Annotated in this window: 59 protein-coding genes (1 of these 59 only partly in view); 30 read left to right on the top strand and 29 right to left on the bottom strand. The window is 48.8% G+C overall.

Annotated elements, in window-relative coordinates:
• Positions 1 to 196, bottom strand: partial view of a sensor histidine kinase gene (locus ACN5NT_RS20525; protein ID WP_136797952.1) — the 5' portion only. Its footprint begins 2105 nt before the window's first position; 196 of the gene's 2301 nt are visible here — the first part of the coding sequence; it begins with the start codon at positions 194 to 196; its stop codon lies beyond the left edge, outside the window.
• Between the two features lie 83 nt (positions 197 to 279).
• Positions 280 to 858 carry a DUF4390 domain-containing protein gene (locus tag ACN5NT_RS20530; RefSeq protein WP_136797953.1) on the bottom strand — a complete coding sequence of 193 codons (579 nt, stop codon included), beginning with the start codon at positions 856 to 858 and terminating at the stop codon, positions 280 to 282.
• 603 nt (positions 859 to 1461) lie between these two features.
• Between ACN5NT_RS20530 and ACN5NT_RS20535 the strand changes: the two genes are divergently transcribed.
• Positions 1462 to 1851 carry a NifB/NifX family molybdenum-iron cluster-binding protein gene (locus tag ACN5NT_RS20535; protein WP_419176723.1) on the top strand — a complete coding sequence of 130 codons (390 nt, stop codon included), beginning with the start codon at positions 1462 to 1464 and terminating at the stop codon, positions 1849 to 1851.
• Between the two features lie 104 nt (positions 1852 to 1955).
• On the top strand, positions 1956 to 2243 hold the full coding sequence (locus ACN5NT_RS20540) for a DUF134 domain-containing protein (protein ID WP_136797955.1): 288 nt from the start codon (positions 1956 to 1958) through the stop codon (positions 2241 to 2243).
• 182 nt (positions 2244 to 2425) lie between these two features.
• Here ACN5NT_RS20540 and ACN5NT_RS20545 read toward each other — a convergent pair whose 3' ends face one another.
• Positions 2426 to 4012 carry a peptide chain release factor 3 gene (locus ACN5NT_RS20545; RefSeq protein ID WP_136797956.1) on the bottom strand — a complete coding sequence of 529 codons (1587 nt, stop codon included), beginning with the start codon at positions 4010 to 4012 and terminating at the stop codon, positions 2426 to 2428.
• A 125-nt stretch (positions 4013 to 4137) separates the two neighbouring features.
• On the opposite strand from ACN5NT_RS20545, the gene rfbB reads away from it, so the two are divergent.
• On the top strand, positions 4138 to 5214 hold the full coding sequence (rfbB, locus tag ACN5NT_RS20550) for a dTDP-glucose 4,6-dehydratase (RefSeq protein ID WP_419176724.1): 1077 nt from the start codon (positions 4138 to 4140) through the stop codon (positions 5212 to 5214).
• Positions 5215 to 5243: 29 nt separating this feature from the next.
• Positions 5244 to 5789, top strand: coding sequence for a dTDP-4-dehydrorhamnose 3,5-epimerase (gene rfbC / locus ACN5NT_RS20555; protein WP_136797958.1), 546 nt, complete (start codon positions 5244 to 5246; stop codon positions 5787 to 5789).
• A gap of 1 nt (position 5790) precedes the next feature.
• On the opposite strand, the gene ACN5NT_RS20560 is transcribed toward rfbC, so the two are convergent.
• Together ACN5NT_RS20560 and ACN5NT_RS20565 are read right to left on the bottom strand one after the other, a co-directional pair.
• Positions 5791 to 9474: an SbcC/MukB-like Walker B domain-containing protein gene (locus ACN5NT_RS20560; RefSeq protein ID WP_419176725.1), complete on the bottom strand. Its 3684-nt coding sequence runs from the start codon at positions 9472 to 9474 to the stop codon at positions 5791 to 5793.
• A gap of 23 nt (positions 9475 to 9497) precedes the next feature.
• A complete protein-coding gene (locus ACN5NT_RS20565; protein WP_419176726.1) occupies positions 9498 to 10730 on the bottom strand; it encodes an exonuclease SbcCD subunit D C-terminal domain-containing protein in 1233 nt (410 codons plus the stop codon).
• 344 nt (positions 10731 to 11074) lie between these two features.
• Between ACN5NT_RS20565 and ACN5NT_RS20570 the strand changes: the two genes are divergently transcribed.
• Positions 11075 to 11692 (top strand): LysE family translocator, encoded by a 618-nt coding sequence (locus tag ACN5NT_RS20570; RefSeq protein WP_419176727.1) that lies wholly within the window; start codon positions 11075 to 11077, stop codon positions 11690 to 11692.
• A gap of 36 nt (positions 11693 to 11728) precedes the next feature.
• Positions 11729 to 11890 (top strand): LiaI-LiaF-like domain-containing protein, encoded by a 162-nt coding sequence (locus ACN5NT_RS20575; RefSeq protein WP_167495798.1) that lies wholly within the window; start codon positions 11729 to 11731, stop codon positions 11888 to 11890.
• A gap of 194 nt (positions 11891 to 12084) precedes the next feature.
• Here the strand turns inward: ACN5NT_RS20575 and ACN5NT_RS20580 are convergent, their stop codons facing one another.
• The 6 genes from ACN5NT_RS20580 to ACN5NT_RS20605 all read right to left on the bottom strand — a co-directional run bounded on the left by ACN5NT_RS20580 (position 12085) and on the right by ACN5NT_RS20605 (position 19143).
• Positions 12085 to 12510 carry a DUF2231 domain-containing protein gene (locus ACN5NT_RS20580; protein ID WP_136797962.1) on the bottom strand — a complete coding sequence of 142 codons (426 nt, stop codon included), beginning with the start codon at positions 12508 to 12510 and terminating at the stop codon, positions 12085 to 12087.
• A gap of 89 nt (positions 12511 to 12599) precedes the next feature.
• Positions 12600 to 12926 carry a c-type cytochrome gene (locus ACN5NT_RS20585; protein ID WP_419176728.1) on the bottom strand — a complete coding sequence of 109 codons (327 nt, stop codon included), beginning with the start codon at positions 12924 to 12926 and terminating at the stop codon, positions 12600 to 12602.
• Positions 12927 to 13123: 197 nt separating this feature from the next.
• Entirely contained in the window at positions 13124 to 13450 is a 327-nt protein-coding gene (locus tag ACN5NT_RS20590) for a hypothetical protein (protein ID WP_136797964.1), read from the bottom strand.
• A gap of 186 nt (positions 13451 to 13636) precedes the next feature.
• Positions 13637 to 14854 (bottom strand): glycosyltransferase family 4 protein, encoded by a 1218-nt coding sequence (locus tag ACN5NT_RS20595; protein WP_419176729.1) that lies wholly within the window; start codon positions 14852 to 14854, stop codon positions 13637 to 13639.
• 1 nt (position 14855) lies between these two features.
• Positions 14856 to 16133 carry a D-alanyl-D-alanine carboxypeptidase/D-alanyl-D-alanine-endopeptidase gene (locus tag ACN5NT_RS20600; protein ID WP_419176730.1) on the bottom strand — a complete coding sequence of 426 codons (1278 nt, stop codon included), beginning with the start codon at positions 16131 to 16133 and terminating at the stop codon, positions 14856 to 14858.
• A gap of 460 nt (positions 16134 to 16593) precedes the next feature.
• Positions 16594 to 19143, bottom strand: a complete 2550-nt coding sequence (locus ACN5NT_RS20605) for a TIGR03960 family B12-binding radical SAM protein (protein WP_419176731.1) — start codon at positions 19141 to 19143, stop codon at positions 16594 to 16596.
• A gap of 191 nt (positions 19144 to 19334) precedes the next feature.
• Here ACN5NT_RS20605 and ACN5NT_RS20610 point away from each other — a divergent pair, with 191 nt between their 5' ends.
• Positions 19335 to 20333 carry an AMIN domain-containing protein gene (locus tag ACN5NT_RS20610; RefSeq protein ID WP_419176732.1) on the top strand — a complete coding sequence of 333 codons (999 nt, stop codon included), beginning with the start codon at positions 19335 to 19337 and terminating at the stop codon, positions 20331 to 20333.
• A 79-nt stretch (positions 20334 to 20412) separates the two neighbouring features.
• Here the strand turns inward: ACN5NT_RS20610 and ACN5NT_RS20615 are convergent, their stop codons facing one another.
• The 14 genes from ACN5NT_RS20615 to ACN5NT_RS20680 form a co-directional block, all read right to left on the bottom strand.
• Positions 20413 to 21222: a hypothetical protein gene (locus tag ACN5NT_RS20615; RefSeq protein WP_419176733.1), complete on the bottom strand. Its 810-nt coding sequence runs from the start codon at positions 21220 to 21222 to the stop codon at positions 20413 to 20415.
• Between the two features lie 72 nt (positions 21223 to 21294).
• A complete protein-coding gene (locus ACN5NT_RS20620) occupies positions 21295 to 23001 on the bottom strand; it encodes a tetratricopeptide repeat protein (protein WP_136797970.1) in 1707 nt (568 codons plus the stop codon).
• A 51-nt stretch (positions 23002 to 23052) separates the two neighbouring features.
• Positions 23053 to 23658, bottom strand: a complete 606-nt coding sequence (gene tmk, locus ACN5NT_RS20625) for a dTMP kinase (RefSeq protein WP_419176734.1) — start codon at positions 23656 to 23658, stop codon at positions 23053 to 23055.
• Positions 23655 to 24668 (bottom strand): 4-hydroxythreonine-4-phosphate dehydrogenase PdxA, encoded by a 1014-nt coding sequence (pdxA, locus tag ACN5NT_RS20630; protein ID WP_419176735.1) that lies wholly within the window; start codon positions 24666 to 24668, stop codon positions 23655 to 23657. The genes tmk and pdxA overlap by 4 nt, the downstream gene beginning before the upstream one ends.
• 84 nt (positions 24669 to 24752) lie before the next feature.
• Entirely contained in the window at positions 24753 to 25145 is a 393-nt protein-coding gene (locus tag ACN5NT_RS20635; RefSeq protein WP_419176736.1) for a YraN family protein, read from the bottom strand.
• Positions 25142 to 25789: a ribonuclease HII gene (locus ACN5NT_RS20640; RefSeq protein WP_419176737.1), complete on the bottom strand. Its 648-nt coding sequence runs from the start codon at positions 25787 to 25789 to the stop codon at positions 25142 to 25144. Before ACN5NT_RS20640 ends, ACN5NT_RS20635 begins: the two co-directional genes overlap by 4 nt.
• A gap of 105 nt (positions 25790 to 25894) precedes the next feature.
• Positions 25895 to 26248 (bottom strand): 50S ribosomal protein L19, encoded by a 354-nt coding sequence (rplS, locus tag ACN5NT_RS20645; RefSeq protein ID WP_136797974.1) that lies wholly within the window; start codon positions 26246 to 26248, stop codon positions 25895 to 25897.
• A gap of 64 nt (positions 26249 to 26312) precedes the next feature.
• Positions 26313 to 26867, bottom strand: coding sequence for an RNA methyltransferase (locus ACN5NT_RS20650; protein ID WP_136797975.1), 555 nt, complete (start codon positions 26865 to 26867; stop codon positions 26313 to 26315).
• A complete protein-coding gene (trmD, locus tag ACN5NT_RS20655) occupies positions 26864 to 27646 on the bottom strand; it encodes a tRNA (guanosine(37)-N1)-methyltransferase TrmD (protein ID WP_136797976.1) in 783 nt (260 codons plus the stop codon). The genes ACN5NT_RS20650 and trmD overlap by 4 nt, the downstream gene beginning before the upstream one ends.
• On the bottom strand, positions 27643 to 28212 hold the full coding sequence (rimM, locus tag ACN5NT_RS20660; protein ID WP_136797977.1) for a ribosome maturation factor RimM: 570 nt from the start codon (positions 28210 to 28212) through the stop codon (positions 27643 to 27645). Before rimM ends, trmD begins: the two co-directional genes overlap by 4 nt.
• A gap of 15 nt (positions 28213 to 28227) precedes the next feature.
• Positions 28228 to 28458 (bottom strand): KH domain-containing protein, encoded by a 231-nt coding sequence (locus tag ACN5NT_RS20665; RefSeq protein ID WP_136797978.1) that lies wholly within the window; start codon positions 28456 to 28458, stop codon positions 28228 to 28230.
• A 5-nt stretch (positions 28459 to 28463) separates the two neighbouring features.
• A complete protein-coding gene (gene rpsP / locus ACN5NT_RS20670) occupies positions 28464 to 28709 on the bottom strand; it encodes a 30S ribosomal protein S16 (protein WP_136797979.1) in 246 nt (81 codons plus the stop codon).
• A gap of 84 nt (positions 28710 to 28793) precedes the next feature.
• On the bottom strand, positions 28794 to 30149 hold the full coding sequence (gene ffh, locus ACN5NT_RS20675) for a signal recognition particle protein (protein WP_419176738.1): 1356 nt from the start codon (positions 30147 to 30149) through the stop codon (positions 28794 to 28796).
• Between the two features lie 410 nt (positions 30150 to 30559).
• The gene (locus ACN5NT_RS20680) at positions 30560 to 30850 is read right to left on the bottom strand and encodes a hypothetical protein (protein ID WP_419176739.1); all 291 of its coding nucleotides are present in this window, start codon (positions 30848 to 30850) and stop codon (positions 30560 to 30562) included.
• A 347-nt stretch (positions 30851 to 31197) separates the two neighbouring features.
• Here ACN5NT_RS20680 and ACN5NT_RS20685 point away from each other — a divergent pair, with 347 nt between their 5' ends.
• Positions 31198 to 32013, top strand: a complete 816-nt coding sequence (locus ACN5NT_RS20685) for a CbbQ/NirQ/NorQ/GpvN family protein (protein WP_419176740.1) — start codon at positions 31198 to 31200, stop codon at positions 32011 to 32013.
• Positions 32014 to 32037: 24 nt separating this feature from the next.
• A complete protein-coding gene (locus ACN5NT_RS20690; protein WP_419176741.1) occupies positions 32038 to 34314 on the top strand; it encodes a nitric oxide reductase activation protein NorD in 2277 nt (758 codons plus the stop codon).
• Here the strand turns inward: ACN5NT_RS20690 and ACN5NT_RS20695 are convergent.
• The 3 genes from ACN5NT_RS20695 to rnd form a co-directional block, all read right to left on the bottom strand.
• A complete protein-coding gene (locus tag ACN5NT_RS20695; RefSeq protein WP_419176742.1) occupies positions 34301 to 35506 on the bottom strand; it encodes a (Fe-S)-binding protein in 1206 nt (401 codons plus the stop codon). The two genes, ACN5NT_RS20690 and ACN5NT_RS20695, sit on opposite strands and share 14 nt — an antisense overlap.
• Before the next feature lie 27 nt (positions 35507 to 35533).
• The gene (locus ACN5NT_RS20700; RefSeq protein ID WP_136797985.1) at positions 35534 to 36040 is read right to left on the bottom strand and encodes a hypothetical protein; all 507 of its coding nucleotides are present in this window, start codon (positions 36038 to 36040) and stop codon (positions 35534 to 35536) included.
• 180 nt (positions 36041 to 36220) lie between these two features.
• Positions 36221 to 37336: a ribonuclease D gene (rnd, locus tag ACN5NT_RS20705; RefSeq protein ID WP_419176743.1), complete on the bottom strand. Its 1116-nt coding sequence runs from the start codon at positions 37334 to 37336 to the stop codon at positions 36221 to 36223.
• A gap of 206 nt (positions 37337 to 37542) precedes the next feature.
• Here rnd and ACN5NT_RS20710 point away from each other — a divergent pair, with 206 nt between their 5' ends.
• From ACN5NT_RS20710 to ribD, 21 genes are all read left to right on the top strand, one after another.
• Positions 37543 to 38595, top strand: coding sequence for a microcin C ABC transporter permease YejB (locus tag ACN5NT_RS20710; RefSeq protein ID WP_419176744.1), 1053 nt, complete (start codon positions 37543 to 37545; stop codon positions 38593 to 38595).
• A gap of 43 nt (positions 38596 to 38638) precedes the next feature.
• Complete coding sequence (locus tag ACN5NT_RS20715; protein WP_136797988.1) at positions 38639 to 39691, top strand: ABC transporter permease; 1053 nt, start codon at positions 38639 to 38641, stop codon at positions 39689 to 39691.
• Positions 39692 to 39945: 254 nt separating this feature from the next.
• On the top strand, positions 39946 to 40737 hold the full coding sequence (locus ACN5NT_RS20720; RefSeq protein ID WP_136797989.1) for an MlaE family ABC transporter permease: 792 nt from the start codon (positions 39946 to 39948) through the stop codon (positions 40735 to 40737).
• Positions 40737 to 41516, top strand: a complete 780-nt coding sequence (locus ACN5NT_RS20725; protein WP_419176745.1) for an ABC transporter ATP-binding protein — start codon at positions 40737 to 40739, stop codon at positions 41514 to 41516. Before ACN5NT_RS20720 ends, ACN5NT_RS20725 begins: the two co-directional genes overlap by 1 nt.
• Positions 41516 to 41965, top strand: coding sequence for an outer membrane lipid asymmetry maintenance protein MlaD (gene mlaD / locus ACN5NT_RS20730; RefSeq protein ID WP_136797991.1), 450 nt, complete (start codon positions 41516 to 41518; stop codon positions 41963 to 41965). The genes ACN5NT_RS20725 and mlaD overlap by 1 nt, the downstream gene beginning before the upstream one ends.
• Positions 41966 to 41978: 13 nt before the next feature.
• Complete coding sequence (locus ACN5NT_RS20735; protein ID WP_419176746.1) at positions 41979 to 42782, top strand: VacJ family lipoprotein; 804 nt, start codon at positions 41979 to 41981, stop codon at positions 42780 to 42782.
• Positions 42783 to 42831: 49 nt separating this feature from the next.
• Positions 42832 to 43461 carry an MlaC/ttg2D family ABC transporter substrate-binding protein gene (locus ACN5NT_RS20740; RefSeq protein WP_419176747.1) on the top strand — a complete coding sequence of 210 codons (630 nt, stop codon included), beginning with the start codon at positions 42832 to 42834 and terminating at the stop codon, positions 43459 to 43461.
• Between the two features lie 8 nt (positions 43462 to 43469).
• Complete coding sequence (locus tag ACN5NT_RS20745) at positions 43470 to 43934, top strand: cyclic nucleotide-binding domain-containing protein (RefSeq protein ID WP_419176748.1); 465 nt, start codon at positions 43470 to 43472, stop codon at positions 43932 to 43934.
• A 183-nt stretch (positions 43935 to 44117) separates the two neighbouring features.
• Positions 44118 to 44633, top strand: a complete 516-nt coding sequence (locus tag ACN5NT_RS20750) for a YceD family protein (protein ID WP_136797995.1) — start codon at positions 44118 to 44120, stop codon at positions 44631 to 44633.
• A gap of 44 nt (positions 44634 to 44677) precedes the next feature.
• Complete coding sequence (gene rpmF, locus ACN5NT_RS20755; RefSeq protein WP_136797996.1) at positions 44678 to 44866, top strand: 50S ribosomal protein L32; 189 nt, start codon at positions 44678 to 44680, stop codon at positions 44864 to 44866.
• A gap of 10 nt (positions 44867 to 44876) precedes the next feature.
• On the top strand, positions 44877 to 45896 hold the full coding sequence (plsX, locus tag ACN5NT_RS20760) for a phosphate acyltransferase PlsX (protein ID WP_419176749.1): 1020 nt from the start codon (positions 44877 to 44879) through the stop codon (positions 45894 to 45896).
• Positions 45896 to 46870, top strand: coding sequence for a beta-ketoacyl-ACP synthase III (locus tag ACN5NT_RS20765; RefSeq protein ID WP_176360071.1), 975 nt, complete (start codon positions 45896 to 45898; stop codon positions 46868 to 46870). Before plsX ends, ACN5NT_RS20765 begins: the two co-directional genes overlap by 1 nt.
• Before the next feature lie 23 nt (positions 46871 to 46893).
• On the top strand, positions 46894 to 48045 hold the full coding sequence (locus ACN5NT_RS20770; protein ID WP_419176750.1) for an acyl-CoA dehydrogenase family protein: 1152 nt from the start codon (positions 46894 to 46896) through the stop codon (positions 48043 to 48045).
• 117 nt (positions 48046 to 48162) lie between these two features.
• Positions 48163 to 48942, top strand: a complete 780-nt coding sequence (locus tag ACN5NT_RS20775; protein ID WP_136798000.1) for an electron transfer flavoprotein subunit beta/FixA family protein — start codon at positions 48163 to 48165, stop codon at positions 48940 to 48942.
• Between the two features lie 19 nt (positions 48943 to 48961).
• Positions 48962 to 50155 (top strand): FAD-binding protein, encoded by a 1194-nt coding sequence (locus tag ACN5NT_RS20780; protein WP_419176751.1) that lies wholly within the window; start codon positions 48962 to 48964, stop codon positions 50153 to 50155.
• The gene (gene fabG, locus ACN5NT_RS20785; protein WP_136798002.1) at positions 50152 to 50895 is read left to right on the top strand and encodes a 3-oxoacyl-[acyl-carrier-protein] reductase; all 744 of its coding nucleotides are present in this window, start codon (positions 50152 to 50154) and stop codon (positions 50893 to 50895) included. Before ACN5NT_RS20780 ends, fabG begins: the two co-directional genes overlap by 4 nt.
• 124 nt (positions 50896 to 51019) lie before the next feature.
• On the top strand, positions 51020 to 51250 hold the full coding sequence (gene acpP / locus ACN5NT_RS20790; RefSeq protein ID WP_136798003.1) for an acyl carrier protein: 231 nt from the start codon (positions 51020 to 51022) through the stop codon (positions 51248 to 51250).
• A 78-nt stretch (positions 51251 to 51328) separates the two neighbouring features.
• Positions 51329 to 52570, top strand: coding sequence for a beta-ketoacyl-ACP synthase II (gene fabF / locus ACN5NT_RS20795; protein ID WP_419176752.1), 1242 nt, complete (start codon positions 51329 to 51331; stop codon positions 52568 to 52570).
• Between the two features lie 20 nt (positions 52571 to 52590).
• Complete coding sequence (gene rpiB / locus ACN5NT_RS20800) at positions 52591 to 53022, top strand: ribose 5-phosphate isomerase B (protein WP_136798005.1); 432 nt, start codon at positions 52591 to 52593, stop codon at positions 53020 to 53022.
• Between the two features lie 243 nt (positions 53023 to 53265).
• Positions 53266 to 53736: a transcriptional regulator NrdR gene (gene nrdR, locus ACN5NT_RS20805; protein WP_136798006.1), complete on the top strand. Its 471-nt coding sequence runs from the start codon at positions 53266 to 53268 to the stop codon at positions 53734 to 53736.
• Positions 53726 to 54838 carry a bifunctional diaminohydroxyphosphoribosylaminopyrimidine deaminase/5-amino-6-(5-phosphoribosylamino)uracil reductase RibD gene (gene ribD / locus ACN5NT_RS20810; RefSeq protein WP_419176753.1) on the top strand — a complete coding sequence of 371 codons (1113 nt, stop codon included), beginning with the start codon at positions 53726 to 53728 and terminating at the stop codon, positions 54836 to 54838. Before nrdR ends, ribD begins: the two co-directional genes overlap by 11 nt.
• Before the next feature lie 83 nt (positions 54839 to 54921).
• Here ribD and ACN5NT_RS20815 read toward each other — a convergent pair whose 3' ends face one another.
• On the bottom strand, positions 54922 to 55662 hold the full coding sequence (locus ACN5NT_RS20815; RefSeq protein WP_419176754.1) for a hypothetical protein: 741 nt from the start codon (positions 55660 to 55662) through the stop codon (positions 54922 to 54924).
• Between the last annotated feature and the right edge of the window lie 257 nt (positions 55663 to 55919).

Consider the following 55919-nt stretch of genomic DNA (forward strand, 5'->3'; position numbering starts at 1 on the left):
GCAGTGTCTCCTCGTTTCGATACAGTACGCCCTGCAGAAAAATGAATATTGGGATAAGAGCCAGACATATTCCTATGACCCAGCGGACAAGTTTTCTCTTTTGCTGTCGCTGTTCAGGCGAATACTTATCTGAGAAAGTTGTCTCCGTGGCAGGAGTGTTTTCCGGCTGCTCTTTATGAGTGCGTTTGCGTGTCACCAGTTCGGGTACGTTGATGTGGGACTGTGTTGTCTGTATTTAAGCGGTTTTCTGTAGCTATCCATTTTTCAGACCAGATGCCATTAATATGTGAATTCTATGCTGTGCCAGTCGGTGGTCTTATCCCACCAGGAAAAGAACGGCATAATACGATGCAGGCTGAGCGGCAAGGTCTTCTTGAACAGGTCTGCCCGTATCCTGAGCTGGTATGTTTGGTTCGGGGTAAGTTTTTCCAATGACATGACCTGTACTCCGTTGATCTCGTTCATGGTTCGCTCCGCCGCACTCAGAGAGCTATGGAACGATGATTTATTATGTATTTCTCCTAACTCCACGCGGTAGCTGTCCTTGAGAATGTCATAGGTCATGGTGTGCTGAAACTCCATGTTGGTCAAGAGCAGATTCTTGCCCTGGTTTTCTTTCCGGTAGAGATCGACGAAGAATGAAAATTCTACAGGAATACCGCTTCTCAGCCCGGAAATCATCTCGTCAGTAAGGGTATTATTTAAAACACCGAAAAGAATAAGGTGGGTCTGGGATGAGGTCGCGATGAGGTCTGAAAAGGTGACGCTGTCACTATTCTCTTCACCGGAAAAGCATAATGGGCTGAGAGCACCTAAAAAAAATAATAGAAAGATGAGAGATAAAAACTTTTTGCGCATAGTGTGAAGCGGGAACCTGTATACTGGCAGATATCAGATACGATTGCAGCCAGGGTATATTTTATGATTGCTAAGCAGTCTAGATCTGACGAAGTTTCAAAGTATATTCTTTGATATCTATAATCTAGCAGCTAAGAGTCAGCTGGAGTCAGCTCTTTTTCCCCAGCCCGGTGTTATCGGGAGAAAAGGAATGTTCTAAATATTACGTATATGGGCCACCTCGATTATCTTTTTTCATGCCCCGGTGTCCCGCACGCGTGCCTGTTTTGTCAAAAAAAGGCCTAACCGTAGATAATGTTAGATTAATTTACTCGAAACGGGGTGGCATGTCCATCGCCTGCTCAGGTCTTGAACTGAATAATGACCTGATAGCAGAATACAATGAAATCCCTTGACCTGACATCTGAACGGAGGTATTGTGTGCATATGCCCACTCAGTGGCAGTTCGCCACAGTCGATCGGTGTTATCTGCGACGTAGTATAGATCATATACTATATAAAGAATAGAACAACACTCAAGTAGATGTGGTGTATCTGATTGAAAAAGTGAGTTGAGAGAAAGAAGGTAAATTAATTCTGGTTAACAAGGAAAGGAAGAGAAATATGAAAATTGCTGTCCCTACAAATAATCCAGGCGGGCTTGATGCTGAAAGATCAGACCATTTCGGTCATTGTGACCTGTTCACTGTTATCAGCCTGGAACCAGGCAGTACTGTAGCTGAAGTGGCAACTATCGAAAACGGAGGCCATGAAGCCGGTGGCTGCATGACGCCTGTGAAGTTATTGTCTGATGCCGGCGTACAGGCAATTGTGGTCGGTGGTATGGGAGCCAGGCCTATGCAGGGGTTTTCCCAGGCGGGCATCGACGTTTATTTTGCAGATCGCACGGTGGCGGTTACAGTAAAGAGTATCGTGGAGCTTTTTGTTGAAGACAAGCTCCCGAAGATGCATGCGACCCAGGTCTGCAAAGGCTCAGGAAACTGTCAGCACTGAGAATTTGCAATTTAAGGCCATCGGCTGTATAAAGGTGCATTACTACAAATGACCGGTTTTGCTTTTGACTGAGCAAAACCTACACATCAGGTTTGTAATTTATTATGTCGCCGAGACCAAAAAAAACACGTAATTGTGAAGGGAACTTCTGTGGGGATGCCTATAAACCTACCGGTATTCCGCTTGTAGAACTTACTCAAATTGAGCTTCACAGAGATGAGTTGGAAGCCCTCCGACTTTGTGATTCCGTCGGCCTGACCCAGGAAGAGGCGGGTCAGAAGATGGGAGTTTCACGAGGGACTATCCAGCGTATTCTCACTGTGGCTCGAAAGAAAACATCAACCTCGCTCTCGCAGGGCTATGCTATTATTTTCGTTGATGACGAGGAATGACCCTCCTGTCACGTACCTGTCGTGAGCAAAAGGTGGTAGACACCTGGCCGTGCTTCTTATCGTAAAGCGATCAGGAAGACGGCATGTGAAAAAGCCGGCAACTACAACTGAAATATCAGTGTAGTTGCCGGCTTTTTCATATTAGGGCCTGAAGTAATCGGCGGTACCTGTTGAGACAAACCTTATACGTTTTCACGTGTCTTCATAAATTCTATCTCAGGCCATTTTTCCATGTGGAAATTGAGCATCCAGCCGCTTTGAGCAAGAAAAGTGAGAAATCCTTCCGAGTCATGGGCCAGTGCATCCTGGTTTTTTCTCTCGAACTCCTGCAACTTTTTCTTGTCATCACATCGTACCCAGCGGGCGGCCTGGTAGTCGACCGGTTCGTATATGGCATCAACGCCATATTCGTTTTTCAGCCGGGCCATCGTGACTTCAAACTGCAACACACCAACCGCACCCATTACGTAGTCAGAACCAATCATGGGGCGGAATACCTGAATTGCTCCTTCCTCGGCCAACTGCACCAGACCTTTTTGTAGTTGCTTCATCTTGAGCGGATTTTTCAGCAGCACCCTGCGAAAATGTTCCGGGGCAAAGTTGGGAATGCCGGTGAATTTCAGTTCTTCCTTCGGGGTGAAGGTGTCACCGATCTTGATTGTGCCGTGGTTATGCAAGCCAATGATGTCTCCGGGCCAGGCCTCTTCGACGTTGGCACGTTCCTGGGCCATAAAGATGGTGGCGTTGGCGAGGGTAATGTCTTTCCCGAGTCGATGATGCTTAACCTTCATACCGCGGGTAAATTTTCCGGAGCAGATCCTGAAAAAAGCGATGCGGTCACGGTGGGCCGGATTCATGTTCGCCTGGATTTTAAAAACAAACCCGGAGAAAGTTTCTTCTTCCGGCGATACAACCCTGGTTTGAGCCTCGCGCGGACCAGGTGTGGGAGCCATTTCAACAAAGGCATCCAGCATTTCCTGTACACCGAAATTGTTAATCGCGCTGCCGAAGAATACCGGTGTCTGACTCGCTTTCATATAATGATCATATTCAAACGGGTTAGCCGCTCCTTCCAGCAGTTCAATATCTTCACGGAGTTCCTGGGCCTGGATACCGAGCAGTTCGTCAAGCTTTGGATCGTCAAGATTTTCTATGGTGACCGTCTTGATATCCCGGGTCTCCTGACCTGGGGTGAAGAGATGGAGTTTTTTCTGGTAAAGATTGTATACTCCCTTGAAATTTTTACCCATACCGATCGGCCAGGAGAGCGGGGTGCACTCAACCTGGAGTTTTTCCTCAATCTCTGCCATTACATCGAGCGGATTCATACCCTCACGGTCAAGCTTGTTGATGAAGGTAATAATCGGTGTATTCCGCATCCGGCAAACTTCCATGAGTTTCTCGGTCTGGGCCTCTACGCCTTTGGCGCTGTCGATCACCATGATAGCCGAATCGACCGCTGTCAGAACTCGGTAGGTATCCTCCGAAAAGTCCTGATGGCCAGGAGTATCGAGGAGGTTCACCTCGTAATCGCGGTAGGTAAACTTCATCACAGAGGTGGTAACAGAAATACCACGCTCCTGCTCGATGGCCATCCAGTCACTGGTGGCGTGACGCTCTGCCTTTCGCGACTTGACGGCACCGGCCATATTGATGGCGCCACCAAAAAGCAGCAGCTTCTCTGTCAGGGTAGTTTTACCGGCATCGGGGTGACTAATGATACCAAAAGTCTTACGCTTCTTTATTTCGGATAGGAGTTGTTTGCTCATAATTAACTGTTATTTGATACAGATAGTACTTTCTTTTACGTCTCTGTGATATTATAAGGACAAGCTGAAAATCAGCTGAAGGATAGGCGCTTTTTCCCATATTGCAACCAGAAAATAGATACTTTATGAAAAATAGACGCTCAGCATTGGTAACAGGTGGCTGTGGATTTATCGGTGCAAATTTTGTTCGCCTTATTTTACAGGCTTGCCCGGAGTGGCGGGTAATCAACCTCGATAAGCTCACCTATGCCGGTAATTTGCAGAATTTACAGGGTATAGAGGAGGACGAACGATATAGATTCGTCAAGGCGGATATTTGTGATTCGGCCAGGGTTGAAGAGCTTTTCAAAGAAGAGCGGATCGACACAGTTGTCCATTTTGCCGCAGAGTCGCATGTTGACCGCTCTATCCTGGGACCTGCCGAGTTTATTCAGACCAATATAATAGGCACCTTTACCTTGCTTGAAGCTGCCCGAAAGAGTTGGCAGAGTGATTCATGGCAAGGGACTGAACCATGTTTTCTGCATGTCAGTACCGACGAGGTGTACGGTTCTCTCGGTGATACCGGGTATTTTACTGAGGCAACTCCGTTTGACCCGCGCTCACCGTACTCTGCTTCAAAAGCCTCTTCAGATCATCTGGTAAGTGCCTACTTTCACACCTATGGCCTGCCGGTTCGAATAACCAACTGTTCGAACAATTATGGACCATACCAGTTCCCGGAAAAACTCATACCTCTCATATTTAACAACAGTATGCACGGAAAGTCATTACCGGTATATGGTGATGGCAAGAATATACGTGATTGGCTTTATGTGGAAGATCATTGTGAAGCGATTGTCGAGGTGTTGAAGAACGGTGAGAATGGTAAAAGTTACAATATCGGCGGCAATAACGAGAAGCAGAATATCGAAGTTGTAACGCTCATCTGCGATATTCTTGACAGAAAGATCGGGCTGCCGGAAAGTGGAAAACCGCGACGTTCGCTGATAACCTATGTTGCTGACCGGTTAGGTCACGACCGGCGTTATGCCATAGATGCATCCCGCATCCGGGAAGAGCTTGGCTGGGAGCCCAAAATGACCTTTGAGCGGGGAATCGAAAAGACCATCGACTGGTATCTGGCAAATCAGGAGTGGGTGGCCAATATTGTGGATGGCAGTTATCAGAAGTATTACCAAGAGATGTATGAGGCCGAATAAGGCGAATTTTTTACGAGTTTGTAACTGAAATGAATATAATTCCCACAGAATTGCCGGAAGTTTTGCTGCTCGAGCCGAAGGTCTTTGGTGATGACCGCGGTTTTTTCCTGGAGAGCTTCAACCAAAAGCAGTGGCAGCAGCAGACAGGTCTTGAGACCAATTTCGTACAGGACAATCATTCCCGATCAGCCCGGGGCGTATTGCGTGGCATCCACTACCAGATTAAGCAGCCCCAGGGGAAACTGGTCCGTGTTGTGGCCGGAGAGGTGTTTGATGTAGCGGTCGATCTGCGCAGGTCGTCACCAAATTTCGGTCGTTGGGTTGGTATGGTTCTGAGCGAAGAGAACAAACGGCAACTCTGGGTGCCGCCAGGTTTTGGCCATGGTTTTCTCGTGCTCTCCGGGAGTGCCGATTTTTTGTACAAGGCAACCGATTATTACGCGCCGGAGCATGAACGTTGCATCCGTTGGGACGATTCAGAGCTGAACATCAGCTGGCCGGCAGGCATCGAACCGCAATTATCAGCCAAAGATGCTGAAGGGGTGGCTCTGGCCGAGGCAGAAGTTTACCCATGATTCATAACACTCCCGGGCCGCTCAGGGTACTGAGGCCGCCTGCTCCCTTTTTTACCTGGATACGGGTTGAGATTCTTTCCTGGAGGCCACTGATATGAGAGATAACCCCGATCAGCTTGCCATTTTGGTGGAGGCCGCTCAGGGTATCCAGCGCAGTCTGTAACGCTTCATCGTCCAGGGTGCCGAACCCTTCGTCGAGAAAAAGGGAATCTACTTGCACTGTATTGCTGGCCATGTTGGAAAGGCCCAAGGCCAGTGCCATACTCACAATAAAACTCTCGCCACCCGAAAGGTTTTTGGTCGATCTCATTTCCCCGGCCTGATAGTTATCTATCACCTGGAGTTCCAGAGGCAGCTGGGTATTGTGCACAAGCAGGTAGCGATCGGTCATCTGCTGGAGACTGATATTGGCGTGATGGATCATTAATTCAAAGGTGAGTCCCTGGGCGAAATTCCGGAATTTTTTACCGTCGGCTGAACCGATCAGTTCATGGAGTTGAGACCAGTGTTCCAGAACCTCTCTTTGCCTGGTCAGTTGACCAAGTTTTTGCTGATGCAATCTCTGCTGCTGCTCGTTGGTCTTTAACTGCTGGCTAAGCGCGCCGGAATCATGTGTCAGCTCCTTGAGTTCACTGGTGAGCTGATTCTGCTCTTCCTGCAGTTCAGAGGTCGAGCGTTCAGTGAGTTTTTTCTGCTGCTCGATGGTAAGCTTTGCTTGAGTATTGTTGAGAAGATGCCGGAGCTTTTCGATTTCATTTTCTCTCTTTTTCAAGATATCAACCTGCTCGGCAAGTTTGTCCGGCTCAATATGCGAAACGAGATAATCAGCCTCATCGGCAAATCCGGCAGCCTGCAGGTGAATTTCATGCTGCTGTGATTGTTTTCTCAGATCGTCTTCTCTTACCCTGATACGCTCGTTCAAGCTGGTATGCCGTTCAGTGAGCTTAGCCTGCTCTTTCAAGAGCGCTTCATTTTTGACAGAGAGGTTGTTAAATCGCTCCTCGAGGAGCGTTTTCTTTTGCTGTCGTTCTTTCAGAACCGTATCAGGATCTCGCTCACCGAAGAGATCCTTTCTCTTTTGAGTCAGCTGGTCCAGATGTTCCTGGTGCGAGTTGAGGCGTTTGCCGACCAGAGTCAGTTGTTCTTCGAGCGCTGCAGATTGAGTTTCCAGTCTGGTTTTTTCGTTATGATGTTTTTGAAAATTCAGAGCCAGCTTCTGTTCACGGGCTTCTGCATGGAGCCATTTCTCTTTTCGATTATTCAGTTCCACTAACAACTCAGGGAGAATGAGAGAAAAATTAGAACCCTGAAGAGACTTCGGCACGAATGGTATGAGATAGGTCTGCAATTTCTCGAATTGCTCTTTAAGCTCCGTGCTGTATTCTTTTTGATTTTGCAGAAGCTGATCATGGAGCCGTACAAGATGGTCCTGTTCGTGCATCTGCTTTTGGAGTGAGCGATCGGCCTCGGTTACTTTTTTGTTGGTTACATCAAGTTTGGTGCTGAGATTTTCACCAGTTTTTTTCAGCTGAAGACAGTGCTGTTGCACTTCATGCAATTTTCGAAGATGCTCATTGAGCTGGTGCTGTTGATCCTGAAGATGTCCGACGAAGTCAGGGCCTGTAGATATGTTAAGCTCTTTGGCGAGCTGATCACATCTGGTGCGTCTCATCTCTATCGATTGTTGCAATTCAGCCAGAGTTTGTTGCAACTGCTCTATTGTTGCAGAAGTGACCGCGGCCGTATTGGTCAACCCTGAGAGTTGCTGCAGGCTCTTTTCAAGAAGAGCCTGTTCCTGCTTGAGCAGTTTTTCCTCATCATCGACCTGGAGACTGCCGGAGGACAGATATGGGTGTTCAGTTGCCCCGCATAACGGGCAGGGACTGCCAGGCTGCAGTTTGTTTCGCTCTTCTTCAAGGCTTTCAACCTTGGCTGCCAGACGCAGAACACGTTCCTGCTGCTGAACAGCCTTGGCCTGCTGTTGGTATTCCTTTTGCGCCGCTTCAATCTGTACATTGAGCTGGATTCGTTTTTCGTCCTGTTGTTTCAGCAGCGTGTTCGATCTGTCCAATTTTGTAATTTCTTCTGCCAGCTCACGGCGGTGGTCGAGCAGCTGGTTGATACGTTGTGTATTTGCCTGAAGCGTGCCCTCTTGTTGAAAGAGTTCTTCTATGCTGTGAAGAGTGTGCTGTTTCAGGAGATTGGCCAGATTGTCCTGAATACCCTGGGCCTCTTGTTGCAGCTCATTGAATTGGCAGGTGAGTTCTTTTACCTGCTTTTGTTTGGCTTCGACCTGCCGTGCACCTTTTTCGCGCTGTTGTACTCCGGCTGCGATTTGCTGTTTGAGAGAAGCATTTCTTTGGTCAAGTTGGAGATACCTGTTGCTGTACTGCTCTATTCCGCTCAACTCTGATATAAGCTGTTTATCAACTCTGTTGTCGGAGAAATAGCTGACAATGGATGCCTTTTCCTTTTCGATCCCGGTGAGTTCATCAAGAGTAATGCGGGATTTAGTGAGAAGAGAAGTCTGCTGGTTGAGTGCTGCCTCACGCTCTTTTTGGGAATCGCTCAATTGCTTACAGGTCAGGGTGATCTCTTTATCGAGCTCGCGCACCTGACGTATTATCAGCTCCAGTTCTCTGTCCTCTACAGACTGTGTGGCAAGTTCCTGCTGCAAGGTAGTGCGGCCAGCCTGGGTGGTGTTGATAGTTTCAGCAAGCTTCTGAAGGTCGCGGGCGGTCAGCGCATGTTCTTGCCTTTCTTTCTCCTGTAATGCGCGGGTTGTCTTGAGATGCTCGTAGCCTGGCCTGATCTTTTCGGCTTTTTCGGCCCGCATGAGCTGATTACGCCGGGGGGCCAGTTTTTGCCATTCATCCGTGGCAGACGAAAGTTGCTGGTTTTGTTCAGTGATTTCCTTTGCAAGCTGGTCCTGAGCCTGCAGCCAGTCAAGCTTGTGTCGTAGCTCGTTTATTTTCTTTTCTAAAAGCTGACTTTTGATGAGAAGTTCCTGGCGGCGACTTTCAATTTCTGAAACCTGTTCAGGCATTAGAGGTATGAAGCCATCACACTCACTTTGCAACTTATCGAAGGTAGTCTGGGTGCGCGTCTTGATCTCATGAACTTTTCTTGATATCCGACTGTAAACTTCTGTACCTGTAATCTGTTCCAGGATTGGAGCGCGTTCATCAGGCCGAGCGTTGAGAAAAGTGTTGAACTCACCTTGCGCCAGGAGAATAGAGCGGGTGAATTGTTCGTAGCTCATACCGGTCACGGCAATAACCTTTTGCTCCACTTGTTTCTTACGTGATTCAAGTACCTGGTTGGTGTTGCCATCCACTATCTCATGACGGGAAGGCTGAAGCTCCCCATCTGCCGATTTTCGGGATCGATGCTGAGCCCAGTGACAGCGGAATTTCCCCCTGGCTGTGGAGAACTCGACTTCTGCCCAGCATTCACCGGTCTGCCTGGTCATGATCTCGTTACTGGTCTTGTTTACCCTTTCCAGTCGAGGAGTTTTGCCGTAGAGCGCGAGGCAAATGGCGTCTAAAATAGTGGTTTTCCCAGCGCCTGTCGGTCCGGTTATGGCGAAGATGCCATTGGAAGAGTATTCTCCGGCCGTCAGGTCAATAGACCAGTTGCCGGCAAGGGAGTTGAGGTTACAAAAGCGAATCTGGAGAATTTTCATAATAAATAATTTATTACAGCAGGTTACTGTGCTTGGGAGTCTTCATCGTTGAGTTCCTGCACGGTCTGGCGAAAGAGATCGAGCAGTAGCTCAGACTGCTTCTCTGGAATCTCCTGGGCCTGAAGACACCGGCAAAAGACATCTTCCTCGCTCATCTCCTCCAATGTTTCCTGTGGTGACTGTCGTTCCAGTACCCGCTCTTTCAATCTGTTGTTGACTATACGCAAGACTTCGATTGCGCTGTCGGCAATACCCTCGGCAACGATCTGCTGCAGGCTGGCTATAACTTCGTCGCCATCGTAGAGGATTTCTACCCAGACAGATTCTCCAAGTGTTGCCAGTTGGTCGAGTTGCTCCGGAATAGACTGGGCATTACCGGTAATACTTTTAAGCTTTTGCCAACGAGGGACTGCAATTTCGGTGATATGTGGTTCGGATGCGGCCAAGTCTATAACAAGCACTACTTTATCTTTTTCTGCTTCGTGAAACCCCATGGCAAGCGGTGCGCCGCTGTAACGGAATCTGGTGTTGCCGCCAACTCTCTGGGAACTGTGCAGGTGGCCCAGTGCAAGATAATCGATTGCCTCAGGGAAAATGGTGCCGTCAACATGAACCAGGGAGCCGACGTATAAATCCCGAACCCCATCTCCTTCCACCTTGGTTCCGCCTGCGGCAAAAAGGTGACCGGTGGCAACGATTGGCGGAGGAGCGTGTGAACAATCCGCCTGGATTGAAATGGCATGTTCGCAGACCGCCTGGTAGTGGCCGGCAATGCCTTCGATAAGATTATTATTCTTGGCCTGATGGTCTTCACCCGCTGCTGCGCTACGGACATCCCGGTCGCGGAGATAGGGAACAGCGCAGACGATCAGCTCTGTGTCACCATTACTGTCTTTCAGGAGCAACACCTCGTCTTCGATTTTTTCTGGTGCGCTGCCTACGACATGAACCTGAAAGGTCTTTAAGAGCTCTTTCGGGGCGTCGAGAAGGGAGGGGGAATCATGGTTTCCACCAACTATAACTATGTGGCGACACCCAGTAGAGGCAAGCGAGTGGAGGAAATGATAGTAAAGTTGTTGCGCTCGATTGCTTGGCGTTCCGGTGTCGAAAATGTCACCTGCAACAATAAGCGCCTCGATTTGCTGGTCGGCGATCTGGTTGGTGAGCCATTTGAAGAAAGCCGAGAACTCATGGTATCGTTTTCGGCCATACAGGGTGCGGCCGATGTGCCAGTCGGAGGTGTGGAGAATTTTCATAAAGAGTGAACGAATGTAAACGGTTGACCGTCAATGGTGAACGGCTGTGGCAAGAAACAACTATACTGGGTTGTACGGAACATGAAAATTAAATTCTCAGCGGTCAGAACCGTTGACAGCCTCCAGCAATAGGAATAAGTATAGTGTTCCACAGGGAATATTCAATGCTTTGCCTTGTTGCAGAGACCGCGGGAGTCGTTGCCGGTATACTCGCGGGGGCAAAATCATCAATAATCGGTCAATTCCTCTGTAGTTGGAGTGATCAAACCTCAAGCCGGTCGCAATCCGGCATTTCGCATTGAGCACAGGTAACTGAGTTCTGTGCTGTAAGGGAGTCATACGTCATGGGGCTGGAGAGTGCAATCACCTTTGTCATTGCTATATTTATTTTCGCAATCACCCCGGGACCTGGGACATTCGCTATTATTGCCCGGGCTCTGGTGTCGGGTTCCTCCTCGTGCGTCACTCTTTGTTTCGGGATGGCCATCAGCGATGTGGTCTATCTGTTTCTGGCCTGTCTGGGCTTGGCGACAATTGCTGAAAATTACGGAACTGTCTTTACCATAATCCGTTTTGCCGGTGCCATTTATCTGTTCTACCTGGGCTGGAAAATGTGGACCACTGAAGTGAAGATGGAGTTCGCGAAGGAGCGTGAAAATCCCAAGGGGCATTGGGGAGGATTTATCCAGGGTTTTCTGATCTCTGCCTCAAACCCCAAGGTTATTCTGTTTTATATTGCATTTTTACCATCGTTCATGGATCTCACAGTTCTTTCGATGGCAGATATAATCGTTGCAGCCGGACTCACCATCGTTGCATTGATGCTGGGTTTGATGCTGGTTGCAGTATTTGCTGGTTCTGCCCGAAAAATGTTTCGTTCTGAACGTTCAATGAAGAGACTCAACCGAACGGCGGGAAGTGTGATGGCTGGTGCCGGGGTATATCTGGCCACCAACGGTTGAGTTCAGTGAATAGAAAAGTGATTTATCGAGGAAGATATGAGAGCAAGTATTGGTCCGATTCTCCTGATTATTGTTGGCGCATTGTTGCTGCTTTCCAATCTGGATTTGATTCATTTAGGGGATTTACGATTAATTTTGAAAAAGTGGTGGCCTGCGTTGTTAATCGTTATCGGAGTGTTGCAATTACGTAAAAAGTGATAGCCTGCATTTTTCATGGACACTGTGTCAATTTGGTTGTGACTGAGAATATTTCGAGTATTCAACCGGAATATTGATGAGCAATTGGGAATTGCAGCACGTGCCTGTTGCGAAAAAAAGCGCCAGCCAAATACCTCTTTTCGGGTATTCAGTGGCGCTTTGTATTTATCCGCGATTGTATTTAGCCGGAGATTTTATCCGTAGACCAGTTCTCCCCCCAAAAAGCCAAGCCCGCCGGCACAGGCCATACAGAGCAGATAGATGACCAACATCCGGGTGGAGCTGGCTCCCTTGAGTTTTGCCATAACCGCAGTTACCAATAGCCCGGTAAGCAGCAAGGCCAGAATAATTTTAATGATAATAATTGGTTCTTTCCAGCTGCCTAGTTGATATCCTGCCCAGTCCAGAGCACCGGTTATAAGTGTCGGCACCATGAAAATCAGGGCCAGCACTACGCAATGAAAGGCAGTTTTGTCAAGCTGTTGATTTTTAAATACAAAACCGGTCAATGAAAAGATCACTGCTCCGATAACCAATCCCATTGGTAGGTGCACTACGATGGGGTGGAGTGGGTGACTAAAACCCATTGTTTCCAGAAATTGATAGAGTCCTGCTATCATGGGAGCCTCCTTGGAGTGAGAGGTAAGGTTTTATTGTAAGAGTCGCCTTGAACGTGTACGGCGGCGGGCAACAGTTTCTTTGGTCCGGATCAACCCCGGTCCAAATTTTTCAGCCAGGTATAAATATCTGCAGCATCCTTCTTGGAAACTTTCTCTTCTGGAAATGGCGGCATGCTGGCTGTATTGGGTTTTCGAAGTATTCTGAGAAATGATCCAAAACCCATTCTAAGCCCGACTATCTGAGCAGCCTTACCGTCATCGCCGTTTTCACCGTGACACGCGTGGCAATTGTACATCCTATACCATCTCGCCCCATTTTCGGCATTTCCGCCAGGGCCGCTGCAGCCTGTTAGCATCATAAGGGCAACAAGCAGAAATACTCCACTCAAAGTCGGTAAATAGCTATATCGATCCATTTTGCGCTCCGCACCGGGTAATCGGTCGTTAAAATGCCGGAGTGAATTAGCTGCTGGTTATCTGAATTGTAGCAAAAACGATGTCGAATTATCGGACTATCCTGCAAAAAGCGTATTGAAACAGGCGGAAAAAGGCAAGATGAAATTTGGTTAACTTCTCGAAACCAGATGGTTTCACCGTGCGCGAATGGAGCTTTTCAGATGATATGTTGTCCGGGAATATCACTGCGGTCTTTCATACAAATGTAGCCTTGGTCAACGAGGTATGAATGATGCTGAAGGGTTATGGAGTTGATATAAATGTCGGCGCCAGCCTTGGAGAGGGTAGAAAGAGGGATGTATTTGTTGTTCAGCTGCAATGGGTCGTTGGGATCACTTTCGCAGGAGAGTATTTTGACGGCAGGGGTAAGATGGTAGGAGGCATTGAGTTCCTCTATTGATACCCAGACACCGTCAAGTTTTGTTCTGCCTTGGCTGACGAGCTTTTCAAGGTCTTCCTGGCAGACAAACTGAAATTTACTCATCTCTTATTATTGTCATGTAAAAAATTGAAATTACACTGATTATATCTGCATAAAGGTAAAAAGCAAGAAAATAGCTTTGCTATCCCCGCATGCTGCATCATGAGTTGGAATATTGTGTTATTACAACATACTAACCCACATTAATCCTACATGGATAGTGTTTTGATGAGAATATGAAAAAGTGGTTTATAACAACAGGCTGTAAGCCTGGTGGGTCCTCTCATAAACAGCTTTCCAGCTGAAGTGATCAATTTTTGAGGCCAGGGGGTGGAGCTGTACTTCCGGTTCTTTTCTCGTTTGGGTTATCGATTCTGTGAGAGCTCTGGCAAGATCAGCGACAAAGTCTGATTCTTTTTCGGGCGAAACGCAGTCATGTCCTGGGTCGGTGGGAAGTGGTACCAGAGTTATATGATCTGACTCGAGAATAGAAGCTATATAATTTGTTCCCGGCAAATCTGTGGCGATAACACGACAACCTGAGACGATTGCTTCAAGCATGATCAGGGGGAGTCCTTCAAAAAAAGATGGCAGCACCATTATGTGTGCCTTTCTCATCAATGCTGCAAGTTGGGACTGGGACAGTTGTCCGTGCAGTGTAACCTTGTCGCCCAGCTGTTCGGCAAGTTTGACACATTCCTCAAAATCAGTACCGCTGCCGCTGCCGATGAGATCGAGATGAATGTTGTCCTGCTCAAGGGAGGCAAGCGCTTTGAGGAGCCAGGGAACGCCTTTGGCTTTACTGAGCTTTCCGGCATAAAGAAGACGAACAGCAGACAGGGCTGGTTTATTTTCCTGAAAAAACAGGTTTTTATTAAATCCACCTCCGGCAACGGAGATTTTTTTTGTATCGAACCGATACTCCCGCTGGATTTCTTCTCTTTGGGCCGGACTCAAGGCAAGGATATGATCAATGTTTCTGCAGCCACTCATCACTCTTGGGCGCAGATGCGGACAGTTGCGCAGCTGCCTGAGGTCGGTTCCGTGGCAGGTGGTGACGAGTGGGATGTGTGGAAACATTCTGGCCGCCAGCGAGGTGACAAGCCAGAGATGGTGGCTGTGGATTATATCCGGGGCGAAACGATCAATTACCTGGCAAAGTGCGTTACCAAAAGCCTGCTCATAGTGTCTGATCTCATCACTGTTCAAATCTCGGAAACGTTTACTGGCGTAGGGCATTACGTCGCTCATCCCGACGATATTGAACGGGAGGGCACTGGAGTTAAACTCGACATAGGTGCACTGGCTGGAGGGGAGAAGGTCAATCTCCGGCATCTGCTCACTTTGTATTCCGGCCAGCAGGTGATTGTCGTGGCCCTCATCAACCGCAGCACGCAACATCTCCTGCACATAAATTCCGCTGCCTGTGGAATCGGGTCGTTGGCTGATCAGGTGGAGAATGCGCATGCTATTTCACGTAGATTGTCTTGTGCTGCTGGGTTTGGATCAGCTTTAAATCAATTTTCCGAACCAGCGATCTCAACAACTGGTCTCTGGTATTCCTGGTCTGGTTCAGTAAAAGGGCAAACAGGACCGGGCCGTGCTGGCTTTCGATATAGCCTGCGTAGCAGTAGATGGAGTCCATGGTGCCGGACTTTACCTGAGCATCAAATTTGATGGGCAAGAGATCGCGATAGGGTTCAAATGCCTCAAGGACTTTGAGTAAGGCCGAAGGGGTTGCAAGAGTTTGCCGCGATAATCCCGATCCTTCCATGATGCGGATTTGTTCCCGGGGAATCTGTAATTCACCGGAGGCCGTATTTTCGAGGAGATTTCGAGTTTTTTCCCAGCTGGCCGGGTAACCGTAGCTTTTGGCTGAGGCCACAAGGATGAGTTGGTTTGCTATGAAGTTATTGGAAAAACGTAAGCAGGATTGAACAACTTCTCGGACCGTCTGCGATGAATACTGGGTGTGGATTAACCTGGCAGTCGACGGAACTGTACCGGTCCTGAGTTGCAGGGTTGATTCGACCCCTTCTTTTTTGAAGAGTTCATGGAGCAGTTCGCCGCTGTAACGAAGATGGCTGGGGAGATTGCCTTGAAGATCAAACGCTGCCGGGTTGACCCGGTGCAGACCGGATGGAAGTTGACGGCCAATTTCCCGTGCCATATGGGTCATTGGTGTCTGCGGTTCACCGGAAGTTACCTGACCGTTTGCATGCTTGCGAATGGCTATGGAGTTAAAGTTGACTGCCAGTGCTCCGTTTGCGACATCATATGATCTGCTGGAATTTTCAGAGCCGGGTGTGGTAACCGATTCCAGCTGGAACGCACTGTCATCGAGAACATATTCGGAGATCTTGGTAAGCCCATGCTGTTTCATGGTTCTGACCGCATCAAGCAGCACCTCAGAGGTCAATACCGGATCCCCACCACCCTTGACGTACAGCACATTGTTTTTGTCTACATAGAACCTGGTTCGAAAGCGATAGTCTTCGCCGAGAGTTTTCAGGACGGTGTAACCGGTGAGCAATTTAATGGTCGAAGCCGGAATAAAGAGTTCCTCCTCATGCAGGCTTTCAATTATCTGCCCATCTTTCTGAATGATATAACCGCCGTTTTGGATGCGGTCCTGAAGAAGGAGGTGAGAAGCGCTCAGGCAGCTGGAAGAGAGCAGCAGTTGAAAAAACAGGGCCAGGATGGCAACAGGGAACAACGAATGTTTTGACAGCATAAGGTACGGCAATGTTTGCTTCCTGTTCACTGTTTTTGAGGGAAAACAGGACGCGGCAATAGATGAATCAGATCCTCGGGAGCCAGGCCGGCGATTTGGCAATTTGCTCCTCCGGGTAAGCGTAATTGTCTCGTTCTCCCTAAAAGAATCTATAGTATGAGGCCATATCAATCAAGTCGTCTCCTGAAAAATAGAAAAGATTGGTTTGGGGTTCACTGTTTTTCTGTGGATCAAAAGGGAGTTGCAGCCTGTCGGAAATATCTGAAATTGCCTTGTACCACTTCACTATATTGGCACTTTCTCGCCTGAAAGTATACTTTATTTCTCCATCTGTAATCCAGTCAGGCAATGAGGATGAGTCAGCTTTAATGGCCGTAATGAATCAATTACAAAAAATTAAAGCTGACTCTTGCCTATGAATGGGCGCTGAGAAGCCACTCTACCCAGAGTACTTCAATAGGGGCAATTTCAGTTACTCTTCGTCGAGTCCCTGCCAACTGTTCTTGGTAATGGCCAGTTCGAGGGTGGTCTCCTGGTCAAGGCCGAGGATATGTTGCAAGGCGTCAGCCGGTTTAATTCCGGGTGAACCAGCCTTACTGATCACCTGCATGGTGAGCAGATTATCAGTTTCTGTCACCAGGCTGGTGATCAGTGGCCTGATATTGAACTGTCGCTTCTTGCCTTTGCGCTCACGGGAGATAACCAGTTCATCTGATGCCAGAAAAGATTCCAGCAAAGCGACTTGTGATTCGGACAGCGGTTTCGGGAACTCAATCGAATAATTTACCTCGACTACCTGAGGCAGCTTGCCGGAGTGCAGGGTTATGGAATTTACCTCAAGCCCCGGGGGGAGCTTACTGCTGAGAAGAGCAGCGGCATCCTGGGGTGAAGCGAGTGGCTTGGGCAGATCCATCAGGAAATACTCCGCGTTACTCTGCGTACCAACAGGCAGGGCTGGGCCGAATGAAATTTTTGGTGATGGGTTGTAGCCTTTGGAGAAGTTGGTTTCGATCTCGGCACGTCTCAGTCCTCTGAAGATAAGCTGCAAAAGTTCCAGGTGACCGAGAAAGCAGATATTGCCGATGCGGCTGTAGTGCACGATGTACTTGAAATGCTGTTCATCGTGGGCAGCGTTGTTGCGCTTGTCCTGATGCTCGCCGGGTATAAAAGTTCCATCTGTCTTTTGGCTGCCAGGCTCAACCTCGCTGTGAACGATAGGCTGGACCAGGTCGAAATCGCACAGGCCACACTGCTGACAACCGTGGTAGCGGCAGTCCGGAGTGTATATTTCCTCCCGGGCGTTGTTCCACTCATCCTTTAAGAACTGCAGATCAATACCGGTCTGCAGATGGCTCCAGGGCAGAACTTCATCGAACTCACGTTCACGGAGGTAGAAATCAAGATCGAGTCCGATCTCGTCTGCGGCTTTTCGCCAGCGTTCGAGATTGAAGTGGTCCGACCAACCGTCAAGCCGTGCCCCTGCCTGCCAGGCAGCGTGGATGAGGGCCGAAAGCCGTCTGTCACCGCGGGAGAAAATCCCCTCAAGAAAGCTCTGCTCAGGGCTGTGCCATTTCATTTTGCAGCCTTTACGGGGCAGATTCTGTCGCAGGTAAGTTATGCGGTCACGGCTCTCCTCGATGGTGAGCTGTCTGTTCCACTGAAAAGGGGTGTGTGGTTTAGGCACAAAGGTACCGATGCTGACGTTGATCTGCTTTCGACCTTTAGCCACTTTGCTGATTTCGTATCCGGATTTTTTAACCAGCTCAATGATAGCGTCGATATCTTCCTGACTTTCAGTGGGCAGACCGATCATGAAGTAAAACTTCATAACTTTCCACCCCAAACCAAAAGCCATACGGGAGGCTTCGAGCAAATCTTCTTCGGTGATGCCCTTGTTGATGACCCTGCGAAGACGTTCACTGCCGGCTTCCGGAGCAAGGGTGAAGCCGGTTTTACGGACTCTCTTGATCTGGTCCATGATTTCGGGAGTCAGGGTGCCGACTCGCATGGAAGGCATGGCCACCGAGACATACTCATCAGCGAACCTGTCCATCAGTTTCGGCAGGACCTCACCCAGGCAGGAGTAGTCACCGGTAGAGAGCGAGAGCAGGGCCATCTCTTCAAAACCTGAGTTGGCGATGCCTTTTTCCGCCAAAGCCATGATTTGCTCTGGTGTTCGTTCCCGCACCGGCCGATAAGTGACGCCAGCCTGACAAAAGCGGCAACCACGGGTGCAACCGCGGGCAATTTCAACACCGAGCCTGTCATGAACAATTTTGGCATTGGGCACGATGGGATGCAGAAGATGATCGACAGCGCCAAGATCAGAGAGCACACGTCGGCTGACTTCATTCTGCCCTGTATGGGCGACTATTTGACGGACCTTGCCGTTTTCATCGTATTCAGGGCTGAAAAACGAGGGTACATAGACGCCCTCGATTTTGGCGAGTTGGGCAAGCACATCTTTTTTGGACAGACCGTCTGCCTTGGCACTCTGGATAAGCAGGCCAATTTCGGTGATAGCTTCTTCACCATCTCCGAGTAGTACTGCATCGAAGTAATCGGCTACAGGTTCCGGGTTCATGGCACAGGCACCACCGCCCAGTACAATGGGATAGGTTTCCTGACGATCCTTGGCGTAAATGGGAATACCGGCAAGATCAAGAACTGTCAGAATATTTGTGTAGCAAAGCTCATATGGCAGAGTTATAGCCAGCAGGTCAAAATTCCCGAGTGGAGTGCCGGACTCAAGCGAGGTAAGGGGCAAGTTACGATTTCTCAGGAGTTTCTCGACATCCTTATCCGGGCTGTAGCAGCGCTCTGCCAGGAATTTGTCCTGAGCATTGAAGATATGGTAAAGAATCTGGAGCCCTTGATGAGACATACCTATCTCATAAAGGTCAGGGAAGACGACCGCGCAGCGGACCTCAGCCTGCTGCCACTCTTTCTGAACGGCGTTATATTCACTTCCCAGGTAACGTCCTGGTTTGAGTACCTGGGCAAAATAGTTGCTTTCTGTCATGTGTTGTCTCGTGCTGTTATTCTCGTGTGATTTGGAGGTAACCAGCCTGACTGGGGCTGTGTCGTTTCCGTGCCATTCATTTACTGAAATTTGATTGACTTTTCAAGCGGTGATGCGGTATTCAAAAAGCACAGAAAAATTCTCAACTTAAAGAAATCATTATATCATTTCGATACAGAAGGTTATCTCCCATGAGTTTTCAAACTCGCTTTGTATCCGGTCGCCTGTTTTTACCGCTTCTAACAATTGTTCTGCTTGTGCTGCCATTCACCGGTTCTGCCAAACCTGGCAAAGTTATGATTAACGCAATTTCCCATAACCTCGAGAGTGGGAACGGCGAGGTTGTAGAGTTTTGGTTACGCGGCGATACTACGCCAAAAGTTTTTATGATTCCAGGTGAAAAGCCTCGCCTGGTAATTGATTTTTTTAACACCGGTTATGGAGGTCCAACCCAGATAGAGCCGACCGACCCGAACCTTGTGCAAAGAATTCGCGTCGGCTTTCATAACATTCCCGAGCCGAAGACACGTGTGGTTATCGACCTGTTGCCGAACCGGCAAATTGATTGGCAAAATAGATCCATCCATCACAATAATACCCTGCGGTTCACCTTCAAGTCGAAAGATGTGAAAGCTGCTACCGAAACGGTGCTGATTGCTGATTCTCCACCCGCCGCGCCAGCTAAGGTGCCGGTGTTTAATGCCTTACCCTCTAAAGTAAAAACCGGGGTTGCTAAAAAAGCTGGTGTTACTGCTCAGGCCAAAGAGCCGGCAGGGGCTGTGCAAAAAACTGCAGCAAAAAGTGGTTTGCAGCAGGCAGACAAGAAAAAGAAATCAAAAAAGAAATCCATATTGCAGGATGTAGCTTTTGACGATCTCCAGGTACGAAATGGTGAGATGGTTCTTTTCAAGCTTAATAAATTCTCCCCGCCGGTCATTTCGGCACAGGAGAAAGGCCGGCCGCGGGTAATTTGTGATTTTGAGAACACAATAATCGCCAAAAGTATCGCCTCGCGCATTGAGGCTAAAGGTAAGTTTGTGGATACCATCGACGTAACAAGCCAGGAACAGGATATGGCGAGAGTAGTCCTCAATCTTCATCCAGGCAAGGACTATGATCTGCAGCAGGTATTTTTTAAGGAGGATAAACTTTTCGTCCTTATTGTCAGTGATCTGACATCGAGTGAGTGAAGAAACAAACAGTCAAAGCGCAGTTCATCATGAGCGGCAAGCTTTCCTTCCTCGCAGATAATGTTGAACCGCGTGGTTCTCAGTACTGTGCTCTCGTCAGGTGCTGATAGTTGTAGCCCGCTGGTCGTTTGATGAAAAAATCCTGATTTTCACAGCTCTCCATTTCCATCAGGTTGGAGAGTTGAACCTCAAGCTCGGCGCCATAGGCAAGTCGGGTCACCTTAATGCTTTGTGGCTGGCGCAGTGGCGGAGTGCTTCTATTGGAATAGTCGATGCGAGCTATGATCTTTCCTTTCTCATCGGTAATGGTCCTGGCCACCAGCATCTTTTGCTCAGGATCTATCAGCAGGAACTCACCTCTGCCGGTCTGGCTGTTTACACCGGATTGAGCCCCATACCTCACCCAGATCCCCTGTTCGGAGTTGTCAGCACGCATTTCATTTATATCCCTGGTGTTTACAGGGATTCTGGCACTGATCCAGTCACCCCAGGGCCCTGAAAAGTTTTCAAGCGGTATCTCGTAGATGCTGGCGAATTCATTGATGTCGCCGTCCAGGTAGGTTCGGCTAAGAACGTTAACATATTGAAAATTTTCCTGGTTACCGACAAATGCTAGAACCGGCTGGCCAAAAGGGTTGGAAGTGACGAATTTGATCGTATCGGGTGCCATTATCTGGGTGTAGCCGCTGGCGGCTGTGTTTTTCATCCAGCTGGTCAGGAATACTTTTACATCGGCATCAAAGCATCTGGGTCTATCCTGCTGTGCCGCAACTATTTCATCCATAACATCCAGCATGGCCTTGCGGCCGTCATCCGAAAGGGTGTCATGCCAGGGCTTCGGTGCACAACCGGAGAGAACAACAAGCAGCAGCACTAAAATAACCGGCATGAATCGGCTGGGGCAGGTGGGCGCAGAACGGAAGTTAACAAGCATTTGACGTTTTGGATTGAGGTAAAGGAATTATTGGGAGCTGAGTTCGTTCAGCTTTTTCTGTAGCATAGCTCTATCGCCATCATTGTCAAACATTTCCAGGCCCTTGCTATATGCTTTCTTCGCCTTGTCGGGCTGGTTGAGGGCGCGATAGACGTCACCTAAATGATCGTAGATATTCGGATCAGCTGGTTCAAGCTGGATGGCAGTCTGGAGTTCCTGAAGGGCGCGATGGTACTCACCTCGCCGGAAGTGAACCCAGCCAAGGCTGTCCCTGATAAAGCCGTTGTCGGGCTTGAGTTGAACTGCACGTAAAATGTATTCAAGAGCCTCATCCAGATTTATATTCTGGTCGGCCCAGGTGTAGCCAATATAGTTCAAAGCTTCCGGGTGATCAGGGCTCAATTCAAGCACTCGCTGCATAACGGCAACCGCTTTGCTCTGCAGGCCGCTTCTCTCAAGGAGCAGGGCATGTTCAAAGTGAAGTTGCTCACTATCCGGAAAGATTGCAGTACCGGCGGTAATGCTGGCCATTGCTTCTTCGATTCTCTCCTGTTCCTGATAAATCGAGGAGAGCAAGGCGTAAAACAGCGGGTGCTGGGCGGCAGGGTTACCCGTAGAAGCATGGAGAAGATCGACTGCCTTGCCCTGCATGCCCAGATCACGATAAATACGGACCTGGAGATACACTGCATCGGGGTATTGATCTGTTCCCGGCGTTACTCCCTGTAGATAGCGAAGGGCCTCCTGTTGGTGTTTATCCTGATAATAAACCAGGCCCAGCAGGTAATTGGCTTCAGAGCTCAGTTCCCCCCGACGCAACAACTCAAGCAACCCAACAGCCTCTTCAACCTGATCGAGCCTGAGAAGGATCTTGGCGATGGCCATGTCAAGCCGTTCAGTGCCAACAGCTTCCTCGCGATATGTGCGCAATTCGGAGAGCGCCTCACTATCTTTTTGCATGCTGAGCAGGGTTTGAATCTTGCCGAGAATTGCCCGCTCATCGTTGTTGTCATTGGCTATTATAGTGTCGTATAGCCTGAGGACATCACCATAAAGTTCCTGGGATTCGTAAAAATCGATTAGCTCGTAGCTGAGTTCCGGGGACCAGCTTAATTGCAGCGCTTTTTCGTAGACTTTTGCTGCAGCCTCATACTTGTTTTCCAGGTGCAGGAGCCGTGCGAGATATATCTGGGCGAATTGCAATTCGGGATTTTTCTTGACGAGGTCTTGAAAAATATCCTCAGCTTGATGGTAGTCATCCTGCTGGACGAGCAGAATTCCCAGTCTCAACTGGACACCTTCATTCTCGGGGTCCTGTTTCAGGACGCTACGGTAAATCCTGATCGCCTCCTGGCGCTGATTCAACTGAATCCTGATGTGTGCCAGAAGCAGATGCTGGGAAATGTCGCCCGGGTCTCGCGCGATTACCAGCTCAAGGGTCTCGGCGGCTTTGTCCATCATGCCAAGGCGGTAGTACAGGACCGGGATCTTTTTTTCTATATGAATCGCCTGGGGATCACAGATGAGCGCCTTCTGATAGGCCTCGAAAGCTTCATCGAATCTGGAAGCATATTCGGCGTGACTCCCCCAAAGAAAGTAGAAATATGCGCAGGAGCGATCGGCACGCAACTCCTCCGCGTTACCACTGGTCGGTGCAGCTCGCGTACCTGTGGCACATCCGGTAAGGACCGGAAGCAGAAAACATATTGTGAGGAGGCGCAGGTATCTTTTCATATCCTCTCTGCCTGGGATTCAGGTCATCTAAGTGCGTACTGCATAATCTTTTCAGAATAGTACTGGTTTTACGGCTTCAACAACGGATCTGTGTACCTCTTCAATGGGCTTCTCGGCATTAATGCGTCGTATAAAAGGCAGATCGAGATCGCTGAAAATCCGACTGACTCTGGTCAGGGATTCTTCCTGCTCAAAATCGTTTAATTGTTCTCCCCGACCGTTGGTTATCCGCTCAAGGCTGGTATCGACAGAGACTTCGAAGATCAGGGCTATATCAGGTTCCGGGGCAAACTGATTCAGCTTGATGATCTCCATCGGGTCAAAACCGTTGGCTCCCTGATAGGCGGCTGTGGAGAGGTAATATCGGTCGCAGAGAACTATCTCACCTTTTTCGAGAGCCGGCATAACCAGTTGCTCTATATGTTCTCTGCGGTCAGCAATAAAGAGCTGTAACTCCTCTTCGCGGCTGACTGAGGTTCTTTGAACGTACAGTTCACGTATTTTTTGTCCGTATTGCCCTGTAGTCGGCTCACGGGTCACCTGGACCTTATGACCCAGGTTGGTGAGATAATCAGCCAGCAGCGGAATCTGGGTTGTCTTGCCAGTTCCGTCAATGCCTTCAAATACTATAAGTCGACCTGGAAGTTCGTGTTTCATGTAATTTTCTGGGATTGATAGTGCTGTTTACGGTTATTACTGATGTCTCCTGCCATTTGTATCGCTGCAGCGAGGCTGGTTGCTGCCGCAACTCCCTTGCCGGCAATGTCGTAGGCGGTGCCATGGTCGACCGAGGTGCGAACAATGGGCAGTCCAAGCGTCACGTTGACTCCGTCTTCAAAATGCAGAAGTTTGAATGGAATCAAACCCTGATCGTGATACATGCAGACGACTCCGTCAAACTGACCCGAGGCCGCCTTGAAAAAGACAGTATCAGGAGGAAAAGGGCCATCGACATCGATGCCGTCTCTACGAGCTCTCTCTATTGCGGGAATGATTACTCTCTCTTCCTCATTTCCAAACAGACCTTCTTCACTGCTGTGCGGATTCAGCCCGGCTACTGCGATTCGAGGTCTATTCAGTCCGAAGTCGATCCCAAGCCCTCTATGGGTGATGTGGATGAGCCTGTAAATTCCTTCTTCGGATAACAATTCCGGTACAGATGCAAGAGAACAGTGGATGGTGGCCAGGGTAACCTTTAATGTTTTGCCGGCCATCATCATGGTGTAGTCATCGGCGCCGGTCATATCGACGAGCATCTCGGTGTGACCGGGATACTTGAACCCGGCCGCATGCAGAGCACTCTTAGAGATCGGGCAGGTGGTGATGCCGTCAAGCACTCCGCTCAAGGTGAGTTCAACAGCCTTTTCAATATAACCCGCCATCGCCCGGGCAGTGGTCAGCGTCGGGTTTCCCCAGCTATGCTCTTCCTCCGGTATATCCGAGAGGTTGAATACGGGGATACTATTGGTGGCAGGTTGATCCCCGGGTTGCCAGGAGACTATCTTTGCATTCAGTCCAAGGTCAGCTGCACATTTATTGAGAATTGCTCTATCGCCAAGTACTACAGGTCTGATGCCTGCAGGTACTTTATGTTCTGTAAAATAACGCAACAGGATTTCGGGGCCGATTCCGGCCGGGCACCCCATGGTTATACCAATCATCGTCATAATTTCAGTGTAACGTCTAAAAGGAATTAGTCAAAGTATCAGTTGTGTGAAAAATAGTCTGATTATCAGATGGCTCATCAATTTTCAGCCGAGCTCGAAGGCGCTCGTGATGATCTCAATCTGTGGTTCGCCAGTGGCAGAAACCAGGATTGACACAACATCGAAGCGGGCTTCTGTATCAAACAGATTTTCACGGGCCAGGTACTCAAGTGCTGCTTTGGCTATCTGCCGTTGTTTACGTAGAGTGACGGCTGCGGCAGGGGAGCCGAATGATTCGGATCTACGGGTTTTTACCTCTATAAAAACCAGTACTCCCTTGTGGCGGGCGATTATATCCACTTCTCCGGATCGGCAGCGAAAATTACGAAGAATAATTGAGTAGCCACTCTTTTTCAGGTGCTGGCAGGCAATCTTTTCGCCTTCGTCACCCAGGGATGTCCCCGAGAAAAAAGATAAAAGTTTGCCGGTCTGCCTCACTTTTTAACCCCTTTAAATGACCTGCGGTGTATAGGGCAGGGGCCGTGTTCGGCAATAGCCTCCCGGTGGGCCTTGGTCGGATAACCTTTATGTTTGTGAAATTGGTATACCGGGTACTTTTTATGGAAGTCATCCATTATCCGGTCCCGGGTAATTTTGGCGATAATAGAGGCGGCGGCGATAGAGGCGCTTTTGCTTTCACCTTTTATCAACGCTTGCTGGGAGACGGGGTGCGGAATTTCGAATTTGCCGTCCACCAGGAGGTAATCCGGGGCCGTGCCTTTGGTGGCAAGTTCTTCAACCGCGATTTTCATCGCCAGCAGTGAAGCCTGCAGGATGTTTATCTGGTCGATCTTTTTTTCATCCACGATGCCTACACCGATTACTGCATTGAGCTCGTGAAGCAGCGCAAAGAGTTCAGTACGGCGCTTATGACTGATCTTTTTGGAATCGAGAAAAATGGCTGGATTACAATCTTGAGGCAAGATGACACTTGCGGCAACCACAGGGCCTGCCAGCGGGCCACGGCCAACTTCGTCGCAACCTGCGACTGCCATAAGCCCTTGGCTATAAAGAATTCTCTCTATAGAAAAGTTTGCTGCTCCGCTTGTATCGGGCAAAGTATCGAAAAGGGAACGGTCCATTGGAAATGGAAGGAGGGTAGTAATTTTGAATAGTGCTCAAACACAAAATCCCGGACTGCTGCAAAGCAGCGGCCCGGGTAATAATCGCTCTTACTGAAAAGAGGATTAGCGTGTAATGCCGCGTTCGCGGATACGAGCAGCTTTACCGCGAAGGTTACGCAGGTAGTAAAGGCGGGAACGACGAACGCGACCGCGGGTGACTACCTCTATTTTCTCGATACGAGGGTTGTGCATGGAGAAGGTCTTCTCAACACCGACACCGTGGGAAATTTTACGAACAGTGTAGGTAGCGCCCATAGTTGCGCGCTTTCGCTTGATAACCACGCCCTGAAAAATCTGGACACGCTCTTTGGTACCCTCAATAATACGGATATGTACTTTTACGGAGTCACCTGGGCGAAAATCCGGATGATCCTGGCGCATCTGCTCTGCATTGATTCTTTCGATGATTGTGCTCATAACGTCTTGTATAGGTTGAAGTATAGGAATGAATTCCCTTTCAAATGTCTCTGTTATCTATCCCTTAAGTGCCGAGCAATCGATCAAGTATGATGGCAACTGCCGAGCGAACCGAAAGGTGATTGTATTCCGTGCCACCCTGAATTGGCGGTAACACGGCATCAGCTGCTTCCATTACTTCCTGACTGAGTCCATGGGCGGTGCCGAAAATTAGAAGCACCGGACTGCCGGAAGTTATTCTCTCACGAAGTGCATCATAGCTCACGGTGTTGTGATGAACTCTGGCGCTGGTCGTGATAATGAGCGGGCGCTCTGAATACCTTTTGGTCAACTCTTCTATCGCCTCATCCAATGTTGGGGCGAGTTGCACTATTGATAACGCCTGCTTTCTGGCCGGGTTATATTCTGCTCCATAGCCGGATTGCCAGTGACCGACTATTTCCTGCACGAGCTGCTGCTGATCCTCGTATGGGGTGGTAACATAATAGTTATCCACGCCAAAAGTTTTCGCAGCCCTTGCTATATCATGCAGATCAAGATTTGTCACGGCTGAGCCGATAACATCTCCATTTTTATTAACCACCGGGTGGTGAACGAGGGCTATATTTACTGCTGTCATGATGCGGTTCGCTCACTGCCGGCAAGATCTGCCTGTATCTGTTTTACTCTATCATACAGCTTATATTGCTGTAGAGTTCTCTTCTCGCTCTTACTGAAGAGTTCGCCTTTGAGCATTTCAGGGCGTCGCTCCAGTGTTCGCTTGACTGAGTCGATAAATCGTAATTTTTCAATTTCCTCATGGTTGCCGGAGAGTAACTCTGCAGGCACTTCCATGTCGTTCCAAACCCGGGGACGGGTATATTGCGGATGCTTCAGCAAGTTTCTGCTGAAAGTATCTTTGTCCGCCGAATCCGAACAGCCCAGCACACCGGGCAACAGCCTGGTGACTGCGTCGACGATAACCATGGCGGCAAGTTCTCCTCCTGTGAGGATAAAGTCGCCAATGGATATTTCCTCATCCACATAGGCTGCACGAAAGCGCTCATCGACACCTTCGTAACGGCCGCATACCAGGATGAGGTGTTCTTCCCGGGACAGCCTTTCCGCAGTAGCCTGGTTAAAGGCTTTTCCCTGCGGGCTCATGAGGATGACTTTCCCGTTGCCGTGTGCCGCTTTGGCTGACTCGACTGCAGCAGCCAGAGGCTCCGGTTTCATCACCATACCTTCACCGCCCCCGAAAGGCCGATCATCGGTCATGGAATGTTTGTCCAGGGCAAAATCTCGAATATTTCTGGTATGAATCTCGATTTTGTTGTCCTGCCGGGCCCTGCGGATAATTCCCTCTTCAAAAGGAGAATTCAGTAACTCGGGAAAAATCGTCAGTATGTCAAAAATCATTTGGGATGACCGGCCCCTTCATCTTCACCACTATTGATTTCAAGCAATCCTTGTGGCGGGTCAATAATCAGTTGCTCATCGTCATGGCTGATAACGACACCATCACTCAGCGGAACGAGATGCTCCTGATCACCATCCTGTATTACCATGACATCCTGAGCACCATTGGAGAACACATGCATCAGTGTTCCGACCGCTTCTCCTGCTACTGTGGAGACTGCGAGGCCGATAAGCTGGTGCCAGTAAAATTCGTCTTCTGCCAGTTCCGGTAGATCTTCCCTGGCAAGAAGTACTCCCATACCGACAAGTTGCTCAGCATGGGATCTGTCACGAACACGGTCAAACAGGACTATCGCCTTTCCCTTTTGTGCCCTGAAGCGCTTGATGGACAATTGGGGTGAAATTTTGCCACCCTTGTCTACCAGGAAAAGCGTGTGATACGTGTTGAGGTTTTCCGGTTGGCCTGAGAACGAGTGAATACAAACCTCACCCTTTAGCCCCTGTGCTTTAATCACAGTGCCGATAAGTAAGAACCTATCTTCAGGGAATGAGAAATGATGCTGCATAGTTCCTGAAGTCGGTTACTCGACTATCTCAAGCCTTGACCGTTTGTTTTCTTTAGCGGCTGCGGCAGCAAGAATTGAGCGCATAGCTCTGGCGGTCCTTCCCTGCTTGCCGATAACCTTGCCCAGATCTTCCGGACCAACTGTCAACTCGACTGTGATGCTGTCATCATCTTCGCTCACAGTAACTCGGACTTCATCCGGTTGATCTACCAGCGATCTGGCGATAAAGGCAATAAGCTCTTCCATACCGCTTATTCGGTGGCCGCTGCTTTCTTGATCAGGCTTTCAACTGTGGTTGTCGGCATAGCGCCTCTACCCATCCAATCCTGAAGTTTGTCGTTGTTGATAACGATTGAAGCAGGATCCTGAAGTGGGTCGTAGGTGCCAACGATATCCAGGAATTTACCGTCACGCGGACTCTCGCTGTCGGCAACAACAATACGATAGAAAGGTTTTTTCTTTCTGCCAAGTCTGGTTAAACGAATACGAACTGCCATTCCGGGTTAATCCTCCGATGTGGTTATATGGGTCTGTTTCGACCCTGCGTAAACCGGATATTATACTGTTTATCCGGTATAAAATTATCTTCTACGAAGACCTTTTGGTAACTTTCTGCGTTTCTGGCCGGTGATAGCTCCCGGCTTTCCACTCATTTTCTTCATCATTTTCAGCATTGTTGAATAACTTTTCAAGACACGATTTACATCTGCCACGCTGGTTCCGGAGCCAGCTGCAATTCTCTGGCGACGGCTGGAGTTGATGATCTTGTGATTTTTCCGCTCTTTACGGGTCATGGAGCGAATAATCGCTTCGGTCTTGCCAAGTTCACGCTCGTCTGGTTTGGGAGCGTCTTTCATCTGCTTAAGCTTGTTGATGCCCGGTACCATGCCGAGAATCTGGTCAAGAGAGCCCATTTTCTTGATCTGCTGAATCTGGTCGAGAAAATCTTCAAGGGTAAACTGGCTCTTTTTCAGCTTTTGTGCGAGCTTGTCGGCCTGTTTTTTATCGACTACCGCTTCGGCCTTCTCAATGAGGGTAAGAACATCGCCCATGCCGAGAATTCTGGAAGCGACACGATCAGGGTGGAAGACCTCAAGCGCATCGAGTGCCTCACCGACGCCGACGAACTTAATCGGCTTGCCGGTAACATTCTTGATGGAGAGAGCGGCACCACCACGGGCGTCACCTTCCATCTTGGTGAGAACAACACCGGAAATTTCCAGGGTCTCATTAAACTTATCAGCGACAGTAACCGCGTCCTGACCGGTCATGGAGTCGGCAACAAACAGAATCTCTGAAGGCTGTACAGCTTTCTCGATCTCCTGCAGTTCACCCATGAGGTTCTCATCGATATGCAGGCGGCCTGCGGTATCAATGATCAGTGTATCATATCCTTCCTTATTCGCAGCATCGACCGCTTCACGGGCGATGTCCACCGGATTCATTGCGGTGGTGGAAGGATGTACCGGGACGTCGAGGCGACCTCCAAGTACTTGCAGCTGCTCGATTGCTGCCGGGCGGTAAATATCAGCAGGAACCAGATAAGGTTTTCGGCCTTTGCCCTTAAGCATCCGGGCCAACTTACCGGAGGTAGTGGTCTTACCGGAACCCTGCAGACCAGCCATCATGATGATTACTGGTTGACGGCCATCAAGTCTGATCTGTTCTGCTTCGCCGCCAAGAAGAGCAACCAACTCTTCATGGACGATCTTGATAACCTGCTGACCTGGAGAGAGACTCTTGGATACTTCACGGCCAATCGCCTGTTCCGTTACCTTGGCAACGAATTCCTTGGCGACCTTGAAGTTGACATCAGCATCGAGCAGGGCAATGCGCACTTCACGCATTGCCTCTTTGATATTTTCTTCAGTCAGTATGCCGTGGCCACGGAGTTTCTTGAAAACTCCTTCCAGCCGGTCTGTCAGGTTTTCAAACATAGTCAGCCGTTATTGTATAAACTTTATCACAATTAAACCCCGTAGGTAGTCTGGCACAGAGCCAGCGAAAAACGAGGTGATCGTAACCGTATAAATTCATTAAAACCGATAGTCCGGGTTGGCATGGTAGTAGTTGGTTCCTGCTTGTTGCGGGAACAGCGCAGCCCGGTCAGCCCAAAAGAGAGCAAGATACTTTGTATAGAAAGGTATGTCAAGCAGGGAACAAAATAGCCAGAAAAAAGTGATAATACAGCTTTGCTCTAAGCTAAAAATCTCCAGGTAGCGCGCTACTTGTTCAGGGGTACACTTTTTAAAAAATGACTACCTGCAGAAACGGAGTATGACCGGTAACCCATCACCATGTTCCATATTAATAATGGTGATGGAAGATACTGGATATTTTTTGCTGCTCAGGCGATACGAGTTCTGAAGCCGTGCAGGGGCAGGTAGACGAGAATCGCAGGCCAGCAGAGAAGTACTGTTACTGTCCAGAGCAGTTTAGCGTTTTTAGAAAGAGCCGGCCTGAAAAAAATATCCCGAAAGACAAAGAACATCATAATCACATTTATCATCAGGCCAACGGTGGTAACCGGAATGAGGATGCTGAGCTGCCTCATGTCTGGGAGAGTCAACAGCAACCAGATAAAGACTGCACCGAAGAGGATAGCGAAAATGGAATAGGCTTTTTCAAATGTGTTCATAATCCGTAATATTCGAAAAATTGCAAATCAGCGCTGGAAAGTCTGGATCGAATTTCTCACCCTGGTTCGTTATCTGATTCGTCCAGCCGACCCGTATAATCAAGGGACGAGCACAATGCTCATAAGAAAATCGAGCGCACCCAGCCGGATAATCTCAAATTGCGAAATCGAACATAGCGTATTTGCAGAGGCTGGTCAACAGAGGCTTGTCGCTACCCCAGGCGATTCGATCAGCTCCCTAAAGCACCGAAGGTTGCGAGTTCTTTATGAATGCATATCATATGGACTGGGAATAATTATTGGAAAGTCTGATTTTGCCTGCAAATGATCTAACAAGAGAATGAGAAATGGAAAAGGCGACCGAGTCGAGGATAGAAGAGCACTTTCTGACAGAGCAGCCGTTTTACCTGCAGCAGGGCAATGAGTTACAGCTTGCCCTGGCGGCCTATGAAAACAGGTTGCCCTTACTCATCAAAGGACCAACTGGATGTGGAAAAACCCGCTTTATGCAATTTCTCGCCTGGAAATTGCAGCGACCTCTGATCACAGTGTCCTGCCATGACGATCTGTCAACCTCAGATCTGGTGGGCAGGTATATAATTCGCGGCGGCGAAGCGGTGTGGGTCGATGGTCCACTGGCGCTTGCGGTGAAGGCAGGTGCAATCTGCTACCTGGATGAGGTGGTTGAGGCCAGAAAAGATACCACTGTGGTGATTCATCCCCTGGCAGACGATAGGCGGGAGTTGCCTGTGGAAAAACTCGGCAGGCTCTTTACGGCCAGCCCCGAGTTTATGCTGGCTGTGTCGTATAACCCCGGCTACCAGAGTGTTTTGAAAGATCTTAAGCCATCCACCCGCCAACGATTTGTTTCACTCTCTTTTGACCATCCTGAGCCTGAATTGGAGTGCCGCATTGTAGCGAGTGAGAGCGGCGTAGACCAGAACATTGCAGCTCAACTGGTGAAACTCGCCGGCATGACCAGGAGTCTTAAAGATTCCGGTCTGCCGGAAGGGGCATCAAGCAGGCTGCTGATACAGGCCGGCAAGCTGCACGTAAGCGGCATCTCCATCATTGAGTCGTGCAGGGCAGGTATCACCAGGAGTCTCACCGATGACCCGGATATGCTTGCCGCTTTGGATGAAATGCTGGAGTCACTCTTTTAGCCGCAGTTTTTATCGCATCTGATAATGTATCTTCAACAATTAAAAGACCAATTTTACAGGGAAGTTTCTCCATCCCAGCCTCAGGAGTGGGAGGTTGAAGAGGCGCTTGAACCAATGCTGGAGCTTGATCCTTTTCAGCAGCAGGCACTGTTGTCCCATGTTCATGCGGTCTGGCCGGTGAGTCAGAGTCTCTGTGTCTCGTATATCCAGTATGGTGTTCAGCATATCGACAGGCTGGGAACGAATCTCTCGGAATGGGTGAGGCAATGCCTCGGTCGATATGAAGAGGATGGACTCAGGGGTTCAAGGCTCTTCATGTCGGAGATAGAGGAAAATTTTTATGCCAGACTGACAGGTCTGGATGGTGCATATTTTGAGCAGATAAGGGGGCGGCTGCAACATTTTATCCGCGGAGTATCCGGGGTTGACTTTCAGCTTGAACCCCTACCGGTCGGCGGTAGGGCCTGGACTGATGGAGAAACCATGTATTTACCGAGAAAAATCAGTTACTTTCCTGAACAAAGCGATAATAACCGGTTTTATAACTTTCTGGTTTGTTGCCAATGGGGATATGTACGACTGGGGGTGCTGGGGAGTGAGCTGGGAAAGAGCTATTGTAACTCCACCAGCGTGACAGCCGATCAGCTGGAAAATCTCCTTGACGATTATGATCAACCGGAAGTAGCCGGGAATATCTATCAATTCCTGGAATTCACACGGGTTCTTGCAATGCTGGCAAGAGATCTGCCTGGTCTGTGCCGATTGGTTCGTCCCTTGCTGCAGTACCTTGTACACTCTTCTCAATATCACTCTGCCCTGGTAGCCAGGGGCATTTATTACAGTAGACTATTGGCGTTGGTCAGCGACAGGACTGATGTGGTTGTAGGTGGTGGCACTGCGGGTTACCCTGGGAGCCACCAGGAGACTATCGAGCAACTCCCTGCGTATTATCAAAAAATACAGGAAGAGGTGAGAGCAGGTAGTGTTGATGATTGGCAGATGTTTGCCGATTTTACAGGGGTGCTCAAGTTCGATAAGGTTCAGGATTATGTTCTGCGCAGACGCTCAGAGCAGAAGCAGGTATTTGTAGATCAGTTAGCGGCTGTTATCAGAAAACATCTGTTGGAGAAAGAGCAGAATTCGGCAGAGAGTGATATGGCCGGCGGCTCCAGCACCGATGCTGCTGATAGTGGCCGATTGGCAGTGAGCGTGGCTCAATCGACGGATGATAACAACACCGGTCAGGTTCTCAGTATCAACAATGAGTCGATGGAGCTTTCAGCGGAAATTCTCGAAATTATGGCCAGCATCTCAAATGATATCGGTCATGTTCCGGAAGGTTATGTTCAGGCAGCTGCGGGGATTGCCGGGAGGGCGGTTTTTACTCGGGGAGGCGAACAGCTCGGGGAGTCGCTGACCGATAACACAGGCACTGTCCACCTGTATGATGAGTGGGATTTTCGCAGGCAGGGGTATCGGAAAAACTGGTGTTCTCTTGTCGAAAAAGAGATTCAGCCGGTTACGTCGAAGTTTATCCGGAACACAAAGGAGCGATACCGCGGCTTGATGCTGCAGCTGCGAAGACAGTTCGAGATGCTTCGGGCTGAGCATAGATTCGTTCGGCGAAGGCGTTACGGCGATGATATCGATTTTGACGCATTGGTGGAGGCGAGAGGAGACCAGCGAGCCGGGATTGCCCCATCGGAGCGCCTTTTTATTCGACTGTTACGCGACGACAGGGATATTGCGGTAATGTTTCTGGTGGATATGTCCAACTCCACTGAGGGCTGGGTGGGCAATGCCATAAAAGAATCGCTGGTGCTGCTCAGTGATGTGCTGGAGGTTGTTGGTGACAGGTATGCTATCTATGGATTTTCCGGCATGCGTCGTTCTCGTTGTGAGCTGTTTCGTATCAAAGAGATGGATGAGGCATATGGTGCAAATGTCGAGCAGAGGATATGTGGAGTTTCGCCTCGGGAATATACCCGGATGGCACCGGCGATACGGCATCTGACAAATCTTCTCGCAGATACGGATGCCAGGGTTCGTCTGCTGATAACACTTACAGATGGCAAGCCGGAAGATTATGATGGTTATCGTGGTGAGTACGCCATTGAAGATACCCGCCAGGCCCTTAACGAGGCCAGGGGGAAGGGAGTGCACACTTTCTCGATTACAGTTGATCGTACCGCACATTCTTATCTGAGTCATATGTGTGGCAGACATAACTCCATCTTTGTCGAGAAGGTAGAGCAGTTGCCGGCCAGACTGCCTGAAATCTATCGGCTCATGACGAGCTGATGCCAGCTGCCTTTCGACTTAGGCGATACAGTCTAAACTTGAGCAGTAATCTGTTCAGGTAGGTTAGAGGTGGGTGTGCCGGCAACCGCCTGGGCAGGCCTGGCCGAAGGCCTGGGAAAAGTAGATCGGTGAGATGAAGAACCTGCCCTTTGCCGGCTAATCGTACTGTACATCCTGCGCAATAGGTTATCATCGGCAGATCCCTGGTTTCATCGTGCCTGCGTTTACTCCAGCCTGCAGCGAAGTCCGTTCCCACACAGCCGACAGCTCCCCCCTCTCCGCAGCAGTAGGTTCTCTCACGGTTATGTTCCATTTCTTTTATAACACCGCCAGCTCTCTTGCTCAGCTTTCGAACTGCCTGGTGAACTTCCTGATGAAATCGAGTGGTGCAGGGATCATGTATTGTAAAAGCCCTCTTGTCTGTGCATGCTGGCCTGAAAGAGTTTTGCTGGCAGAGTTTCTCCAGTTCATCATATATAGTCGTGATGTCAAGAGGTGCACCGTATTGCCGGAAAGTCAGGTGGCAGTTGGGGCAGCCGGTAATAACCCTCTGAACCCCGTTGGCAGTCAGTTTTTGTATCAGTTGCCCGAACCCCTTCTCGAAAAACTTCTGCCTGCCGAGATCGTGGGATGGTTTCAGGCAGCAGTCTACAATGATGCCGACCGTCGGGTTGTTCTGAAGAAGGAGTTCATAAAGTCTTAGGGTGTGATCAGGCCGTATTCCCGGCAGGGCGCAACCGGGAAAGAAGACAGTGTCGCAGTTTTCAGGAATGTAGTGAAAGCGAAAAAACGTATTGCTGCCAAGTCGTTCGTAGCTCAACAGACGCCGGTATTTACCGGCTTGGAAATGATCGTTTTCCACTGCCTGTCTGCGGAGCTGTAAAAACATCATGTCAGGTTCGAGATCGACAGGGCATACGGAAGTGCAAAGACCGCATAAACTGCACTGGTATGAAAGATGTGCCAAGGTTGCTGCGGTTGGCGAAGTGGTATCAGCTGATCCAGGGTGATGGCCAAGGATGGTGCGGGCCAGTTCGCCGGGAGTGCTCGTGCTTTTAAGAAAGACACATTCACGCCGACATTTCCGACAGTGCGTGCAATTCTCGGCTATAACCTGAAGGGCAGGAGCCAGTTTATTATCGCCTGGTTCCTGCCCTTTGTTGTGAGCTTCCGGGTTGTTCAGATCTGGCATGAAATTCTGGTATGCCGGGTGCAGAGCTTATTCTGATGCAAGTTCTTTGGCCAGTTGTTCCGGACTCATGGTCCAGAATGGAGTGCCGTCGCTGGTGAGTCGAACTTTGAAATCGAAATGGTCGCCCTGTTTTACTTTAGAAGCAAGAAATACATCTTCGCCATCGATTACAGCCCAGCTGCCACGGATTTTTGCTTTCATACGCCGCTTGATGCCGGTCTCTTTGATGTTTGCGTAGGCAACCGGACAGAGATGTACCAGGATGGGTTCTCCATCACCCTCATCCAGGTAAAGTGCAGTACCCGGAGCCATCCCTTTCAGTGGAGTAATCTCCTCGAATTTGATTACTTCGCCTTTAATTCTGTCAAGCTCTTTGGGGTTGTAGAGCTTGTTGTAGTCTGAGTCGGCTTCCCACCCTCGAAAGCCTTGCTCTTGAGCAAAGGCAGGCAGGGTAGTGGCAGAGAACACCAGTGAAAGTGTGATAAAGACAACCCAGGTAAACGATCTTGGCATTCTGTCGTGAATTGGTTTCATAATTATAACCTTTTACATTTTGTAGCATGGGGCGCAATTCATCAGCCCGGAATTGTGAATCTGAGTGAAGGTATATTTTCACAGTAGAGTAGAGCTGAAATTCTCAACAATCAAATATATAAGTCTTCACACCATTTTTTGCCATATGCGCCTTTGGTGAGTGGATCAGAAATTGGATAATCAATGGTGCTGATGAAAAAAATCCTGAAGTAAACTTCTGCGCCAGCCTTCTGTTTGTCTGAGGTCCGGAAGTTGCTGGCTTCTGGAGCTGGTCAATACCTTGGCGAGGCTTTTAAGTTCACTGCTGTTGCCGACCAGGGCCGGGTCTATGCCAAGGAGTTCGCATTTGAGTTTAATGAGGCCGTGCAGTTTGTCCAGTGTCAGCTTGTCCTTTTGGGATAACCTGGTAACACGCTTCACGGTGGGATAATTTTCTTCGGGTGTATTGAGCACCTGCTGGGTCAACTCGATAATTGCAGTACCGTATTTTTTGAATGCCTTTGGCGAAATGCCAGTTTTGTTTTGTAAATTCTCGAGTTGCAAAGTCTTTTCGTTGGCGATGTTCAGCAGGATGTTGTCCTTGATGATATGGCCTCGAGGCTTGTCCTGCTTTTTTGCTTCACCCTCGCGCCAGATTACGAGCTCTTTTAATATAGCGAGCGATTCTCTCTTCAACGACCCGCAACCGCGAATTTTGCGAAAACGATCGCCGTTGCAGTTTTCCTGGTAATGCTTCGGGTTGTTCAGAATGTTCAATTCTTCCTGCAGCCAGGATTTAATCTGGGGGCCTATTACCCGATTAAGCAGAAGAACCCGAACCGCCCTCAGGTAGCGCACATCGTCCAGAGCGTAGAGTACCTGCTTTTCGTCAAGTGGCCGTTTAAGCCAGTTTGTTCTGGTTTCTGTCTTCGGTAGTTCTATATCAAGCAGCTCATTTATAAGCTTACATAGTGACATTGTAGAGGGTAGATTGGCAAAACCGGCAGCAATTTTAGTGTCGAATATATTCTGTGGTATAGCACCGGTTACCCTGCTGAGAATCGCAAGGTCTTGTGGAGCATCGTGAAGAACCTTGACCACACTCCGGTCAGAGAGCAACTCTCCGAGTGGGCTGAGGTCTTCAATCGCGATGGGGTCGATAAGGATGCAATCTTCGTCTGAGAGAGCCATCTGTATGAGGCCCAGTTGCGGATAGTAGGTACGTTCCCAGACGAACTCGGTGTCGAGCGCTACGGCATCAGTTTTACATGCCCTGGCTACAAGTTCGCTCAGGTCTGCGCTGGTTGTGATCATCATTTGGTATATTTTCCTGATAATAAGGTGAGTAGACACCTTTCTCTTTAGTCAATCCGCCCACAGGCGTCAAATCATTTTAAGCAGCACCATTCGAATGCTAAAGAGCAGAAAAAGATGAGCCTGATAACTTTGGGGTGGTAGATTGGTGTAATTTACGTATTATTACAGGAGATAACATCTTCTTTTCTTAAAATACACCGTCTTCGATGCTGATATATATCCTGAAACGAATATTACTGATGGTCCCGACTTTGATCGGAATCATGCTGATAACCTTCATTGTCACCCAGTTTGTCCCGGGAGGACCGGTCGAAAAACTGGTGGCTGAAGTTGAAGGCTATGGTGCCGGCGGAGGGGAAGTTGTCTCGGGTGGTTCACTGTATCGCGGTGATTCCGGGCTTGATACCGAGCAGCTGGAATCACTAAAAAAACTGTACGGTTTCGATAAACCACCGATGCAAAGATTTTTTACTATGATGGGCAACTATCTGGTTTTTGATTTCGGTGACTCCTACTACTACCGGACCAGTGTCGTTGAATTGGTTATCTCCAAACTGCCGGTGTCGATGTCCCTGGGCCTCTGGAGCTTTCTTATTGTATATGGGGTCTGCATTCCTCTTGGGATAAAAAAAGCTGTCAGCGACGGAAGCCGTTTCGATGTGGTCAGTTCTACCGTTATCCTGGTTGGTTATGCTATTCCTGGATTTGTACTTGGTATTGCGCTCATCGTTTTTTTTGGTGGTGGCAGTTTCTGGAACATATTCCCTTTGCGGGGCATTGTTTCGGATGACTGGTCTGACCTCAGCCTGGTTATGAAAGTGCTGGATTATCTGTGGCATATGGTGTTGCCGATCACCGCCAGCGCTGTGGGCAGTCTGGCAGTCATGACTATGCTTACCAAAAATTCGTTTCTGGAAGAAATTCGCAAACAGTATGTGCTCACTGCCAGAGCCAAGGGAATGAGCGAGGGGCAGGTTCTCTACAAGCACGTTTTCCGCAATGCCATTATTCCTATTATCACCGGTTTTCCCGGCTACTTCCTGGCATCATTTTTTACCGGAAGCCTCCTTATTGAAACAATTTTTTCGCTGGATGGTATGGGGCTGCTCGGCTATCAGTCCGTGCTTAACCGGGATTATCCTGTTGTTTTGGGTACGCTCTATTTCTTTACACTGCTGGGGCTTGTTTCGCGGCTGTTGTCTGATCTCAGCTATGTCTTTGTCGACCCGAGGATAAGTTTTGAGGATATCGATGAGTAGGCCGGGGAAAGCGGCAGAAACAGCCGGTATTGTTGGATGGCCGATGAAAGAGACGAAGGTAAAATTATTCAGACCTGCTCAACAGAGCCTGGCTAATAGGCGGTGGCAACAGTTTAAGCGAAGCCGGCGGGGATATTGGAGTCTTGTTATTTTTTCAATCCTTTTTCTGACGAGTCTCTTTGCGGAAGTCATCAGTAATGATAAGCCTCTGCTGGTGGTCTACGAAGGCAGGCCCCATTTCCCGCTTTTTATTGCCTACCCGGAGACAGCATTTGGTGGCTATTTCGAGACAGAGACCGATTACTCGGACCCGTATTTTAAGGAACTCATGGAGCGGCAGGGAGGAGTAGCATTTTTCCCGATTAATGGTCACAGCTATGACTCCATAAATCTGAACATTAACCAGCCGGTGCCTTCACCACCGTCTTCAGTCAATTGGCTGGGTACGGATGATCGGGGCAGGGATGTGCTGGCCCGTCTTATCTATGGGTTTCGAATCAGCGTGGTCTTCGGCTTGGTGCTGACAACTGTCGGGACCCTGATAGGTATTCTGGCTGGTTCGGTGCAGGGCTATTTCGGTGGGAAAACAGATCTGTTTTTTCAGCGATTTATTGAGGTCTGGGGCTCGATGCCTGAATTGTATCTGCTGATCATTTTCTCTTCCATTTTTCAGCCAAGTATACTACTGCTTTTGATATTACTTTCTCTTTTCAGCTGGATGGGTCTTTCGGATTACGTCAGGGCGGAATTTTTGAAAGGAAGAAATATGGAGTACGTGAAAGCTGCAAAAGCTCTGGGGGTAAGCAATATCACGATTATGTATCGCCATCTTCTCCCCAATGGAATGACACCGGTTATAACATTTCTGCCTTTTCGCATTTCTGCCGCCATTCTTGCATTGACCAGTCTGGATTTTCTCGGGCTTGGGGTACCGGCCTCAACACCGAGTCTTGGGGAGTTACTTGCCCAGGGGAAGGCGAATATTGATGCCTGGTGGTTGTCTCTATCAACATTTATTGTGCTTGTAGGTACATTGGTGTTGCTCATTTTTATAGGCGAGGCACTGCGGGAAGCGTTTGATCCACGCAAAATTTAGCCAAGCGGTTTGTAGAGGTCAGTATCTGTTAAGAATTATGTGAGATTTTCGCCGTAATAGTAGTTTGTTGCTGGCTTTTGTGTGGCTTTGGCCTTAAAGCCGGTTACTGTTTGCTCTTTGACCGCATAGCAAACACCATGCTATTTATATACGGTGATTTATATACGGTGGTCCGGATTGTCTGGAAGAAGGCTGTTCCATTACGGCGCCTATTGAATGAAGAAGTCAGAGTCGTTTTTAGATGTGAAAGTTTTATGATATTAAACTCAGTCGCAAAAATTGGAAACACGGGCCGGTACACGCTCAGTGATCTTGGCCGCATGGCCATTTTTCTTTACCGGGCTGTGGTCGGTGTATTTCGTCGTCCATTCAGGTTCCGCGAGTTTGTGCGCCAGGTGCACTTCATTGGTGCCGGATCTCTTGTCGTGATATTCTTCACAGCAGCTTCAACCGGTATGGTTTTAGGCCTGCAAGGTTACTATTCTTTACATAAATTTGGTGCTGAAGGAATGTTGGGGTCTGCAGTATCCCTTACCCTTATCATGGAGTTAGGACCCGTGCTGACAGCTCTTATGGTTGCAGGGCGAGCGGGTTCTGCCATGTGTGCCGAACTTGGAATAATGCAGATTTCTGATCAGGTAGATGCGCTGGACTGCATGGCGATCGATCCGTTTCGTTACCTGATCACACCAAAATTTCTCGCGACCCTGCTCTCTGTCCCCTTGCTCACTGCTATTTTCGACGTTGTCGGTATCGCCGGTGGCTATGTGGCGGGTGTGACTTTGATGGGGGTGAATCCTGGTAGTTATTTTGATGGCATGATAACCAGCGTGACTAATCATGATATTCGCCTAGGCGTGATTAAGTCATTTGTGTTTGGGCTGCTGGTTGTCTGGATTTGTACCGGAAGGGGATATTTTGTACGTGAAATTCGAGGGGCCGGTTTCGGTGCCGAAAGTGTCAGCCGGGTTACCACCCAGGCTGTAGTGCTCTCTTCCATTTCAGTGCTTGTTTTTGACTATTTACTGACAGCGATACTGCTCTGATGACAACTGCAATAGAATTCATAGAAGTCGGGAAGTCATTTCCCAGAAAAGACGGTACCCGGCAGACTGTTCTGGACAGGGTGAGTTTTTCAATTCCTCAAGGGAAGACCACCGTTATTGCCGGACGTTCCGGGCAGGGTAAAAGTGTAACGTTGAAGCTTATCCTTGGCCTAATGCGGGCTGATAGCGGCATGATCAAGGTTGATGGAGAGGATGTAACCAATATTTCGGGTAAGCAGCTTGAGCAGCTGCGCATGAAATTTGGTGTCCTCTTTCAGGGGGCAGCACTGTTTGATTCCCTCACTGTGTATGAAAATGTTGCTTTACCGCTACGTGAGAGAACGAAAATAAGCGAAGATGAGATACAGCAAATGGTTGCGGAAACCCTGGGGCAGCTGGAACTCACAGGACATGAAGGGAAATATCCGGCGCAGCTGAGTGGCGGCATGCGTAAGAGGGTCGGTCTGGCAAGAGCTTTGCAGCTTAAGCCGGAAATCATGTTGTTTGATGAGCCCACAACAGGGCTGGATCCTGTGATGACGCAGGATATTTATAAGCTTTTTGATCACGTCCAGGCCCAGGTGGGATTTACTTCGATCATTGTCAGTCACGATATACCAAAAGTTTTCAATCTCGCCGATCAGGTGATAATTCTCAATGACGGCAAGACTGATGTTTTTGCCAGCCCTGAAGAAATTCAGTGGTCTGGAAAACAACATATTCAGGATTTTGTGAGTACTACGATGGGTGAAATATATCAGAGTCAACTGGTGGAATAATGAAGAGCAGAACAACTGATACTATAGTCGGCCTGTTCATGGTAGCAGGCTTTGGAGCATTGGTTTACCTGGCGTTGCAGTTGGGAGAAATTTCTTTGTTAAGCAGAGGAACTACCTACTCAATTGACGCGGAGTTCAACAATGTCTCCGGGATTAAGCAGGGGGCCTCTGTGCAGGTTGCAGGCGTGGTTGTAGGCAACGTCGAGGGGATACGGCTGAATGAAGATAGTTATGCCGTAATAAGCATGCGCTTGAAGAACGAGTTGCAGGTCCCGGTCGATTCAATGGCTTCGGTCAAATCCCAGGGAATCATCGGCGACAAATTTATTGCTATTAGTTTGGGAGGGGATGAGGAGGTTCTTGGTGAAGGTGATATAATCACAGAAACCGAGTCAGCTGTCGACATCGAATCTCTTATCAGCAAATTTGCTTTCGGCAGCGCAAAATGAGGAGAAATGAACCGTGAAGCTCTGGCGTCTACTTACAGCATTTGTAATATCGGTTCCTCTACTGGTTATTGTTCTGCTGACCGGGGTGTCAGCAGAAGATACCTACGGGATCGGTGGGCATCATTATATTCTTGAGGAAGGGGTGCCCGATCCGGACCTGCTTGGAGAAGATGAAGAATGGCTTGATGAGCAGATTGAGTTCGAAATATTTGATCCTTTTGAGCCGTTGAACCGGGTCTTTTTCACCTTCAATGACAGGCTGTACTTCTGGGTGTTAAAGCCTGTAAAAACAGGTTACTCAGCGGTTTTACCAGAAGACGTCCGGCTGTCGATCGGAAATTTTTTCTATAACCTGGCCGCTCCAATAAACTTTGTGAACACATTGTTACAGGGAAGGTTCCGGGATTCGGGTGTTGTGTTAAAGCGTTTTCTGATCAATACCACAGTGGGTGTGTACGGGTTTGGGGATGTGGCGGCGGAACATTTTGACCTGCAGCCGGCCCGTGGCGATTTTGGCGAGACCCTGGGAACATATAATATTGGAGAAGGTTTCTATATCTGCTGGCCGGTTTTCGGTCCTTCCAATGTGCGCGATACCGTGGGCATAGTGGGTGATATGTACCTGCACCCAAACAAGTGGGTCGATCTGGATTCCGGAGTTGAGATTGCGGGCAGGGCTACCGAGTTTATTAACAGGCTGTCAATTACTCCACCTGTTTATGAAGAGATTGTCGAGATCTCACTTGATCCATATGTCGCAACACGTGAAGCATATGCCGATTATCGGCGTAAGCTTATAGAATCCAATAAAAAATAAAGTAATTCTTAGGGGATGGTTTCCATAAGAAACCAGAGGTTTTGCTGTGATGTTCAATGTATCTGAAAAATTACCACGTCGTGTCCGGCTTATTGTACTGGTCGTATTCTTCTTATCCGCAAATCTTGTGCTTGCTGATGATGGTCCCATGGCCCAACTTCGGCCAACGTTGTCAAAACTGACCAGTGTACTGAGTGACCCGGGGCTCAAGGGCGATTCCCATAAGATTGAGCGTCGGGCTAAAATCATGAATTCCATCAAGGTTGGTTTTGACTTCCGTGAAATGAGCAAGCGGATTCTCGGCAGCACCTGGAGAGACATTTCCGAGGCCGAGCGCGAGGAGTTTATCACGCAAATGACCAAGCTTTTAGAAAACGCATACATAGGTAAGCTCGAAACATATTCCGGGCAGACTATAGGGTATGTGAGTGAACGCGTTAAAGGTGACAGGGCTCAGGTCTCTACGCTGATAGAGGACGAAGGCTTAAAAATCCCGGTTCATTATATAATGACACGCAATGGTGCGAAGTGGATGGTATATGATATCAATATTGAAGGTGTCAGTCTGGTAAGAAACTACAACCAACAGTTCAGGTCTATTTTGCGAACCGAGGACTTCGGTGGGTTGATGAAGGTACTCCGTGAAAAGAACGACTCTTTTCTCAATGGACAAGGGTAGAGTTGATTATGGTCTTGGAAAATGATTCAGATACCGGTCGTAGGGTGCTGAATAAACACTTTGCCGATCTCATTGCCCTGGACACCGGAGAAGTGTTTTCAAACCTTACCAGCACTGATAAAGTACGAGGTGAACACCTGTTTACAGCCGGTGAAGAGGCAAATTCCCTCTATATGGTAGCTAAGGGGTGTTTTGCTGTACACAGGCCGGTGGGGATCGGTAAGCGGACCCAGGCGGTAGCGCTACTCTCCACTGGGGCTTTGGCCGGAGAGGCAGCATTATTTGCTGCAAGCAGGCACGGGTCCACCATGATTGCCGTCGAAGATTCGCAGGTGTTAGAGTTCCCAAGACACCTGCTTGAAGAACTGGAGCAGGTCAATCCGCAGTTATATGTAGCTCTGCTGAAGAAGACACTCAGGGTCGTATCACAAAGATTACAAAAAAGTTCAGAGCGTCTGGCTCTCATCCTGTAGTATTTCCTGCGATTATTCGCTTATTATCGGCTACCTAGTAATGTGATCAGTAACCTTTACTACAGTGCCTGCGAGAAATTTGCGAATACCTGTACTTTTTTTTGTGGCCAATATCGCTTAAATTGATTATTTTTGCTTCCTTTGTGTCCCCTCATAATTTCTAAAGGGGTGTCAGAGGGAAATATGAGAATTGCGTTTGGTGAGATAGGAAGGGCGAAGTCCCGATACATAATTCCGGAAAACAGTTGGCAGCCGATTGACGAGGTAGTGGTTTTGACACCACCCGTTGCAGAGGTTGTCATACAATCAAAAGATGATGACACTGTTGTACTGGAAGGTAATCTTGCTGTAACCGTCGAGTTGGCGTGTTCGCGGTGCGGCGAGCCTGTGGCTTTTGAACTCAATGAAGATTTCCTCTATCTGATAACCACGCGAGAGGAAGAAGTATCAGAGCTGCCGGATAAAGAATGCAGCGAAGAAGAGTGTGATACACTTTACCTGAAAGATCCGGTCATCGATGTTGCCGAGATCCTTAGGGAACAGATGTATCTTGCTGTTCCGGGTAAGGCTCTCTGTAAAGATACATGTCGTGGACTGTGTCCTGTATGTGGTGCGTTTCTGGGCAGTGATAAGTGCAGCTGTTCGGAATTTCCGCAGGATTCACCGTTTGCGGTACTGAAGAAGTTGAAGAAGGATTAAGCAGCACTCAATGATTGGAACTTATATGCCAATTGGAGGATATTATGGCTCTGCCGAAAAGAAGACATTCCCGTTCAAGAACTCGTAAACGCCGTTCCCACGATGCACTGAAAGCGCCTGGCGTTTCTCTGTGTGCAAACTGTGGTGAGCCTAAAGAACCACATCGTCTCTGTGCAGCATGCGGTACATACAAAGGTAGAACTGTATTTGCCCTTGATACTGAAGTAGAGTAGGAGATACGCCGTGCACATTGCCCTGGACGCCATGGGCGGAGACCATGGGCCGGAGGAGTTGATTGCCGGGGCATTATTAGCCGCCGAACAGTCTGATATTCATATTAGTCTGGTGGGGGACGAAGTCCTCCTGCAATCACACCTCGCTAAAGTAGCTCCTGATTCTTCGATAGCGTCGAGGATCGAGATTGTCCATTCATCTCAAGTTGTTGAGATGAAGGACAATCCTGTCGACGCAATGCGTAAGAAGAAGGACTCCTCTATTATGGTAGCCTTTGACCTTGTTGGTCAGGGGAAAGCAGATGCTGTTGTCAGTGCCGGAAATTCCGGTGCTACCATGGCAGCGGCAGTACGCAAGCTTGGACGCCTTAAAGGAGTATCCCGGCCCGGCATCGCCTCATTTTTTCCCACCTTGAAGAAGCCTGTAGTGATGATGGATATTGGCGCCAACGTAGAGTGTCGCCCGCAGCATCTCTTTCAGTTCGCCATAATGGCTTCTGCCTTTTCTAAAATTCATAGTAACAGCAGCCCGAGGGTAGGGATTCTGACCATTGGAGAAGAATCCGGCAAAGGGAACACCCTTGTCAAAGAAACCTACGACCTGCTCGAAAACAGTTCGCTTAATTTCATCGGCAATGTCGAAGGACGCGATGTATATAAGGGCGAAGTTGACGTTATTGTCTGTGACGGCTTTGTTGGTAACATCTGCTTAAAGATCAGTGAAGGTCTTGTTGAAGTTGCCATGAAAATGCTCCGTGATGAAATCGTCAAATCCATTCCGGCAAAAATCGGCTATCTGTTAGCAAGACCAGCCTTTCGTGCTTTCAAGAAGAGGGTTGATTATTCCACTTATGGTGGTGCTCCCTTGCTTGGCGTAAATGGTATTGGTATGATTTGCCACGGTAAATCGGACAGAAAGACTATCAGAAACGCTATCTGTGAAGCAGCGAAGATGGTAAATAATAACGTGAATCAGGAAATATCGCGTGGAATCGCTGTGGAATCTGCTACAGCACAATCGGAGGAATAATGGGGTCTGTTATTCTTGGAACAGGATCATGTCTGCCTGAAAAGGTGGTAACAAACAGTGATCTTGAAAAAGTTGTCGAAACTTCAGACGAGTGGATCCGTACCCGTACCGGTATTGAAGCCCGTCACATCGCTTCAGGTGATGAATACACCTATAAGCTTTCAGCCAGGGCCGCGAAGAAGGCCATGGAGATGGCTGGGGTAGATGCCTCCGAAATTGACCTGATTGTTGTTGGCACCATCAGTTCACACATGATGATGCCTTCTTGTGCCTGCTTTGTGCAGACCGAGATTGGTGCAACAAATGCTTTTGCATATGACCTTAATGCGGCATGTTCCGGTTTTCTGTATGCACTGGATCTTGCAGATAAATATGTCCAGGCTGACCATTCGAAGAAGATTTTGATAATCGGCGCTGAGACCTTGTCAACCCGGGTTAACTGGGAGGATCGCAATACCTGTATCATTTTTGGCGATGGAGCGGGGGCGGCAGTTGTCGGTTGGGATGACAGCGACCGCGGATTCATCGGCTCAAACCTCTTTTCGGACGGTTCGCTGTGGAAGCTACTCTACATGCACGCCCCGGAAAGTACCAACAAGGATTTGCAGGTGCCGGATAACACTGGTGCTCATATCGTCATGGAAGGCCGCGAAGTCTTTAAATACGCTGTAAAAGCGATGGAAGATGCGGTGCAGGGTCTACTTCTTAGGGAGAAGGTGGATCTCGATGATATTCAGCTGGTTATACCACATCAGGCAAATATCCGAATTCTTAACAAATTGACAGAACGTCTCCAATTGCCCGAAGATAAAGTGTTTATAAACGTTTCAGCCTATGGTAATACATCGGCTGCGTCTATACCAATAGCGCTGGATGAAGCGCATAGGGCGAAGCGCTTTTCAACAGGAGATACCGTACTGTTCTGTTCCTTCGGTGGTGGTTTTACGTGGGGGGCAGGGCTGATTAAGTGGTAGTGTAGAAGAGAGAGGAGTTTGAGATGGATTATTTTTTGACGGAAGAGCAGCAGATGATCGTCGATATCACTCGGCAGATCACTGATGAGAAGATTATTCCAAATCGCGCTGAACTTGACGAGAAACACGAATTCCCGCGGGAAATCTTAAACGATATGGCCAGAGCGGACCTGTTCGGCCTGTTAATTCCGGAAGAATATGGTGGTTTCGGCGGGAACTGTTTCGATAGCGTACTCGCGCTTGAGCAGCTCGGTCGTGGTTGTATCGGTGTAGGTACAGCATTTGCAGCAAGTTCACTTGGAATCTACCCGATCCTGATCTCAGGTTCGGAAGAGCTCAAGAAAAAGTATCTTCCACCCGTTGCTACAGGTGAGAAGTTTGCGGCTTTTGGTCTTACCGAAGCAAATGCAGGTTCTGATGCCTCGGGCATCCAGACCACTGCAGTGCTTGACGGGGACGAGTGGGTACTGAATGGTACCAAGCAGTGGATTACCAATGGTGGTGAAGCGCAGGTCTATACTGTTGTTGCCATCACCGACCGCAGCAAGGGTGCTCGCGGTGCTTCCATGTTTGTCGTGGAAGAAGGTGACCCCGGTTTTTCCTGCGGGCCGAAAGAGAAGAAGATGGGTATCCGTGCATCTTCAACCACCGAGCTTATCTTCAAGGACTGTCGTATTCCCAAGGACCGCATCATTGGTCGTCAGGGTACCGGTTTTATCACTGTGATGAAGACCCTCGATTCGTCCCGTCCGGGAATCGCGGCACTTGGTGTCGGTCTGGCACAGGGAGCGCTTGATGAGGCGGCGAGCTATGCCAAGCAGCGCGTACAGTTCGGCAAGCCAATCATAGCCTTCCAGGCAGTACAGCACATGCTCGCGGATATGGCCATCGGTGTCGAGTCCGCTCGTGCTCTGGTCTACCAGTCTGCAAAGCATATTGTTGCCCACCCGAAGGATATGTCAAAGGCATCATCCATGTGCAAGATCTATGCGACCGATGTGGCAATGAAAGTGGCTACCGATGCCGTTCAGGTACTTGGTGGTTACGGTTTCATGTCTGAGTACCCGGTCGAAAAGATGATGCGTGACGCAAAAATCCTGCAGATTTATGAGGGAACCAACCAGATCCAGCGCAATGTCGTGGGTCAGGAACTGAACAAGGAATACGCAAAGTAACATACTGTTCAGGGCAAAAAGCGTTTTCTGAATGAACATCTGCAATTCGCTGATACAGCGGGTTGCAGGTGATTCCGTTAAGCGTGTTACTCTCATATTCACCAGGCAGGTTATTCCATGAAAATTATTGTTTGTGTTAAACAGGTCCCGGATGCCAAGGATGTACGGCTTGATCCGGTAACGAATACGCTGGCCCGTGAAGGGGTCGAGTCTATCATGAATCCTTACGACCAACATGCCCTTGAAGAGGCTGTTTGTCTCAAGGAAGCACATGGTGGCGAGGTTATCGTGCTGACCATGGGACCTCCCCAGGCAGAAGAGATTCTGAGGCTCGCAATCTCATGTGGGGCGGACCGTGGTGTTTTGGTCTCAGACCGTGCTTTTGCAGGTGCTGATACCTGGGCAACTGCGTATACCCTTGAAAAAGCGGTTGAAACCCTCGGCGGTGCCGATCTTATCCTCTGCGGCAAACAGGCAATAGACGGAGATACCGCCCAGGTAGGCCCTGGCCTTGCCATGCGGTTGGATTTTCCTTTCGTTACCTGTGTTCAAAAAGTGCGTGAGGCGGATGATACCCGCATTGTAGTTGAGCGCATGATGGATGATGGCTATGATGTAGTCGAGGCTCCGTTGCCTGCATTACTTACGGTGGTAAAAGATATCAATGACCCTCGTGTGCCTTCATTGAAAGGAAAGATGAGGTCTAAAAAGGCCGAGATACAGACCCTCACTGCAAGCGATATCAATGCCGATCCTGCATGTATTGGTTTGCCGGGTTCGCCAACCCAGGTTGCCAATGTATTTCCTCCCCAGGCTCGGGGTGAACGTTCCATTCTCACCGGAACACTTGATGAGCAGATAGATCAGCTTGTCGATAAATTAACCCCGTATCTCTAGGCTGCAGGAGGAATTGACAATGTTAAAACTTAACGAAGAAGTCTGTATCGGCTGCGGTATTTGTGAATCGAGCTGCCCGTTTGCTGCCATTGAGATGGTAGCCGATTTGCCGGTTATAGGGGATTCCTGTACTCTTTGCGGCGCGTGTGTTGACAGCTGTGATGTCGAGGCACTGTCCATAGAAACTGCTGAATCATCCGGCGTTGCCGATATCAGTGAGTGGAAGGATATTTTTGTTTACTGTGAATTCCGCGGCGGTGTTTTAGCAACCGTATCGCTGGAACTTCTTGGAATAGGCAGAACACTTGCTGATATTCGTGGTGTTAAACTTTCTGCAGTGTTGATCGGCTCAGAAACCGGAGATGTAGCTGATACCCTGATTGGACATGGCGCCGATGTTGTTTACCGGGTTGATACACCTGAACTTGCCGGTTTTTCTGAAGACAGCTACACCAAGGTTCTTACCAGGCTGATCCTGGACAACAAGCCGGAGATCGTACTTGCCGGGGCAACTGCCATAGGACGATCGTTTATTCCTGCAGTTGCCACGACGTTGAACGCCGGGCTTACAGCTGACTGCACAAAACTGGAAATTCGTAAAGAAGATGGTGCGTTATTGCAGACCAGACCCGCTTTCGGTGGCAACATTATGGCCACCATAGTCTGTCCTGCCCATAGGCCGCAGATGTCTACTGTTCGTCCGAAGGTCATGAAAGCCCTTGAATTTGATTCTGCGCGAACAGGTGAAATAATAGATGTCGAAATCCCGGCAGCACTCGGTGAATCTCGAATAAAAGTCCTCGAGTCGGTTGTTTCCGAGGAGAGCAATGTCAATATTCAAGAGGCTGAAATCCTGGTTTCAGGTGGTAGAGGTCTCGAGAGTGAAAAAGGTTTTGCCCTTCTCAAGACACTTGCCGATTCGATGGATGCCAACGTCTCTGCTTCAAGGGCAGTGGTTGATGCCGGTTGGATTCCATATCCTCATCAGGTGGGGCAAACCGGTAAGACCGTAGCTCCAAAGCTGTACATTGCCTGTGGTATATCTGGCGCCGTACAGCATGTAGCCGGAATGCAGTCTTCCGAGACCATTGTGGCTATAAACCGGGATGAGAACGCTCCGATTTTTGATGTTGCCGATTTCGGTCTGGTTGGAGATATTCAAGAGATTATACCGAAACTTATACGCAAGATTGAAGAAAAGCGAGGTGCATGATGCTTGAAGGAAAAGTAGCCGTAGTAACGGGTGGCAGCCGTGGTATCGGCAGGGCAATCAGCCAGCGTCTTGCCGCCATGGGCGCTTTAGTGTATATCAATTACGTCAGCAGACCTGATGCAGCCGAAGAGACCTGCAGGATGATCACTGATGCTGGTGGTAAGGCTGAGGCTGTTCAGTTCAACGTTTCTGACGGTGAACAGGTTCAGGCGGCGTTCAAGACAATCGTCGCTGATGCCGGTTCAATTGATATCCTTGTGAATAACGCCGGTATTACCCGTGACGGATTGATGGCACGCATGAAGGAGAGTGATTGGGACGATGTGCTCACCACAAACCTGAAAGGTGCTTTCCTCTGCGCTAAAGCGGCCGCCAAGCCAATGATGAAAAAGAAATGGGGACGTATCGTCAACATTTCCTCCGTTGTTGGATCATCAGGCAACGCAGGCCAGGTCAACTACTCTGCGGCTAAAGCCGGTTTGGGTGGGTTGACCAAATCTATTGCCAGAGAATTTGCTTCGAGAAATATCACTGTTAACTCGGTTGCTCCTGGATATATTGTAACTGAAATGACAGAGACTATGACCGAAGCTGCTCAGGCTAAGATTAAAAGTGAAATACCGATGGCAGGCCTTGGCTCGCCTGAGGATATTGCCGGTGCAGTCGCCTATCTGGTATCTGAAGATGGGCGCTATGTGACCGGGCAGACCTTGCATGTCAACGGTGGCATGTATATGTAGTTTTCCCCTCAATAAGAAAAAAAATGTGGTAAATATCGCATGCTGCGGGTAAAAACCACTGCAGGTTGCACAGTTAACAAGAGAAGCTGCAACTGAAGAACAAAACCATATAGGGAGATAAGTAATGGCTATAGAACAAGAAATGATTGATATCATCGTAGAACAGCTGAGTGTTGAGAAAGACAAGGTTGTTCCTAATGCTTCTTTCGTAGATGATCTCGGTGCAGATTCTCTGGATCTCGTTGAGCTGATCATGGCTATGGAAGAGGGTTTTGATATCGAGATTCCTGATGAGGATGCTGAGAAGATCACCTGCGTTCAGGATGCAATTGATTACGTTCAGAAACTGAAGTAAGCAGGATATGTCGCCAGTCTCGATATCTGCAATCAGATATTGAGACTGATGGTGTAGATAACACTTAGGAGTTTCATTGTGAATCGTAGAGTTGTCGTTACAGGTATTGGCCTCGTAACTCCAATTGGAACCGGAGTCGATAAGGCTTGGAAAAATCTGATAGCCGGCGAGAGTGGCGTAGATCGCATCACCCGCTTTGATGCCAGTGAATTTCAGGTTCAGATAGCCGCAGAAGTTACAGACTTCGACTCAAAAGAGTTTATAGAGCCCAAAAAAGCCAAACATCTGGACCTGTTTGTTCAGTATGGTCTGGCTGCAGCAAAAATGGCTGTCGAGGACAGTGGTTTTGAAGTCTCCGATGAGAACTGTGAGCGAGTTGGTGTTATCACAGGCTGTGGAATGGGCGGACTGCCGACAATCACCAAGTATCATCAGGTGATGCTCGAGCGGGGAGCCAAACGTATCAGCCCGTTTTTCATCCCCATGGCTATTCCGAATATGCCGTCCGGACACATCTCCATGGAGATTGGCTCTAAGGGACCGAACCTCACTCTCACCACAGCATGTGCAGCCGGAACCCACGCAGTGGGTGAGGCATATCGGCATATCAAGTATGGTATGAGCGATGTTATCGTCACCGGCGGTATGGAAGGAGTTATCTGTGAGCTTGGCATTGGCGGATTCTCTGCCATGAAAGCCCTTTCCACCAGAAATGATGACCCCAAAGCCGCTTCACGTCCGTTTGATAAGGATCGTGATGGTTTTATCATGTCTGAAGGCTCCGGTATTCTCATTCTGGAAGACCTTGAGCATGCCCGCGCTCGTGGTGCCAAGATCTATGCAGAGGTTGTTGGTTACGGCTTAAGCAGTGATGCATATCACATCGCCGCTCCACCTGAAGATGGTGAGGGTGGGCAAAGGGCAATGAAAATGGCCCTGAAAGATGCTGGACTTGCCCCTGAAGATATCGATTACGTCAATGCACATGGAACCTCGACACCGCTCAACGATCGTTGTGAAACAACCGCGATTAAGTCGGTTTTCGGCGAACATGCCTATAAGCTTGCCATTAGTTCCACCAAGTCCATGACCGGTCATATGCTTGGTGCTGCAGGTGGAATCGAGTCTGCATTTCTGGCTTTATCGATTTATAACCAGGTCGCTCCGCCTACCATTAACCATGCTGAGCCCAGCCCGGAATGTGATCTCGATTACGTGCCGAATACGGCGCGTGAGATGGAAATCAATGCAGCGATTTCCAACTCTTTTGGTTTCGGTGGCACTAATGCGGTAGTTGCCATGAAGAAGTTCACTGATTGATTAGAGCTCGAGGGGATGTTGTGAATATTGTAATTGGTTCAGATCACGGTGGTTACGAGCTTAAGGAGCAGGTGAAAGATCTCCTTGCGGAGCTTGGTCATGAAATTACCGATGTCGGTTGTCACAGCCCTGAATCTGTAGATTATCCTGATATTGCTCAGGAGCTATCTGCACGAGTCGTGGATAAGAGCAGCAAATGTGGTATTCTCATTTGCGGCACCGGTATCGGCATGTCGATTGCTGTGAACAGGGATGAGCGAATTCGTGCTGCCCTGTGCCATGATGAATACACCGCTCGTATGAGCAGGGAACACAACGATGCAAATGTACTCTGCCTTGGAGCCCGTGTAAGCGGACTTGGTGTAGCAGATGCAATTGTGCGTGCCTGGTTAAGCACAGAATTTGCTGGAGGCAGGCACCAGCGCAGGATCGAGAAATTCAGCACTTTGTAATCGTATCGAAAGATAGTAATTATAGAGTATTGATGATGTACGAACCGCCTGTGTGTGCAATTGCACCTGCAGGCGGTTTTTTGTATGGTTTGCATAGCCAATCTGGTATATGACCGTTTATGCGGATGAAACGGGGGGACGGGCTTGAAATTGTTCTTATATCTTTAAGGAATGTGAGTGCAGTGAAGCTTTTAAGATTTCATTGGGGATTGAGGCCCGGTGAAGACCTGAGGAGGTCACATTATGAAATGCCCGTATTGTGGACATCTGGATAACAAAGTTATCGATTCAAGGCTGAATAAAGATTGTACTATAACGCGTAGAAGACGTTCATGTCTCGACTGCGATCAACGTTTTACCACCTATGAACGGCTTGAAGTTATGATGCCGGTTCTGGTGAAAAAGGATGGCAGGCGTGAATCCTGGGACAGGCATAAAATGGCTGTCGGACTTGAGAAAGCTTGTGAAAAGCGACCTATCAGTCGTGACAGGATAGATGAATTTGTTGATGATATTGAACATCGTCTTCAGGATATTGGTGCCAAGGAGGTTTCTTCCAAAATTCTCGGAGAATGGGCTATGGAGGAACTTTCCAAGCTTGATGAGGTTGCCTATGTCCGTTTTGCTTCAGTATACAGACAATTCAAGGATGTCAGCGAATTTATGGAAGAGCTGAAGACATTGCTTGATTCCAGACGTGAAGATGAACACTGAAAATAACGACAAGCGGTTTATGCGACTTGCCATAGACGAAGCTCGCAAAGGTCTTGGCAGAACTTCCCCAAATCCCTGTGTTGGAGCTGTTGTTGTTGCTGATGGTAAAATTATAGCAACCGGGTACCACAAAAAGGCAGGGACACCGCACGCAGAAATCCACGCGCTTCGTGCAGCAGGAGACGCAGCTCGTGGCGCCACGATGTACGTCACCCTTGAACCGTGTAACCATACCGGAAAAACTCCGCCGTGCAGTCATGCAGTTGCCAGGGCAGGTATTTCAAGGGTGGTTGTCGGCATGACAGATCCGAACCCCTTAGTTGACGGTACCGGTATAGACTATCTTCGAGATCACGGCATCACGGTTGTGAGCGGGATTCTGGAAGAGGAATGCCAGGAAATAAACAGACCATTTATCAAGCACGTCACCACTGGTCTGCCATGGATGGTAATGAAAGCCGGAGTATCCCTCGATGGGAGGCTCAACTATCAACAGGGAAATAGCGGCTGGATTACAGGTGCTTTATCTGGTGAGAAGGTTCATGAATTGCGTAATATCCACGATGCAATTTTGGTCGGCAGCGAAACCGTGGCAATTGATAACCCGTCTCTGACCACCAGACTGAAGCAGGGGGATGGTAAAGATCCCATCAGGGTGATCCTCGATAGAACACTGCGTCTGCCAATTGAAGCAAAATCGTTTAGTATAGAGTCTCAGGCCCAGGCATGGGTTTTCTGCAGTCATGACGCCGATAGCGGTAAACGGGCGCAATTGGAGTCAAAAGGTGTGCGGGTATTTTCGGTTCAAGGTAATGAAACAGGACTTGCCTTGCCTGAAGTTGTGGCGGTGCTTGGCAGGAATGGGGTGAATTCTGTGTTTGTTGAAGGCGGCGCAGCGATTCACGGTGCAATGCTCAGGCAGAAATTATATGATTATGCCTATCTTTTTGTCGCCCCAAGATTTGCCGGTGACAAAGGGGTTTCCCTCGTAACCGGCTATGAGGCCGCAGACCGCGATAGCTCAGTATCTTTACAGAATGTGCGCCATACCACCCTGGGGGATGACGTCCTGATTGCGGGTGAGATGCATTACCCCGGATAGAGTGGTTTATTGGCAGCCGAATCTTTCCTCTGTTTGCTTGAATGAATACCTCTAACCAGTTCCCCCCTGATAATACATCTGAACTAATCCTCCGGGTCATGTAGAACCGAATTTATAGTGGGGAGAGCCCTCTCAAGTCCACTTCTATTTTCAAAGGTCATGTGCAGAGTGACCTGGTCCTGTTCAAAAGATGTGCTGTGTTCGATTGTGCAATTCCCGGATAGCGGTAGTTGTGCTCGCCACCGTTCAAACTGCTCTTCTGCCTCCGAGAGTGTCGGGGATTGAAGTTTTTGGAGTTGCTGCAATAAAGAGTGGGCTTTTTGCGGGGTATTCATCTCGTGATGTTCCAGGACTTCCTTTATAACCGGGCTGTCAATAAAATCAGAAATGGTGCATCCGTTGCGGCCCGCAAGATCACGTAACAGCATAAGCATTCTGCGCTGTTTCCCGCCTCCAAGCTGTAATGTTTGAATGAGCTGGAAGCAGGCATCCCTGTCTGCAGGTTTCAGGCGAAGCAGTTCCCGGGCGCTGTTTTCTGCCAGGGCACCTGTATGTAATCCCGCCTGCATGGCAGGTGAAAGCTTGAGAAGATCAAGCGCACGTCTGACGAGATGCGGCTTTCCTGGAATGTCATTGGCCGCATAATATAGCTCACGTTGTTCCTCATCCAAATCGCGTTCGCACAGTGCGTGGAAGTGTGCCATTTCAATAGGAGAGAGTTGACCAATTCTACTGGAGTATTCTTCATAAATACAATTAAGAAGATTCTCATTTTCGATATGAGTCGGTAATACCCTGCATTGTACGGTATCAATGGTACCCAAGTCCCTCAGCGCAGATATTACCCGTGTACCTGTCACTGGTTCATAGCCGCCATTCTCTTGCTGGTGTACAAAAGGCAGATATACCTGGCCCAGCCTTTTGATGGACGAAGCGGCCTGTAGAATAGGGGCATTGGTATCGAGAAATGGATGAATGTCCCAGGTCGAGGAGAGCTAAGGGCGCCAATTGGAAGGGGCTGACAGCTGAATTGCACGTGCCCAATTATGGTAATGGTAGGAGAGTTAATGGAGCATGAGCA

The sequence above is a fragment of the Desulfosediminicola sp. genome (assembly GCF_048381775.1).
GTDB lineage: Bacteria > Desulfobacterota > Desulfobulbia > Desulfobulbales > Desulfocapsaceae > Desulfopila > Desulfopila ganghwensis.

What these genes read in the sequence shown, in the direction of transcription:
- ACN5NT_RS20750 (WP_136797995.1), top strand. Translation starts at nt 44,118, where the DNA reads ATGAGAATTGCGTTTGGTGAGATAGGAAGGGCGAAGTCCCGATACATA.
- ACN5NT_RS20665 (WP_136797978.1), bottom strand. Translation starts at nt 28,458, where the DNA reads ATGGAAGAGCTTATTGCCTTTATCGCCAGATCGCTGGTAGATCAACCG.
- ACN5NT_RS20570 (WP_419176727.1), top strand. Translation starts at nt 11,075, where the DNA reads ATGGGGCTGGAGAGTGCAATCACCTTTGTCATTGCTATATTTATTTTC.
- ACN5NT_RS20575 (WP_167495798.1), top strand. Translation starts at nt 11,729, where the DNA reads ATGAGAGCAAGTATTGGTCCGATTCTCCTGATTATTGTTGGCGCATTG.
- ACN5NT_RS20775 (WP_136798000.1), top strand. Translation starts at nt 48,163, where the DNA reads ATGAAAATTATTGTTTGTGTTAAACAGGTCCCGGATGCCAAGGATGTA.
- ACN5NT_RS20620 (WP_136797970.1), bottom strand. Translation starts at nt 23,001, where the DNA reads ATGAAAAGATACCTGCGCCTCCTCACAATATGTTTTCTGCTTCCGGTC.
- rnd (WP_419176743.1), bottom strand. Translation starts at nt 37,336, where the DNA reads ATGATGATCACAACCAGCGCAGACCTGAGCGAACTTGTAGCCAGGGCA.
- ACN5NT_RS20770 (WP_419176750.1), top strand. Translation starts at nt 46,894, where the DNA reads ATGGATTATTTTTTGACGGAAGAGCAGCAGATGATCGTCGATATCACT.
- ACN5NT_RS20765 (WP_176360071.1), top strand. Translation starts at nt 45,896, where the DNA reads ATGGGGTCTGTTATTCTTGGAACAGGATCATGTCTGCCTGAAAAGGTG.
- ACN5NT_RS20725 (WP_419176745.1), top strand. Translation starts at nt 40,737, where the DNA reads ATGACAACTGCAATAGAATTCATAGAAGTCGGGAAGTCATTTCCCAGA.
- ACN5NT_RS20740 (WP_419176747.1), top strand. Translation starts at nt 42,832, where the DNA reads ATGTTCAATGTATCTGAAAAATTACCACGTCGTGTCCGGCTTATTGTA.
- ffh (WP_419176738.1), bottom strand. Translation starts at nt 30,149, where the DNA reads ATGTTTGAAAACCTGACAGACCGGCTGGAAGGAGTTTTCAAGAAACTC.
- ribD (WP_419176753.1), top strand. Translation starts at nt 53,726, where the DNA reads ATGAACACTGAAAATAACGACAAGCGGTTTATGCGACTTGCCATAGAC.
- ACN5NT_RS20610 (WP_419176732.1), top strand. Translation starts at nt 19,335, where the DNA reads ATGAGTTTTCAAACTCGCTTTGTATCCGGTCGCCTGTTTTTACCGCTT.
- ACN5NT_RS20585 (WP_419176728.1), bottom strand. Translation starts at nt 12,926, where the DNA reads ATGGATCGATATAGCTATTTACCGACTTTGAGTGGAGTATTTCTGCTT.
- ACN5NT_RS20540 (WP_136797955.1), top strand. Translation starts at nt 1,956, where the DNA reads ATGTCGCCGAGACCAAAAAAAACACGTAATTGTGAAGGGAACTTCTGT.
- rpmF (WP_136797996.1), top strand. Translation starts at nt 44,678, where the DNA reads ATGGCTCTGCCGAAAAGAAGACATTCCCGTTCAAGAACTCGTAAACGC.
- rfbB (WP_419176724.1), top strand. Translation starts at nt 4,138, where the DNA reads ATGAAAAATAGACGCTCAGCATTGGTAACAGGTGGCTGTGGATTTATC.
- pdxA (WP_419176735.1), bottom strand. Translation starts at nt 24,668, where the DNA reads ATGACGATGATTGGTATAACCATGGGGTGCCCGGCCGGAATCGGCCCC.
- ACN5NT_RS20690 (WP_419176741.1), top strand. Translation starts at nt 32,038, where the DNA reads ATGTATCTTCAACAATTAAAAGACCAATTTTACAGGGAAGTTTCTCCA.
- acpP (WP_136798003.1), top strand. Translation starts at nt 51,020, where the DNA reads ATGGCTATAGAACAAGAAATGATTGATATCATCGTAGAACAGCTGAGT.
- ACN5NT_RS20560 (WP_419176725.1), bottom strand. Translation starts at nt 9,474, where the DNA reads ATGAAAATTCTCCAGATTCGCTTTTGTAACCTCAACTCCCTTGCCGGC.
- rplS (WP_136797974.1), bottom strand. Translation starts at nt 26,248, where the DNA reads ATGAGCACAATCATCGAAAGAATCAATGCAGAGCAGATGCGCCAGGAT.
- ACN5NT_RS20580 (WP_136797962.1), bottom strand. Translation starts at nt 12,510, where the DNA reads ATGATAGCAGGACTCTATCAATTTCTGGAAACAATGGGTTTTAGTCAC.
- ACN5NT_RS20565 (WP_419176726.1), bottom strand. Translation starts at nt 10,730, where the DNA reads ATGAAAATTCTCCACACCTCCGACTGGCACATCGGCCGCACCCTGTAT.
- ACN5NT_RS20695 (WP_419176742.1), bottom strand. Translation starts at nt 35,506, where the DNA reads ATGCCAGATCTGAACAACCCGGAAGCTCACAACAAAGGGCAGGAACCA.
- ACN5NT_RS20615 (WP_419176733.1), bottom strand. Translation starts at nt 21,222, where the DNA reads ATGCCGGTTATTTTAGTGCTGCTGCTTGTTGTTCTCTCCGGTTGTGCA.
- rpsP (WP_136797979.1), bottom strand. Translation starts at nt 28,709, where the DNA reads ATGGCAGTTCGTATTCGTTTAACCAGACTTGGCAGAAAGAAAAAACCT.
- ACN5NT_RS20715 (WP_136797988.1), top strand. Translation starts at nt 38,639, where the DNA reads ATGAAAGAGACGAAGGTAAAATTATTCAGACCTGCTCAACAGAGCCTG.
- ACN5NT_RS20710 (WP_419176744.1), top strand. Translation starts at nt 37,543, where the DNA reads ATGCTGATATATATCCTGAAACGAATATTACTGATGGTCCCGACTTTG.
- ACN5NT_RS20650 (WP_136797975.1), bottom strand. Translation starts at nt 26,867, where the DNA reads ATGACAGCAGTAAATATAGCCCTCGTTCACCACCCGGTGGTTAATAAA.
- ACN5NT_RS20605 (WP_419176731.1), bottom strand. Translation starts at nt 19,143, where the DNA reads ATGACAGAAAGCAACTATTTTGCCCAGGTACTCAAACCAGGACGTTAC.
- trmD (WP_136797976.1), bottom strand. Translation starts at nt 27,646, where the DNA reads ATGATTTTTGACATACTGACGATTTTTCCCGAGTTACTGAATTCTCCT.
- ACN5NT_RS20545 (WP_136797956.1), bottom strand. Translation starts at nt 4,012, where the DNA reads ATGAGCAAACAACTCCTATCCGAAATAAAGAAGCGTAAGACTTTTGGT.
- rimM (WP_136797977.1), bottom strand. Translation starts at nt 28,212, where the DNA reads ATGCAGCATCATTTCTCATTCCCTGAAGATAGGTTCTTACTTATCGGC.
- ACN5NT_RS20680 (WP_419176739.1), bottom strand. Translation starts at nt 30,850, where the DNA reads ATGAACACATTTGAAAAAGCCTATTCCATTTTCGCTATCCTCTTCGGT.
- ACN5NT_RS20700 (WP_136797985.1), bottom strand. Translation starts at nt 36,040, where the DNA reads ATGAAACCAATTCACGACAGAATGCCAAGATCGTTTACCTGGGTTGTC.
- ACN5NT_RS20640 (WP_419176737.1), bottom strand. Translation starts at nt 25,789, where the DNA reads ATGGACCGTTCCCTTTTCGATACTTTGCCCGATACAAGCGGAGCAGCA.
- ACN5NT_RS20530 (WP_136797953.1), bottom strand. Translation starts at nt 858, where the DNA reads ATGCGCAAAAAGTTTTTATCTCTCATCTTTCTATTATTTTTTTTAGGT.
- ACN5NT_RS20590 (WP_136797964.1), bottom strand. Translation starts at nt 13,450, where the DNA reads ATGAGTAAATTTCAGTTTGTCTGCCAGGAAGACCTTGAAAAGCTCGTC.
- rfbC (WP_136797958.1), top strand. Translation starts at nt 5,244, where the DNA reads ATGAATATAATTCCCACAGAATTGCCGGAAGTTTTGCTGCTCGAGCCG.
- ACN5NT_RS20535 (WP_419176723.1), top strand. Translation starts at nt 1,462, where the DNA reads ATGAAAATTGCTGTCCCTACAAATAATCCAGGCGGGCTTGATGCTGAA.
- ACN5NT_RS20595 (WP_419176729.1), bottom strand. Translation starts at nt 14,854, where the DNA reads ATGCGCATTCTCCACCTGATCAGCCAACGACCCGATTCCACAGGCAGC.
- tmk (WP_419176734.1), bottom strand. Translation starts at nt 23,658, where the DNA reads ATGAAACACGAACTTCCAGGTCGACTTATAGTATTTGAAGGCATTGAC.
- ACN5NT_RS20780 (WP_419176751.1), top strand. Translation starts at nt 48,962, where the DNA reads ATGTTAAAACTTAACGAAGAAGTCTGTATCGGCTGCGGTATTTGTGAA.
- fabG (WP_136798002.1), top strand. Translation starts at nt 50,152, where the DNA reads ATGATGCTTGAAGGAAAAGTAGCCGTAGTAACGGGTGGCAGCCGTGGT.
- nrdR (WP_136798006.1), top strand. Translation starts at nt 53,266, where the DNA reads ATGAAATGCCCGTATTGTGGACATCTGGATAACAAAGTTATCGATTCA.
- ACN5NT_RS20745 (WP_419176748.1), top strand. Translation starts at nt 43,470, where the DNA reads ATGGTCTTGGAAAATGATTCAGATACCGGTCGTAGGGTGCTGAATAAA.
- ACN5NT_RS20720 (WP_136797989.1), top strand. Translation starts at nt 39,946, where the DNA reads ATGATATTAAACTCAGTCGCAAAAATTGGAAACACGGGCCGGTACACG.
- ACN5NT_RS20685 (WP_419176740.1), top strand. Translation starts at nt 31,198, where the DNA reads ATGGAAAAGGCGACCGAGTCGAGGATAGAAGAGCACTTTCTGACAGAG.
- mlaD (WP_136797991.1), top strand. Translation starts at nt 41,516, where the DNA reads ATGAAGAGCAGAACAACTGATACTATAGTCGGCCTGTTCATGGTAGCA.